The organism is Colwellia echini (assembly GCF_002843355.2).
Lineage (GTDB): Bacteria > Pseudomonadota > Gammaproteobacteria > Enterobacterales > Alteromonadaceae > Colwellia > Colwellia echini.
Genome location: NZ_PJAI02000023.1, coordinates 1 through 46,672 on the forward strand (window position 1 = coordinate 1; position 46,672 = coordinate 46,672).

The 46,672-nt window shown below is 35.1% G+C and carries 36 protein-coding genes, 4 tRNA genes and 1 pseudogene; 16 read left to right on the forward strand and 25 right to left on the reverse strand.

The window, feature by feature from the left end; translation table 11 throughout:
• Window positions 1–406 (reverse strand): annotated as a pseudogene (locus tag CWS31_RS15120) (30S ribosomal protein S6--L-glutamate ligase); the annotation flags it as partial.
• 173 nt (window positions 407–579) lie between these two features.
• On the opposite strand from CWS31_RS15120, the gene CWS31_RS15125 reads away from it, so the two are divergent.
• The gene (locus tag CWS31_RS15125; protein WP_101343045.1) at window positions 580–1,431 is read left to right on the forward strand and encodes a LysR family transcriptional regulator; all 852 of its coding nucleotides are present in this window, start codon (window positions 580–582) and stop codon (window positions 1,429–1,431) included.
• A gap of 170 nt (window positions 1,432–1,601) precedes the next feature.
• On the opposite strand, the gene CWS31_RS15130 is transcribed toward CWS31_RS15125, so the two are convergent.
• The 3 genes from CWS31_RS15130 to CWS31_RS15140 form a co-directional block, all read right to left on the reverse strand.
• Window positions 1,602–1,859 (reverse strand): hypothetical protein, encoded by a 258-nt coding sequence (locus CWS31_RS15130; RefSeq protein WP_101343046.1) that lies wholly within the window; start codon window positions 1,857–1,859, stop codon window positions 1,602–1,604.
• 28 nt (window positions 1,860–1,887) lie between these two features.
• Window positions 1,888–2,109, reverse strand: a complete 222-nt coding sequence (locus CWS31_RS15135) for a hypothetical protein (protein ID WP_101343047.1) — start codon at window positions 2,107–2,109, stop codon at window positions 1,888–1,890.
• Window positions 2,110–2,466: 357 nt separating this feature from the next.
• Window positions 2,467–3,462 (reverse strand): 2-hydroxyacid dehydrogenase, encoded by a 996-nt coding sequence (locus tag CWS31_RS15140; protein ID WP_101343048.1) that lies wholly within the window; start codon window positions 3,460–3,462, stop codon window positions 2,467–2,469.
• A 476-nt stretch (window positions 3,463–3,938) separates the two neighbouring features.
• Between CWS31_RS15140 and CWS31_RS15145 the strand changes: the two genes are divergently transcribed.
• From CWS31_RS15145 to CWS31_RS15155, 3 genes are all read left to right on the forward strand, one after another.
• A complete protein-coding gene (locus tag CWS31_RS15145) occupies window positions 3,939–4,160 on the forward strand; it encodes a hypothetical protein (protein ID WP_101343049.1) in 222 nt (73 codons plus the stop codon).
• 47 nt (window positions 4,161–4,207) lie between these two features.
• The gene (locus CWS31_RS15150) at window positions 4,208–4,459 is read left to right on the forward strand and encodes a hypothetical protein (protein ID WP_101343050.1); all 252 of its coding nucleotides are present in this window, start codon (window positions 4,208–4,210) and stop codon (window positions 4,457–4,459) included.
• A 323-nt stretch (window positions 4,460–4,782) separates the two neighbouring features.
• Window positions 4,783–8,052 (forward strand): response regulator, encoded by a 3,270-nt coding sequence (locus CWS31_RS15155; RefSeq protein ID WP_101343051.1) that lies wholly within the window; start codon window positions 4,783–4,785, stop codon window positions 8,050–8,052.
• Window positions 8,053–8,233: 181 nt separating this feature from the next.
• Here CWS31_RS15155 and CWS31_RS15160 read toward each other — a convergent pair whose 3' ends face one another.
• From CWS31_RS15160 to CWS31_RS15180, 5 genes are all read right to left on the reverse strand, one after another.
• Window positions 8,234–8,935, reverse strand: a complete 702-nt coding sequence (locus tag CWS31_RS15160; RefSeq protein ID WP_101343052.1) for a MaoC family dehydratase — start codon at window positions 8,933–8,935, stop codon at window positions 8,234–8,236.
• Between the two features lie 306 nt (window positions 8,936–9,241).
• The gene (gene rimO, locus CWS31_RS15165) at window positions 9,242–10,708 is read right to left on the reverse strand and encodes a 30S ribosomal protein S12 methylthiotransferase RimO (RefSeq protein ID WP_101343053.1); all 1,467 of its coding nucleotides are present in this window, start codon (window positions 10,706–10,708) and stop codon (window positions 9,242–9,244) included.
• A gap of 221 nt (window positions 10,709–10,929) precedes the next feature.
• The gene (locus CWS31_RS15170) at window positions 10,930–11,493 is read right to left on the reverse strand and encodes a CBU_0592 family membrane protein (RefSeq protein ID WP_101343054.1); all 564 of its coding nucleotides are present in this window, start codon (window positions 11,491–11,493) and stop codon (window positions 10,930–10,932) included.
• The gene (locus CWS31_RS15175) at window positions 11,493–12,506 is read right to left on the reverse strand and encodes a substrate-binding periplasmic protein (protein WP_101343055.1); all 1,014 of its coding nucleotides are present in this window, start codon (window positions 12,504–12,506) and stop codon (window positions 11,493–11,495) included. The genes CWS31_RS15170 and CWS31_RS15175 overlap by 1 nt, the downstream gene beginning before the upstream one ends.
• Before the next feature lie 2 nt (window positions 12,507–12,508).
• On the reverse strand, window positions 12,509–13,915 hold the full coding sequence (locus CWS31_RS15180) for a hypothetical protein (RefSeq protein WP_101343056.1): 1,407 nt from the start codon (window positions 13,913–13,915) through the stop codon (window positions 12,509–12,511).
• A gap of 320 nt (window positions 13,916–14,235) precedes the next feature.
• Between CWS31_RS15180 and CWS31_RS15185 the strand changes: the two genes are divergently transcribed.
• Window positions 14,236–14,817 carry an META domain-containing protein gene (locus tag CWS31_RS15185; RefSeq protein ID WP_170252903.1) on the forward strand — a complete coding sequence of 194 codons (582 nt, stop codon included), beginning with the start codon at window positions 14,236–14,238 and terminating at the stop codon, window positions 14,815–14,817.
• A 95-nt stretch (window positions 14,818–14,912) separates the two neighbouring features.
• Here the strand turns inward: CWS31_RS15185 and CWS31_RS15190 are convergent, their stop codons facing one another.
• Entirely contained in the window at window positions 14,913–16,529 is a 1,617-nt protein-coding gene (locus CWS31_RS15190; RefSeq protein WP_101343058.1) for a cation:proton antiporter domain-containing protein, read from the reverse strand.
• Between the two features lie 806 nt (window positions 16,530–17,335).
• Here CWS31_RS15190 and CWS31_RS15195 point away from each other — a divergent pair.
• Window positions 17,336–20,434, forward strand: a complete 3,099-nt coding sequence (locus CWS31_RS15195) for a TonB-dependent receptor (protein ID WP_101343060.1) — start codon at window positions 17,336–17,338, stop codon at window positions 20,432–20,434.
• Between the two features lie 817 nt (window positions 20,435–21,251).
• On the opposite strand, the gene CWS31_RS15200 is transcribed toward CWS31_RS15195, so the two are convergent.
• The 3 genes from CWS31_RS15200 to CWS31_RS15210 all read right to left on the reverse strand — a co-directional run bounded on the left by CWS31_RS15200 (window position 21,252) and on the right by CWS31_RS15210 (window position 26,275).
• Entirely contained in the window at window positions 21,252–22,205 is a 954-nt protein-coding gene (locus CWS31_RS15200; protein ID WP_101343061.1) for a polysaccharide lyase family 7 protein, read from the reverse strand.
• 274 nt (window positions 22,206–22,479) lie between these two features.
• On the reverse strand, window positions 22,480–23,805 hold the full coding sequence (locus tag CWS31_RS15205; protein ID WP_101343062.1) for a hypothetical protein: 1,326 nt from the start codon (window positions 23,803–23,805) through the stop codon (window positions 22,480–22,482).
• Window positions 23,806–24,298: 493 nt separating this feature from the next.
• Window positions 24,299–26,275: a choice-of-anchor I family protein gene (locus tag CWS31_RS15210; RefSeq protein WP_101343063.1), complete on the reverse strand. Its 1,977-nt coding sequence runs from the start codon at window positions 26,273–26,275 to the stop codon at window positions 24,299–24,301.
• A gap of 328 nt (window positions 26,276–26,603) precedes the next feature.
• On the opposite strand from CWS31_RS15210, the gene CWS31_RS15215 reads away from it, so the two are divergent.
• The 4 genes from CWS31_RS15215 (at window position 26,604) to CWS31_RS15230 (ending at window position 29,938) form a co-directional block, all read left to right on the forward strand.
• Window positions 26,604–28,157 (forward strand): ATP-binding protein, encoded by a 1,554-nt coding sequence (locus CWS31_RS15215; protein WP_101343064.1) that lies wholly within the window; start codon window positions 26,604–26,606, stop codon window positions 28,155–28,157.
• Window positions 28,158–28,165: 8 nt separating this feature from the next.
• Complete coding sequence (locus CWS31_RS15220) at window positions 28,166–28,867, forward strand: response regulator (RefSeq protein WP_101343065.1); 702 nt, start codon at window positions 28,166–28,168, stop codon at window positions 28,865–28,867.
• Between the two features lie 292 nt (window positions 28,868–29,159).
• Window positions 29,160–29,465, forward strand: coding sequence for an EF-hand domain-containing protein (locus CWS31_RS15225; protein ID WP_101343066.1), 306 nt, complete (start codon window positions 29,160–29,162; stop codon window positions 29,463–29,465).
• A gap of 2 nt (window positions 29,466–29,467) precedes the next feature.
• The gene (locus CWS31_RS15230; RefSeq protein ID WP_101343067.1) at window positions 29,468–29,938 is read left to right on the forward strand and encodes a hypothetical protein; all 471 of its coding nucleotides are present in this window, start codon (window positions 29,468–29,470) and stop codon (window positions 29,936–29,938) included.
• A 410-nt stretch (window positions 29,939–30,348) separates the two neighbouring features.
• On the opposite strand, the gene CWS31_RS15235 is transcribed toward CWS31_RS15230, so the two are convergent.
• Window positions 30,349–31,239: a LysR family transcriptional regulator gene (locus tag CWS31_RS15235; RefSeq protein ID WP_211355845.1), complete on the reverse strand. Its 891-nt coding sequence runs from the start codon at window positions 31,237–31,239 to the stop codon at window positions 30,349–30,351.
• Between the two features lie 177 nt (window positions 31,240–31,416).
• Here CWS31_RS15235 and CWS31_RS15240 point away from each other — a divergent pair, with 177 nt between their 5' ends.
• From CWS31_RS15240 to CWS31_RS15255, 4 genes are all read left to right on the forward strand, one after another.
• Window positions 31,417–31,626 (forward strand): hypothetical protein, encoded by a 210-nt coding sequence (locus CWS31_RS15240; RefSeq protein WP_101343068.1) that lies wholly within the window; start codon window positions 31,417–31,419, stop codon window positions 31,624–31,626.
• Window positions 31,627–31,692: 66 nt separating this feature from the next.
• Complete coding sequence (locus CWS31_RS15245) at window positions 31,693–32,643, forward strand: HPP family protein (RefSeq protein ID WP_101343069.1); 951 nt, start codon at window positions 31,693–31,695, stop codon at window positions 32,641–32,643.
• Between the two features lie 330 nt (window positions 32,644–32,973).
• Window positions 32,974–34,452, forward strand: coding sequence for a RimK family protein (locus tag CWS31_RS15250; protein ID WP_101343070.1), 1,479 nt, complete (start codon window positions 32,974–32,976; stop codon window positions 34,450–34,452).
• Between the two features lie 2 nt (window positions 34,453–34,454).
• Window positions 34,455–35,657 (forward strand): GNAT family N-acetyltransferase/peptidase C39 family protein, encoded by a 1,203-nt coding sequence (locus CWS31_RS15255; protein ID WP_101343071.1) that lies wholly within the window; start codon window positions 34,455–34,457, stop codon window positions 35,655–35,657.
• 223 nt (window positions 35,658–35,880) lie between these two features.
• On the opposite strand, the gene CWS31_RS15260 is transcribed toward CWS31_RS15255, so the two are convergent.
• Window positions 35,881–38,070: an OsmC domain/YcaO domain-containing protein gene (locus tag CWS31_RS15260; protein ID WP_101343072.1), complete on the reverse strand. Its 2,190-nt coding sequence runs from the start codon at window positions 38,068–38,070 to the stop codon at window positions 35,881–35,883.
• 277 nt (window positions 38,071–38,347) lie between these two features.
• Window positions 38,348–38,869, reverse strand: a complete 522-nt coding sequence (locus tag CWS31_RS15265; RefSeq protein ID WP_101343073.1) for a Spy/CpxP family protein refolding chaperone — start codon at window positions 38,867–38,869, stop codon at window positions 38,348–38,350.
• Between the two features lie 339 nt (window positions 38,870–39,208).
• Here CWS31_RS15265 and CWS31_RS15270 point away from each other — a divergent pair, with 339 nt between their 5' ends.
• Both CWS31_RS15270 and CWS31_RS15275 read left to right on the forward strand, forming a co-directional pair.
• Window positions 39,209–39,967, forward strand: coding sequence for a response regulator transcription factor (locus tag CWS31_RS15270; RefSeq protein WP_101343074.1), 759 nt, complete (start codon window positions 39,209–39,211; stop codon window positions 39,965–39,967).
• A 5-nt stretch (window positions 39,968–39,972) separates the two neighbouring features.
• Entirely contained in the window at window positions 39,973–41,412 is a 1,440-nt protein-coding gene (locus CWS31_RS15275) for an ATP-binding protein (protein ID WP_101343075.1), read from the forward strand.
• Between the two features lie 182 nt (window positions 41,413–41,594).
• On the opposite strand, the gene CWS31_RS15280 is transcribed toward CWS31_RS15275, so the two are convergent.
• The 9 genes from CWS31_RS15280 to CWS31_RS15320 form a co-directional block, all read right to left on the reverse strand.
• Complete coding sequence (locus CWS31_RS15280) at window positions 41,595–41,870, reverse strand: helix-turn-helix domain-containing protein (protein ID WP_101343076.1); 276 nt, start codon at window positions 41,868–41,870, stop codon at window positions 41,595–41,597.
• Window positions 41,867–42,037 carry a type II toxin-antitoxin system RelE/ParE family toxin gene (locus CWS31_RS18005; protein ID WP_211355846.1) on the reverse strand — a complete coding sequence of 57 codons (171 nt, stop codon included), beginning with the start codon at window positions 42,035–42,037 and terminating at the stop codon, window positions 41,867–41,869. The genes CWS31_RS15280 and CWS31_RS18005 overlap by 4 nt, the downstream gene beginning before the upstream one ends.
• 362 nt (window positions 42,038–42,399) lie before the next feature.
• On the reverse strand, window positions 42,400–42,870 hold the full coding sequence (locus tag CWS31_RS15290; RefSeq protein ID WP_101343077.1) for a hypothetical protein: 471 nt from the start codon (window positions 42,868–42,870) through the stop codon (window positions 42,400–42,402).
• A 113-nt stretch (window positions 42,871–42,983) separates the two neighbouring features.
• Entirely contained in the window at window positions 42,984–43,865 is an 882-nt protein-coding gene (locus CWS31_RS15295; protein WP_101343078.1) for an AbiJ-NTD4 domain-containing protein, read from the reverse strand.
• A gap of 466 nt (window positions 43,866–44,331) precedes the next feature.
• Window positions 44,332–44,421, reverse strand: a tRNA-Ser gene (locus CWS31_RS15300).
• Window positions 44,422–44,599: 178 nt separating this feature from the next.
• Window positions 44,600–45,637, reverse strand: a complete 1,038-nt coding sequence (gene nadA / locus CWS31_RS15305; protein ID WP_101343079.1) for a quinolinate synthase NadA — start codon at window positions 45,635–45,637, stop codon at window positions 44,600–44,602.
• A gap of 727 nt (window positions 45,638–46,364) precedes the next feature.
• Window positions 46,365–46,440: transfer RNA gene (locus CWS31_RS15310), tRNA-Lys, on the reverse strand.
• A gap of 43 nt (window positions 46,441–46,483) precedes the next feature.
• A tRNA-Lys gene (locus CWS31_RS15315) sits at window positions 46,484–46,559 on the reverse strand.
• A 37-nt stretch (window positions 46,560–46,596) separates the two neighbouring features.
• A tRNA-Lys gene (locus tag CWS31_RS15320) sits at window positions 46,597–46,672 on the reverse strand.

The window sequence follows — 46,672 nt, forward strand, 5'->3', positions numbered from 1 at the left end:
CGCCGCCCACGTTTTTAATTAAATCTTTAATGTTATCAGGTCGGCTAGCAAAGCCAGTTCTAGGTAAACCAACGCCCTTACGCGACAACAATTGCAATGAGCGTAATTTGTCGCGTGAACGACTTATGGCCACTGATTCATTAATATTAAACGTACCCATCATTTCAAACTGTCTTGCTACTGCCGTTCCGTAAAAAGTTACTGATGCTCCAATACGCGGAATAATAGCATCGTATTTAGGCAACTCTCTACCATGATAACGCACCGATGAATGAGTACTGGTAATATCCATATAACAATGCAGCGTATCAATAATGTCAACTTCATGGCCCATAGCTTCGCCAGCTTCTTTTAAACGACGAGTTGAGTAAAGCTTTTTGTTTCTAGATAAAATTGCAATTTTCATAATAAGTTCTTTTTATTTAATTTTTAATGTATTTCTCAACACTTTAATGAATTTATTAGCATAAAAAGCGATGAAATAAGTGAAAGGCAGTGTATAGTTTGCCGGGTAACAAATAAAACGCTATATTTTGATGGGTTTAATCAAAATAATCGATTAAGGTATAAGAAACTCTAATGAAGATAGAGCTATTAAAAACATTCCTTGAAGTAAGCCGAACATTGCACTTTAGAATTGCTGCTGAGAATTTATTTATCACTCAATCAGCGGTCAGTGCTCGCATTAAATTATTAGAAGATGATTTAGGTGTGATGCTATTTGATCGAAGTCAAAAGCATTTAAAATTAACACCAGAAGGTAATAGATTAATAAAGCACGCTAATGAATTATTATTTATGTGGCAAAAAACCAAGCAAGATGTGGGTATTGCTGACACCGAAATGCGCCAATTGGTTGTCGGTTCAATCATGTCAATTTGGGATATTGTCTTACAAGACTGGTTAAAAAAAATTCATCGTAATCTTGACGATGTCAGTTTACTTACCAATAACTATTCACAATTAGAATTACGAAAAAGTTTACTTAGTCGAGTAATCGATATCGCATTTTTATTTGAACCACCGTATGTAGAAGACCTGATTACTGAAAAAGTCGCGACTGTGCCCTTACACTTGGTATCAACAAACCCAGAAGATAATAATCCAAACTTTACCTTATATAATCATATTATGGTGGATTATGGTGAAGCGGTGAATACTCGACATTTACGAGAATTTCAATTTTCACCTACCCCTAAACACCATATGAGCCAACCTCGTATTGCCCTTAATTTTTTATTAGATGCAGGAGGAAGTGCTTATTTACCAAGGCAGATGACGTTTGAGTTTATTGAAAGTAACAGGTTACATCTAATTGAAAATGCACCTGTCTATTCAAGAGATATTTTTGCAGCTTATTTAGCTAAAAGCCAAAAAGTAGAGTTGATTAAGCAAGCTATACTCTTATTCCCCCATATGCACATAAAATAAAGCCAGTGACTTTATAATAAAATCACTGGCTTTATTTTACGCTACTTATAATCGCTTATACTAAAAACAATTATAATATAGGGAAAATAACTATTTACTTACCTAGTTATTTTCTTAGTTATCTACCTGAAATATTAGTTAGCTATCTAAAATAGTTACAGAGCAAACTATTACATTTCTTCTTTAGGTAACGAACTAATTAACTGGTAATACCCTTCTTCAAGTTCTGTATTAATGCATGAAAGTAAGTATTTATTCATGTCTTTCGCTTCAATTTCATCATCAGCTGCATAATCAGTACATGATTGTAATAAGCTCAATACATAATCACTAGGCGCTTCCATTAAAGCATCTTCAACAACTTCTTCGGCGTATACGTTTGCAGAAGTAAGTGTTAATACAGCTAATGCTAACATTAAATTTTTCATAGTTATTTTCTCTTAAACAATAAGTTATTTACATATCCCAATGGTCACTAAATGAATTTAGTTGCCTATCAAGTGATTTTTGTTCGTTTATTAAATCCAGTTTTTGCCTAGTAAAATATTTTTGTTTCGACTGTAGTCTAGCTGCTTTTTTATTAGCTGACTCAGAAGACGTTTCAATATCAACCATTACTGCTGGATTAAAATTACTATCAATATCTATATTCGTATCTTCATATGTATCAGTATCCATTGCCTTACCTTACTAAAAATCGAAATAGCTCGCGGCTAGATAATGAACCTAAAGTCGCAGATAGAAAAGTGAAAAAAATTTATCTTGTCGATTAATTAATTTTATCTACACCTCACTGCTATTAAACTTATTTTTAGCCTGAATGTTTAAAAATCCTCTAACATTGCAATAATACCAACCACTGCAATAATACCAACCACAATGTATTACGTTAATAAACAATATTTTTAAAGCTGGAATAATATTATCTGAAATCCTCAAACTAATAGTAATTGCTTGTTATAAGGGAGTAAACACTCATATTTGCAAGGTTGAATAGCTGTACAATAGTTACCGATAACTTAATTACCAACAACTTTATGATAAAGGGATCAAACAAGCCTTCTCTAAATCACCAGACTCTAATGCGGTAAGATTATTTAAAGTCACTTTTGAGATTGAATCCAACGCTTCACGGGTGAAAAAGGCTTGATGACCTGTGATCACAACATTAGAGAAAGTAAGTAATCGCGCAAACACATCATCTTGAAGCACAGTGTTTGAAAAATCCTCAAAAAACAAGTCAGTTTCTTCTTCATAAACATCTAAACCAAGGTAACCTACTTGCCCGCTTTTCAAGCCTTTAATAACCGCAATAGTATCAACTAAACCACCTCGGCTGGTGTTAATTATCATTACGCCTTTTTTCATCTTACCGATAGAAGTATCGTTAATCAGGTGATGAGTATCTGCATTTAATGGGCAATGTAAAGAAATCACATCAGATTGCGTATACAACTCATTTAAGGTTTTATACTCAACGCCAAGCGCTTTAACTTTATCATTTGGGTGCACATCATGAGCAATAACATGACAACCAAACCCTTGCATGATTTTTATTAAACAAATACCAATTTTTCCGGTACCAATAACACCAATGGTTTTACCGTGCATGTCAAAACCAAGTAGGCCATCAAGCAGATAATAATTATCGCGAACACGCGAAAAAGCACGGTGAATGTTTCGATTCAAGTCCATAATCAAAGCTACTGCATGTTCGGCTACTGCATAAGGTGAATATTCAGGTACTCGTACAACCTTTATTTGCTGTTTTTCACACGCATCTAAGTCAACATTATTGTAGCCCGCACAGCGTAGCACGATATATTTAATACCTACACTAGCTAATATTTCAATACAATCTGAGGTAAGTTGATCATTAACAAAGCAGCAAACCGCGTCATGTTCGCTAGCCAATAACGCGGTAAGTTTAGTTAAGTGCGGCGTTAAATAACTAAACTCATGTTTACCATTATTAAACTTTTCTAAATGCTCTTTGTCGTATGCCTTACAACTAAATACTGCAACTTTCATAGTAACTATTTCCTTGATGGTTTTTATAGCGCTAAAGTAACATAAAATATTTACAAATAGATTCAAGCTAAAGCTAAATTATCATGCTCATTTAATATAAACAGTTTTATTTATATAAAGTATGTTGCTCTTTCGAGTTACTTTTACAGCAACTGTTTGGCATTTAGACAAGACAGAGCATGTGACTTGTAACTGGCTACACGAACATATGAAAACGCAGTATAAATTTCAAACAAGTGCTGCCTTTAAGTTCATTTAATAAATTTTAACCCTGAAAGATCAACAGACCCTAGATACATTATTTAAATTTACAACAAAAATTTTACATTAAATTATTATTGATAACCTGAATTAAAGATCTAAAAAGTTGATAAAAAACATTAATTGTAAACATAAAAATTTTTCGCTTTTAAATTTTCATCGATGGGAACATTATTTACCGAAAATACAACGATGACTTTAGTAGAAGGTAATGAATGAACGTTGATGAATCTGACAGCTTAACGATTGATGATGATGATTTTGAAGACGATGCTGATATTGCTGCTTTTGAAAAAGCAGAGGAGTCTAGCAGTAAAAAAGTAATGAGAAAATTAGCAAAACGCAGATGTCTCATTCGGGAAAAATTATATGCGTTGAATGAAAAAATATACCTTGATAGGCAACTTAATACCTTAAGTGACTATTGGGATTTGTAACTTTATTCTTCGTAACATCACTTAACTTTAATCAAATGGACACAACAATGAAAAAAATAATTTTATCTTTAGCTCTTTTAGCATTAACTGCAAACTTTGCGAATGCAGAAGAAGATAATTCAGAGCTTCAAGACGCGCCTGTAGACACGGTAATGGAATTTTTAAGTTACTGTACTGAAAATGCAGCTGAAGATAGTGTGGTTGAAGTAGAAATGAATAAATACTTATTAGTTTGTATCAACGAAGAATTAACCGACAGTTACTTCAACACTATTAGCGTTGTCCCTACTCAAGAATAATAACCTAAGCCAATAATATGCCCTGACTTCACGCCTCTGCATATTATTGGCTAACCATCAAAGTAAAATATTTACTCAAATACTTTAGTTCGAGTTCTAGTGCTAGTTCTACTTATTCAAGTCTAAACCTTATTTGTCGTTCAAGACGAGAAACCTCTCTAATAACGGGTAATTGCCAGCTTTAATAGCGCAGTTAGCTAATACTAAAATTAACACTAATTTTCAAAAGTACAAAAACACCTTAACTTCAAAAGTACCTTAGAATAATAGGTACATTTGCACTATACTGATAAATAATAATAAATTAAGCTGCGGTACTAAATTTGCTTTTCTTCAAAAACTTATCAACTTCTAAACCTTACATGACTTTTTTAGCCTTAATTGCAATTGTTAGCGCGATTGGTTTAATAGAATACATGATTATGGGTATTCTCCCTTGGTTTGAAACGTTGTTTCCTCATATCAACCGCGCTATTTTAGTTTCAGTATTATTAAGTATTTCAATATCCCCTGTTATTTATTTTATATTTGTAAATAAGCTCGCCAAGAACAACGAGAATAAATCAAATATTCGCACTAAATTGTTAGTCTCTGCGGGATTACCACTTATTATCAGTATTTCTTTAATGTTAAGCATAGTTAACGATAAACAGCAGCAAATTATAGAACTTGAATTAGCACAGAAAATTATTAAATTTGACATATTATTAAGCGACTTCGTTAATGCATATAACGAAGAATTAGTACTGAGTACTAATTTTACCATTAACCCTGCGACAGTAGAGCGTGTGAACTTAGTCGAAAAACGTAAAACTCTAGACAAAATTATTGAAGACTTACTACAAACCCTTAATAGCCACAATATTGATGTAGGTAGGTTTGATCAGAATTATTTAGCCAAATTTAACCACAAACTTAAAGATGTAAGACTTCAAGTAGATACACATGCAATCAAACTACCTTACTTAATTGATTATTTTGTTGAGGTAAATAATGAAATTATTAGACGTTTATATAACTTTTCTGAACAAATTCATAATAGCGAAATAGAAACAAAACATTCTAATTATTTAACTTTATTAAAAATAAACGCGTTAAATAACATTAACCATTTAATCTTAAATGCAACGGTTTCTTTTGAAGATATAACCGGTTATAAAGTTGATATCAGAGATTTTAAGAAACAAGTAAGAAACCAAAATAACCAAGAAAAAATTTATTGGAATATCTTTAAATCAACACTTGCTGAGGAAGATAAAGCTGAAGTATTAGAACTGTTAAATGACGAAGTTATCAGGAAAGTAGCGGAAAGACAAACCGCATTAGTAGAACAAGAAACTGAATTACTTGTGGCTAAATTAGGTGTTTACATTGGTTATAACGGTTTAATACATCAATTTAAAAATGCCGTATTACGAGATGATAACCAATATCAAGTTAAGTTTTTAACCTTGTACGGCGAAGTAAACCAGGTTATTTCACGTTTATCAGATCTTAATCAATATAATGATCAAGCGATTTTACACCTTGATGCGTTTCACACTGTAATTCAAGAGTATAAAGATAAATTATTACAAATTAATCCATTGAGAGAATCAGGTAAATTAGCTTCGCAGATAGATGAACTTGTTGCTATTGATGATACCAAAGCAAATGAAGCATTGAAGTATTTAAATAGTAACCTTTGGGAATATGACCCTCAATATATGCTTGAGTTAATCAAACAAAAATCACACATCATTTATGCTATTGAAAAACTATTAAGTGATAAAACACAAGCAGTTTTAACTAATGTATTAACCAATAAAAAACAAGAAACGTATTTAACCGCTGTAATTGCATTAATATTAAGTTTATTTGTAATCACCTTATTAATTGTGACTAGCCGAAATATTTCGATCTCCTATCAAGAACGTATTATTGCACTAAAAAAAGCTGAAGAAGCGGCACAAATGAAGTCTGAATTTTTAGCAAACATGAGTCATGAAATTAGAACCCCCATGAATGGTGTATTAGGCATGTTAGGTTTACTCAAAGATAGCGAGTTGAACAAAGAGCAAGCACACAGAGTAAGCGTTGCGAATTCTAGTGCTAATTCATTATTAACTTTAATCAATGATATTCTTGATTTTTCAAAGGTAGAAGCCGGAAAGTTAGAGTTAGAATATATTGATTTTAATTTACGCGACTTATTAGGAGATTTTACTGAATCTATCGCACTTTCAGCACAAGATAAAAACATTGAAATCATTATTGATTCAACTAAAGTGAAACAATCTTTAATTAAATCTGATCCTGGTCGCATTCGTCAAATATTAACCAATATTTTAAGTAATGCCATTAAATTTACTGATGAAGGTGAAATACTTATTCAAGCAAGCCTTGAACCTTCAACTAAAGAAAAGCACTTTATATTTAACTGTAAAATTCAAGATACTGGTATCGGTATTCCCGCAGATAAAATCCCATTATTATTTGGCGCGTTTAGCCAAGTAGATGCATCAACCACCAGAAAGTACGGCGGCACTGGTTTAGGATTAAGCATTACTAAAAAATTATGTAATCTACTCAATGGTGATATAACCGTTACCAGTGAGCTAGGTAAAGGTAGTTGTTTTGAAATAACGCTTTTAGTGGAGAAAAGTGAATCATCAACCATAGTTGTGCCTGCAATGGATAGTTCAAAACTAAATATTTTAATTGTTGATGATAACCAAACGAATAGAGAAGTTTTACGCGGACAATTAGAGTGCTGGGGGATCACAGTAACTGAAGCACAAAGTGGTGAAGAAGCCTTAACACTTTGTAACGAACACTTTTCATCTTCAAACTCCCCCAGATTTGATATTGCTTTATTAGATATGCAAATGCCTGAAATGACAGGGGAAACTTTAGCCAAAAAAATTAGAGAAAATAGCAACTACAACACAATGAAGTTAGTTATGATGACTTCAATGGCTGAACGCGGTGACGCTAAACATTTTGCCGACATAGGTTTTAGTGCTTACTTCTCGAAACCAACAACCACTGTAGATTTATTTAATGCCTTAGCTGTTATTACCGAAAATGGCGAAGCCCTTAAACAAGCTTCCCCCTTGATAACTAAACATTTTACTACATCACTAAGATCTGACAATCCAGCGACTCAAAAAAACCTTAATAAAGCTGACACTAAACCTAGCATGTTATACGACTGGCCTGATAAAACTCGTGTATTACTTGTTGAGGATAATAGAGTGAATCAAATGGTGGCGCAGAGTGTTTTAAAAAATATGGGATTAACTTCCGATATTGCTGCAGACGGTATCGAAGCAATCAATAGTTTAAAAGATGCTATAGCCATAAAACCTTATACTGTTGTAATTATGGACTGTCAAATGCCTGAAATGGATGGTTATGAAGCAACTAAAAGAATTCGTTCTGGCGAAGCTGGTGTAGAAAACACCTCTATTCCAATTATTGCTATGACTGCAAATGCAATGCAAGGCGACAAAGAAAAATGTCTTAAAGCTGGCATGAATGACTATTTATCGAAACCTATCGAGCCCGTTAGCGTATTAGCCAAACTGACACAATGGTTAAATACAGAGTAACCACTTGAATAAATTGCTCAGTTGCCAGCAAAATTAATCATCTAGAGATAATGAGTAGCAATCTAGAAAGAAGTAATCTAAAAAGAAGTAAATAGTAAAAAAGAGGGGGTAGATTAGATCCTGTAAGAATATCAAAATCTAGCCCCTCTTTTTTAACTTAATGATGACTAACGCCATTAAATTAAAAATATAAACGTAATACGGTTTCAGCAACACACGCTAAACGTTTACTCCCCTCAACTTCAATACTTACTTCGTTAACAAGTTCAATACTACGTTTCATCGGCACTAAATTAACTAATTTTATACTTGCTCGGACACGTGTTCCTGCTTTTACAGGATAAGGAAAGCGTACTTGGTTTAAACCGAAGTTAATTACCATTTTGGCTTCTGGATAAGGGTTACTATCCAAATTAACCGAATTAGTGAGTTTGGGTATTAAAGATAAGGTTAGAAATCCATGAGCAATTGTCGACTTAAAAGGAGATTCTTTCGCCGCACGTATAGGATCTGTATGTATCCATTGTCTGTCACCGGTTACTTCTGCAAATTGATCAATACAATCTTGCTCTACCGAGTGCCATTCTCCAACAAAGGTTACGGTATCCATTTTCTCAAGCAGATTTGCATAAGTTTTCGCCGCTTCAGGTACTTGTATTAACAACTCTTCGCTTTTATTCTCTTCAGCTTTACTTTCTTCCGCATCAAAAGGATTAAATTGAGAAAACCATGGATTGTTTAGCGTATTTCTAAATGGCATGGTTATTTTATTGCTGATTAAATCTGATAAGTTTTTAAATTTAGGCTCTAATTTAGCAATGAACTGATCATTTTGATTTTGTAAATTTTTCTTTTTTTCTCTAATAAACGCTATAACTTTCATTTAGAAGCCTTATCAAACTTTTGATATGTAACTTGAATACTAGATAAGCAATATTTCACAATAAAGTTATGTAAAATAGTTTCATACTTTTATAAAACTTATTATCCAGAATTCAGGTTATATGATTTCTGTGAACACTTGTAATGTACACTATCTTATTTGAAAATATAAGCTTAGCAATAATAATCAATTATGATATTGGTAAAGTTAATGGCAAGTTTTAGCACCAAATAAGTGTATATTCCACATTATCTTTAGTTACAGTATTGCCAAGTCACACAATAAATTATTGATATGTAAGACCCGTTAGTCTTCTACGCGAACGCCCCAAACATCATGTTCGTCGGCATGAATAATTTGTACCCAAATTTGATCGCCAGGCTTGGCATCAAAATCATCCGATAAATACACTTTACCATCAACTTCTGGCGCGTCCATGTATGAGCGGCCAACAATGCCAAGGTCATTAATTTCATCAACTAAAATCAAATACTCTTGGCCAATGCGAGCTTGTAATTTGTCAGCGCTAATTCTGGCTTGAACTTCCATAAAACGCTGTAAGCGTTCTTCCATTACTTCTTCTGAAACATGATCAGGAAGTACATTTGCAGTAGCGCCTTCAACAGGTGAGTACTTAAAACAACCTACACGATCTAATTGCGCTTCTTCTAAAAAGTCTAACAACTCTTCAAATTCTTCTTCAGTTTCACCAGGGAAACCAACAATAAAGGTTGAACGGATCACTAACTCTGGGCAAATTTCTCGCCACTTGGCAATGCGCTCTAATACTCGGTCTGAGCTACCAGGGCGTTTCATCAATTTTAAAATACGTTTGTTGGCATGCTGAAATGGAATATCTAAATACGGTAGAATTTTACCTTCTGCCATTAATGGAATAATTTTATCCACATGTGGGTAAGGATATACATAATGTAAGCGTATCCAAACGCCCTGCTTTGCTAATTCTTCACACAATTGTTGCATGTGAGTTTTAACTGGCATCCCTTCCCAAAAATCTGTTTTATGTTTAACATCAACACCGTATGCAGAAGTATCTTGTGAAATAACCAATAATTCTTTCACGCCAGCTTTTACTAAACGTTGTGCTTCACCGAGTACATCACCAACAGGACGAGAGTCTAAATCGCCACGCATTGACGGAATAATACAGAATGTACAACGATGGTTACAGCCTTCTGATATTTTCAAATAGGCGTAATGTTTAGGTGTTAACTTAACACCTTGTGGCGGCACTAAATCAATAAATGGATTATGAACAGGCTTAGGTACGTGTTTATGTACTTGCGTTAATACTTCATCATAAGCATGAGGACCAGTAACACCAAGCACATTAGGGTGAAGTTCAACAATTTCATCTTTCTTAACGCCTAAACAACCAGTAACTAACACTTTGCCGTTAGCAGCAAGCGCTTCACCAATAGTATCAAGTGACTCTTGCACTGCTGAATCAATAAAACCACAGGTGTTAACAATCACAAGCTCTGCATCATCATAGCTATTGGTAACATCGTAACCTTCAGTGCGAAGTTGAGTAAGAATACGCTCTGAATCGACTAAGTTTTTAGGACAGCCAAGACTTACGAAGCCCACCTTTGCAGCGCGGTTTGCTTCTGGTTTTGCATTAGCTGAGCTAACAGCTGCTTGGTGTTGCTCTTCAATCATTTTAGACGGAATGTCTAACGTGGTTGTTTGGCTTTCGTTTGAATTAGCACTTTTTTTAGGTGCTTGCGGGTCGAATGTTTCTACGGTCATAATGCTCTCAACTTACTCAATATTTTTTACTAGCGCTTTAATTAATAATTTAATTAATAAAGAGTAGCGTCATAAATGGTGGTTTAACTGCCTTTATTACAAACTCAGGACTTTCTTAAAAGAGCAATAAGGCAGTTGTTTAATGCGTGGGATTATACAGTAATGTTGTGGGAGGATGAATAATTGTTTTATTACAGCTCCATTTGATTTTGAAAAAATTATTAATCAATTAAATGTACTTCGTCCATTCTCGTATAAGCACCATAAGCTGATATTAAAGCCCAAGAAACTTCTAACGTAAACACCGGCCAGTTTTGTTGGCTCCACAAAATAGGCAACAAAGCACTCGCAGCATAAAAGTTCAATAATAAGTAATTTATATGCTTTAATTTTTTACTACAAAAAAGTAAGTAAGATAAACAAAACACATAACTTGATGACCAACCCAAACAAGTATAAAAAGCATATGAGTAAAAACCTTGTTCAAAACCTATATAAGCAGACCAAATAAGTATCAGGATAAAGCCTAGATAGAAAATTCTTTTCGACAAAGGTACTTTTGCTACATCAAACTTTATGAGTAATAAAATAGAAATAAGCGCCCAAAAACCGTTAATAACCACCGCTTGATATGAAACGATAATTAACGAGCTAACCACTAAAGCCAATGCGGCAATTAGATTACCGGCATAGTAAATATTTGGTCGCCAATTTTTTACCACCGAAATATAACCATGATTAAGCAGATACAACACTGATCCAAACCAACCTAAAAGTACAACCATTATTGGATCTCTAAATGCATATTTTTTATATAAAGCTCTTTACCGACGTGCGGGCCGTTTAAAACCACAACATGGCTTAAATCAATCATGCTCTTATAAAGGCGATCTGTAGTTGAAGGTAGTAATATTTTATCACTCCAATTCAATATTAATACGCGGGTGCCTTGGGGTAATGTGTAGTAGTCGGTAATTTCTGCAAGTGAGCTTTGCCCTACAATAGCCGGATATCCTTCAGCAGTAATAAGCCTAGCAATATCTTTTGGCTTAAAGCGCTCTAAAGGTTGTAATTCTAAGCTTTTAATACCTTTAACTTGAGCTAGTAAATCATTAATTTCAATGATTAATGCTTTTCCATCTAACGTATCAGGCGCAATAACATGTAAGGTGTCATGCCCTTCTATCTTATCAATTTGCTTAATTAACAATGCTTGGTCGAGATATTCTTTATTGAGCAAACTGTTCATTACGCTCTGGGTCATGGGTAGAAAATCAATGTCATTGCGAAATAAGCTTTCTAACGCTTCTTTTTCACTGGCATAAATTATCGCATCCGTTAAGTAAGCATCAATAGTTTCACCATAGCTATAACCTGAAACTCGACCAAATTTATATTGCTTAAGTTGGGTTAAATCCAGTTTGCTCTCTCGCTGCCTATTGTAATAAATATGACTAGTCACACTAAAAACAGGCTCAGAAAACAGTACGCGTGTTTCTCGCTCAGTAGTTTTAAAATACGGAAATGCCGCTTGTTGTTTACCTTTTGTAACTAGCTCAAAAGCTAAATCATAGTTTTGATACCGCCAATCAATCGTTAATTGATTTTGACTCAATACTTGTTTAAGTATATTAGCCGCAGTACCTAATGGTTGGTTTTCATCATTAATATAAGGTGCCCATTGACTTGTTGCAACTGAAACAGGTTTTGCCCAACACAATTGCGTAGTTAAGCCAAGTAATAGCCCAAGTGTTAAAGCTCGGATAAAAAGCAATGAGGTAGTCGTTATATTTTTCATTATTAATTTCGTTTTATGTAGCGGTATACAATGATGAGTAACAAGGTTAAGCCAAAACCAAAAGAGAACATAATATCGGCATCAACTTCAGCTATAAGTCCTAAGAAAAACGAACTTTTATTATCGTTATAATCAAGCGCTGGCCTGCTCATCATTTCACGACTAAATTCAGTAAGGTAAAGAGATAATTCAAATACGGCGAAAAAGCTCAAGGTGACAAGTAGAAAATCCGTCATTATGGTACTGCGTTCGCGTTTTTTATTATCTACCTCAAGTAGACGAGCATTACAAACTTCGATCATTCTCTCTGAGTTTTCAACCAATTGGTTAAACTTCCAGTATTCTAGAATTTCTTCTAGTAGTGCTCTATTGGGTCTATTTAAAAACTTAATATTTTCAAAATAGGCAATTTGATTCAATCGACATGCTGTACGCGTAGTAGCGAGTGTTTTATCAATTTTTTGTTTTTTATCTTGTGCGTAAGCCATTTCAATAGCACTTCGCAAATCACTATTACAATGCTCTTGCGATATATAATAATACTGAGATAGCACCATCATTTGTATATAAGGATCTTCACCGATAGGTTGAGCATGTTTAACAGCGTAATTGAGCCAAGTCATAGAGTAATCTTTTTTTCCACTAATAATATCAGCCGCATCTTCAGGTCTACTCGTTTTCTGTAACCACAAGGTTAAAATGCGTTGAATATTAACTTGCGCTAACTGTTCATCACTAACCAGCATAGTACGTGCAACCCAAGTACCAGCTTTAGGAGGGATTTTTTCTGCCAATATAAAATCATCAGACAATTGCAATTTAAGCTGTTTTAAATCGTGATAAAAATCTTCGAAACAATGTTCAACTTGTTGTTCAGCTAAACATTGTACTTTCGATTCAAGAGACTTAACTAACTCATCTGTTACTTTATCCATCGCTGAAATATCAACAACTAACTCAATTTCTGCAATGGCGATATGGTTAGTAAAAACATGAAACATTACCTTACTGTCATTTGTACCTAACTCACTTGGGCTCCAACATAACAATCGAACTTCTTTTGAGTTTTGCTCTGTCGATTGATATTGCCTTGCTTCATCTTGCTGACCTACCACATTAACTAATTTACCTCGCCATTTTAATGGTGTTCGGCTTTGATCCATATTTGTTAGTACGTCTAACTTTATCGTTTTAAGTGCCGCCGTAAATGATGATGAAAACTGATCAACACCAAGATGTAAACTTAACGGCGAATAAATAGGCGCAATAGCACGAAAACGTAGTTTAGTATTTTCCGCTGAAGAATTAACAGCATTAATACTTGAGCAGCTAAAATTAACATTTTGGGTTGTTGGCGTTGCTGTAGGTGTTACTTTAGGTATTACAGGAGGTTTTGTTGCATTACTCATACTTAAAATACTTCTAAATTACTTTTAACGTATGATATTCAGGTTATCAGTTCGTTTGATAAACATCTATAAATTAAACTTGTAATCTTAGTTATACATCTGATTTTTAACAAATAATTAACTAACTAATCAACTAATTAATAAGTCTGTTATTAAACATAGATTATAAGCTCGATAACAAATGAATACTTGTAATTGGTAAGAGAAACTTCAACAATTTGGGTTTGAAAACTTTACCAGTTAAGCTCTACAAATTATCTTCACTAACAGATTTTTATGAATTAGCACTAAAAGCCTAATTAAAACAAATGGGTATAATAATGAAAAATATAAATAGAATGATGGTTAAAGCTACAATAAAAAACCTTAACTTTACTTTATTGCCAAGTTTAATAGTGGCAACCTCTTTACTTACGAGCTGTAGTAACCAAGTAAATGAGACGCCAAAAAATGATGCGACAATCATTAACTCGAAAATAATTAAAAGTGAAAGCTATCCACAAAAAACCTCGACTAAAAGTACAACAACTCAGCCATATTATTTACAAAACCATCGTTGGCAATGGCAAGGCAGTTGGTATAACAATGACACAAAAATAATTCCAACTAAGCCTAGCCTTTATCAACTATCATTTTCAGAAAATGGGCAACTCAATATTACTGCTGACTGTAATAGCGCGAATACCACATATTCGACCAATGGAATAAATATCAATATCAATAAAAACTACCCTATCACTCAAGCTTTCTGTGGTGAGGCAAGTTTAGACAACAAATATTTGCAAGATTTAATGCGCGTTAATTCCTGGTTGGAGCATCAAGGTGCATTAATTTTAGAGTTAGAGGGCCACACAGGGCATATGAAGTTTATCCCGCTTATCAGTAGCGAAGTAGATAAATAGTGAAATGGAATGAGTAACTAGTCTAGCGATTTAACATTAATTTCACATTAAAAAGGAGTGTTACTCAAATGGGTAACACTCCTTTTTTATGGCTATTATTCTTTAAATGAGCCTAACGACATACTCTGCTTCACTAACAAGGCCGCTGTTTCTTGTTCTGCGTGTACAAAAGATTTAATGGCTATCTCAGATAGCGTAATCTTTTCTTCAATACTATTTACCTTAACAACTAAATTTGCATTAGGGTAATATTCAAGTACCGACTCACAAATTATTTGTTTGTTTTTCAAACTGTTCACAGTGATGATAATACTGCTGGTTTGATCAACTTTTAATGATTCTAATACAGGTAGCTTATCTAAATGACCAAAGTACGCATTAAAACCGCGCTTTCTTGCTAACAATACATGCTGTAAGTTATCTGAAATAATTAAAAACGTAACGCCGCGATCTGCAAGCTCTTTTGCTACAATGCGCCCTAATGTTGTATAGCCACAAACAATAGTATGATTAGTGGCACTAACAGAATCAATTTTATCTGACTCAAAAAATTCAACAACAAAAATAGATGCAATCTTATAAATGTTATTCACCATAAATGGCGTAATGATCATAGACAACACAGTAATCAATATAAGAAAACTACCTAACTCTTCCGTGATTATATTTTGGTTCAGTGCTAAGGCAAATATAGCAAAAGAAAACTCTCCAACTTGACACAATGCTATAGCCGACTTTATTGAATCACTTTTATTGGCTTGCTTAATCATTAACACATAAATAACCAAGGCTTTAACTAACATTACCGCGACCAATAAGCCTAATACCCAATGTAAATTCATCATAAAGTAACTAAAATCTATTTTAGTTCCGATAGAGAAGAAAAAAGCCCCTAACAGTAAATCTTTATAAGAAGCGATATCTGACTCAACTTTTATATGAAATTTAGTTTCCGCAATGATCATTCCTGCGATAAAAGCTCCCAAAGAATACGTAAAGCCTACCTCGTGCGCAATTAATGAAGCGCCTAATACAATAGTAAATACTGAGCTTAAAAATAGCTCTTCCATACGAGCATTGCTTGAGAAATGTAATAACCAGGTAATAAGCTTTTTACCTAGCGTAAACATAAAAATAATAATACCGGTAGCATAAAGTAATGTATTTAATAACACGTCGGTAACAGACAATTCGTTATTTGATAAAAAGCTTAATAATAATAAAATGGGGATAACCGCTAAATCTTGAAAGACTAATATCGCCACAGACTTTTCACCATAAGGTGTCACAATATCTTTAGATTTTTTTAAATAAGGTAAAACAATAGCGGTTGAAGATAAGCTGAACGATAGCGCAACAATAATAGATGCAGTAGCACCTAAACTAAAAATATAGAATGCTGCCACATAAATAATAATAGAGCTAAAAGCAACTTGAATGAAACCATTCACAAATATTAGCTTTTTCAGCTTGTCCAACTTAGCAAATGACATTTCTAAACCAATAGTAAACATCAAAAAGACAATGCCAAACTCCCCTATAAGATCTAACGAATGAAGATTTTCACTGCCATTAAAGTCAAATATGTTACTGACGATAGTGCCCGTAATAATATAACCAATAATATGTGAAATCGAAAACTTGGTTAAAAATATATTGATGACACTAGCTATTGCCAACGACAACGCAATAATGACAAGGATTGAATCCATGGTATTTCCTTTGATAATAAAGATGAAATTAAAGAACGTAATAAAAATGGGTTAAATGAAATGGTAAAGATTACTCTCTGCACTTACATAAAGACTATTAGCCTGAAAACTTAGCAATTAATGCTTACTTAAGGTTATATGCATTTTATAGACCAGCCAATATGAAATATACCTTTAAGTTCACTTTACATGAATATAGTTAAATCATCACGTTAGATAAGCTGTCACTCTCTCCAAAACAACGCACAAATAAGGTGCATGACTGCATCATAACCATGCTAAATATTGCTTAATTTCAATAATTAGCACATATAAATTAGTTTTCTGTACTTAGTCGAACAATAAACACTCAAAACAAGTACAAAAAACATCACGCAATAACGCTAATAATTAAATCAGTAAAAATAATTAAAAAAATAATGAACTTTTTATAACTACCTATAATTACGGCGGCAAACCATTTTTCACATACTCCATGATACTTTAAAAACATCATAAACAACTGAAATATAACAAAATAAAAACAAATACGAATTAAAAAACAAAAACAGGTATTACCAATAAGCAAGTAAAACCCCGTAAAAAAAACAAAAATCATCATTACCAATTGCATTTTAAAGCAATAAATTGGTTGTAATAGATCTTTAAATACCCTATAAATGACATCGGTCTACAAGGAAATCACCTCTGTACACCCAATAAAACAAATAACAATGTTGCTATTACCAATAATCCTAATTTGGTAATAACAGAAAAACGCATACTAAAATAATAAAACATATCACTATACGTGAAGGGGAAAAACGATGAGACTTAACAAAATAAGTTCAGTGCTTAACTTTAATAAGTTTGCAAAAGCTAACGTAGCTATTTTTGGCGCTACATTAGCGTCTGTTCTAGCAATGCCAGCTTACGCTGCAGAATTACAAACTGAGCTAGAAGCCGATGCTTTAGCTAATTCAGAAACTAACATAGAAGTTATTGAAGTAACGGGTATGCTTGGTAGTATGAAAGCGGGTGCATTACTTAAGCGTACTGATACACGAATTGTAGACGCGATTGTTGCTGAAGATATTGGTAAATTACCAGATAACAACATTGCAGAAGCATTACAACGTATTCCAGGTATATCAATCAGCTCAGATTTTGGTGTTGGTGAGTCAGTAACAATCCGTGGTATCTCAGATAACCGTGTTGAACTAAATGGTCGTTCTACTTCAGGTACTGGTCGTGGCGGTATTAGCTTAGACGATTACCCTTCAAGTTTCTTAAAAACTGTTGAAGTTATCAAGTCACCAAATGCAGACATGATTGAAGGTGCCTTAGGTGGTACAGTTAACATGAAAACTGTTCGTCCATTAGAATTAGATGAAGCGTTAGTTGCAGCATCAATCGATGCTGAATACGCAAATAAAACAGAAAACGTTGCACCTAAATTCACATTATCTGCTGGCGATAACTGGGATATGGGTAGTGCTGGTACTTTCGGTGCTTCATTTGTTTTCTCTTACCAAGACCGTGAAATTCGTCAAGATGAATTCCAAACTAAAATGAACTCTTTAGCACCTGTTGACGGTGTTTACGAAGGTGACGGTGCTAGTATTACCGGACTTCCTGATGGTTTTGTTGGTAACGGTCCTCGTGAATCGATTACTACTAGAACTGAAAACACCATGCGCGTTAAAACTGAAACACGTGAGCGCACAGCATTTGGTACTACACTACAGTGGGCTCCAGAATCAGGTTCAGGTAACATCTACTTAGACCTAAGCGGTTCTAAACTTGAAGGTGGTCAACAAGCTTATGATAATCTTGATGTAATCTCAAATGCTGCTTGGACTAATGATTCTTTCCAAAGTGATTCGGGTCAATTAATGACTTATGACCTAAATGGTATTTTTGTTATTCCAAAAACAGAAAGTGACTTTGCTAAAAACAACAGCTATTCACATGCTTTAGGTGCTGAATGGGACATCACAGATAAATTAGCTATATCTGGTGAAGTTTCTATCACTGGCTCTAAAGAAGATGGAGTTGAATCACAGCTTAACTTACGTCCTGTTGATTTTGACGCTTATGAAGCTGCTGTTGAAGCAAATGGAACGGCTGATCCTGGTGGATTTATGAATAGCTTCGATGCTGTTGGTAACTACAAATCAGGTACTCTTCCAGGTTTAGATTCAGTACAGGAAGGTTTATACGCTAATGCATTAGTAGACCCTAGAATGCTAGCTATTCGTGAAATGTTTTATGACACAAACGCTACTGATAACGACGAAACAGCAGCTCGTTTTGATATAGAATACTTTGAGCCTGGCGGCGTAAGCTGGATTTCATCTGTTAAAGCTGGTGTTCGTGTAACAAGCTCAGAATACAGCTACCAAACTGCTACTCTTTTAAATAAAGAATATGGTTCTACTTTCGGCGATGCTTATAAAAAAGCTAAAGATGCAGACGGTAATATCATTCCACCAACATCTGTTGCAGATTTCAACGGAACTGCACTTATTAGTCATGATAACTTGTTCGATCAAGCGGGCTCTAATGGCTTTAATGCTTTAAATGGTCCTCTTTACGCATTAGATGCTGGTGTATTAGAAAACAACCCAGAAAGTGTTTGGTTAGAATTCCAATCAATGATGAACAAAAGTGTTAATTACAACACTACAGGTACTTTACTAGACAACACTTACGATCAAGCTTCAGAATGGAAAAACATTAAAGAAGACACTAGCGCTGTATACTTACAGTTTGCTTTAGACTTCGATACTGTTACCGCTGTTGTTGGTGGTCGTTATGTTACTACTGACTTAACATCTTCAATTAAAAACATCGCTGATGATGCGTGGGATGGCACATACACTGATGGTAAGAATTCATACAATGATTTCCTACCTAGTTTAAACGTTACTTGGAGTGTTCAAGATGATACTCTCGTACGTTTTGCAGCAGCTAAAGTAATGCGTCGTGCTGGTTATGATCAATTAAGCCCTGCATTTGATCTTGATACAACGTTAATTGCTGGCTCAAAAGGTTCTTATGAACTAGCTCCTAAACGCGTAACTCAATATGACTTATCTGCGGAGCATTACTTTGGTGAAGGTGGTTTAGTTTCTGCTGCTATATTCTACAAAGACGTAAACTCATTCACAGTAGATACTAACTACTGTCAAGCGGATCCAAATACAATAGCTAACCAAGCTGTTGGTGAAGAATATCCGAATATTTGTGGTTTAACTGCCGTAGGTGTTGATAACCCTGTGATTCAATCTGCAGGCGGAAGTCAAGCGGCTGTAGAAGCGGCAAGAGATGCAGGCCTTACAGGTGTAAACATTTCTACTTCTACTAACGGTGGTAGTGGTGATGTTTCAGGTCTTGAACTTGCTTATCAACAACAGTTTAGTACATTACCTGGTGCTTGGTCTGGTTTAGGTATGCAAACTAACTACACATACGCAACAAGTAGCCAACCGAATGGTTTACCATTAGAAAACATCTCTGAAAACACAGTTAACTTCCAACTGTACTGGGAAAATGATGACTTCCAAACTCGTTTAGCTTACAACTGGCGTTCAGAGTACATGGATGACGAAGTAATCGGTAAGCGTTTGATTCAAGGTGGTGAAAGAGGTTTCGGAACAGACGTAAGTCGTACTGACCCTGATTCAATAAGTGAGAAAACTGGTGTTAGTAACTACGACCCTACATCAGAAAACAGCTACCGTGAAGCTCGTGGTCAATTAGACTTCTCTGCAAGCTATGACATCAACGAAATATTAACTGTTACATTTAACGCTGTTAACTTACTTGGTGAGCATATTGTATATACTTCTGCTCAAGATCAAGATTGGAGAATTACAGAAGCTGATGTACGTTACAACTTAGGTCTTAGCGCTAAATGGTAAGAACTAAAAATAGCTAAATTACCTAGCAAGATTTATTAAACTAGGTGCTATTTTTAAAATAAGTTAAATTAAAAACCCCAATACATAATAATGTATTGGGGTTTTTTATTACCTGTAAATGCTCAACTTATAGCAGTTAAAATATTAAATCACCTTCAAAATTTGTAAATAATACTAGCTTCATTAATTAGCCGTTCTACTTTATACATCAGGAAAAATACTCAAATCAAAAGCATTTATTCTTATACTCTTCGTTCTAATTATTAATAACTAACGATCTAATTGGCTATTTTAACCAGTATAAGTAATCACATAATTAATCGGATTAGATAAATATAAGCGTTAAAGCAAAAGAGTGAAACCGTCCCTAGAGCAGATATATACGATAGTTATGCTAGTGTAAAGTGAGCGTCGATAACTAGACTTGATCCTGTAAGCCCCAATAACAATACCTTTATAACCTACCCTATCCTTTTAAAGTTAATGTTTTGAATTAATGCTTATATTTACCACATAAAAAAGGCTCGTTTATTTTATCCAATAGATAAAAAAAACGAGCCTCTGACTATTAATGCCTTTAAATATTTTCGACTTAACTAACCTGAACTCAGGATAAGTAAATTGCTATAACAGCCTTATTTATTCGTACTTTCTTATAATTAGTGTGTTAAAAATGAGCCCAATAAACCGTTATTGGGCTCGCTTTTTCGTTTTGAAGGACAATCATTAAAACTATTATAGGTTTGTTACTCAATTATTAATATAACTAACTAACCTAACTAAGGTTCAATACCCCAAATTCAGATTAATGAATAAGTTAATGACTGTTTTCTAATTGATAAAACGTCGCTTGCACGTAATCGTTTGCGTCACCTGTTTTGTTTTGATTATATACACCCGCTTTAAAGTACATGTATTGATCACTACCATCATAACCACTTTCACTCATATCAACTTCTTGCACCACATTTGGCTTACCGTCACGGATAATTGTTAAGGTTAATAAATTGCCCTTTGCTTCAATGCGGTAACTAAATATTTCGCCCAAGGCAACGCCATCTGGGTTATCTTCAGCTTTATCGCTACGAGATCCAATTAAGTCATACCATTGTTCATCACCATGACCTTTTACAGGCTCATGAGCCATATAAATAGAGCCGTTAGTGTTACCGGGGAGCTTACGATAATAAACACGAATAGGTTCGTCTTTGGTGGCATGTATTTGACCTATCACAACCCTTCCTAGTTGTTTTTCATTACCGGTAGTGGTCACATGATTAACGGCTAATGTTGCTTCTAAAACACCGTCTACTGCGCCTGCTTTCTTGCGGTTTTTTCTTTTAGCCGTGCTAAATACCCAGTTATTCTCAGTAATACCAGTAACCTTTACTCTCATATCACCAGCGCGAAGCATTTCACGTAACTCACTACGCGTATAAGTGGTGTTTTTCGAGGTTTTAGGACCTTCAACCAGTGCAGTAAAAACCATACCGCCATCTTCAGCAGTATAGAATAAAGGTTTAACCTCTAAGCCTTTGGCTAAATAACTTTCAGGAACATTATCAGCAATACCATCTTCATTAGTATCAACGGGTAAACTGATACTCCAATCAGTTAAATCAAAATTTTCTGATGGTTTGACCGTTGGATCTAAGGTGATAACTTCACCGCGAGTATTTTTAATTTCTTTTGCCTGTAAGTGGCCTTGACCTGTAATAACTAGTGCTAAGGCGACACTTAACGTGACAATATTTTTTAAGGGGAATATCATTATTTTTACCTTTTTAGTTTTTTCTTTAGCTACTATTGATGATATTTTAACTCATAGCTTGCCAAAGAATATAATAGATTTCTTATACTAGTTCCATTAATCAACAGCACTATAAATTCATAAACAATTACAGCGCTAGTTAGTACTGAGCTAGTTACCACTGAGCTAATTAGTACTAAATAATAGACAAAAAAATAGCGCTACAAGAGCGCTATTTAATAACTTTAAATATGATTATTTAGACTGATACTTTAGTTTTGTTCAGTTTATTAAACTATTCAGCAGTTGGTCGTATTGCTACGATTTCATCAACAACTGCTTCAATACCTGTATAACCACCATTTTCAGCAGTAAGTTCACTCTCATCTGCATAGCTTTCAAAGTCATCTTCTAAAACGATTACGTCAGCAGCATATACTTTTAAGTCATCAATTCTTAAAGCTGAGCGTCCCATAACAGAGCCAGAATCACCTACTTTAAAGTTAATCGTTTGAACGCCGCTAGCCAGTACTGATGGAGTACTACCCAAAGAATCAAAATCAGCAACTTCTACGCCATTAATAGTAACAGTTACTTTCGGTGTAACTGAATCGCTTGCAGCCGTTGCATCCCAAGTAATCTCTACATCTACCCACTCTTCAGCAGTATATGGTGCTATCTCACCTAAAGCATCGTTATAACCACTAGTACCTGCGGCGTCACGTACTTTCATGGCCGTATTGCCAATTCTGATATCAACAAGTGCATCATTATTTGTTGTATTTGTACCGAACAACGTAAGGTAAGCTTCTTTACCTGTCTCACCACTAAATAAGTCATCTTTAGAGAATGATAAAGTCATTTTACCTTTTGAAATGATATCTTCTTCAGAAAACTTATATCTTAATTGGCCATTACCCGATGTACTATTATCGGTAATAGACGCTACTTTAGTTTTTTCAGTACCTGCCGGCTCTGGCTCAACGGCTTCTGTTGGAGCAGATGTGTGAGGGCCTTCTGGTAATAAAAGCGCATCAGTGTAGGTAGTAGACACTGTAATTGTTTTACCTAACTCATTTTCAGTTACTGTATATATGTCACTATCAGCAGCATCAGTAATTGGCTGATCATTTGCAAACCATTCATAACTTGCATCATCAGAAACACCATTAGGATCATCTATTACTGCCGTTAATTCATAACCTACCCAAGCATAGCCTTCTATCGCTACAGTTCCTGCTACGTGAGCAGGCTCTGCTTCAATTACTTCAGTCGGGGCAGAAATTGATAACTCTGCATCACCATCATTATCAGTGTAGCTAGCCTTTACTGAAATTGAGTTCTCTAAATCAGTATCTAGTAATTCATATGTTTTTGATGTGGCGTCAGGAATATCTGTTTGAGTGCCATTAGCATTTGTACTAATCCAAGTATATACAACACCTTCTTCAGAGAAACCGTCGCTGTCAGTAACGTTTGCCGTTAGTGTGCGACCTGAATATGGGAGACCTGAAATATCAACTGAACCTGGTGAATGTCCATCACCTTCTTGTTTAAAGTCTTCGCCACATGAACTTAATGCTAAGATACTTGATATAGCTAGTGCTAATTTAGTTTTCATTTTTTATTCCTCACGAAATTTATAATAGTTTTAATGTTTTTTAATAATTTGGCTTAAAAATATACTTAACAACGCTCCCCTAAATTTAAGTATATTCAACCTGCAAAATAAATGCGGTAACTAATAGTCACAGTAACTTACCAATCTGTCAACCAATTTAAAGGTAAAGTTACAAAAGAACAACAATTGGTAACATAGGAAGACATTGTAACCACAAAGAGTTACATCGATATTTATAACCTGTTTTTTTTTCTGATTGCGTCAATAAATTGAACAAAAAATAAGAGGGTATTTACGGATAGTTTAATAATCTATTAGGAGAAAAAGTGTTTATATATTAAAAACATCAGCTTGAGGCCATAATATTTCAATATAAAACCAAGGTTAACCAATAAAAAAGCTGACATTACCAAACAAACAATAATGGTAAAGCCAGCTATAGTTGGTTGTCGTTTATTTATTCAGCTAAACGACATGAAAATCTGATAGTTTGCTATTTTTCAGTTACTTGGTAAACCGTTACAGTACCAGAAACCTCATTACCAATAATTAACAATGGGTTCGCTGTTGGGCTGTTTTCAGCAGAAATAAACTTAATACTTTCAGGTCCTAAGTCTCCAGCCATATTAACATCAGTACAGTCCATACCTTCTGCTGGATCACATGGTTCAGTTAAGCCATCGTCTAACTCAAAATCAACCGTAAAGTCGCGGTTGTTATAGTGTGCAACAAATGCGGTATTAAATGGATTAGTAATGTCATAAACGAATAAATCACCTGCACGCTCTTGTGCAATAAAAGCGTAAGTTCTATCGCCTATTTCACCAACTTCAATCGCTTCTGGCTCACCACCTTTATCGTCAGAGCGGTTATCGCCTTTGTTTTCAGTGTGCGCTGCATTGAAATTATTGCCTAAAATAGCAGATGAAATTTTGCCAAAATCGTCGCCAGAGTCAAATACTAGATTAGCGTTTTGATCCCAAATAGAAAAAGAGCGAGCACCGTATGTGAATAACTTTTCAAATTCACCATCATCGTCTGCATCACCTAAAGCTGCAGTGACTTTTAAACGACCTAAGTAGTCTTTACCACCTGTCTCGTCATACTGCATTTGTAATTCGGTTGATAATGTTTTGCCTAAATCATCTTCAAGATCTTTAATGCGGTATTCTTCAGTATAAGCGTCGTAATCTCTAGAGTCACCTTCATTGGCTGAGATAATAAAAGTTGAACCATTCCAAGTGTATGAAGCGAGCGTATCAGGTTGATATAAGCCGTAAAGTCCTTGCACACTTTTAAAACTAGGTACTTCATCTGTATTACTGAAATCTAGTTGGTATTTACCCCAGTCTTTATAACCTAATGCTTTTACTTCGATAGTTAAATCGTCAAGGTTGATAATACCAATAGCATTGTTTTCTTGCAGTGAAACGTAAGCCATTTTACTGTCTGCAGAAACCGTTATATATTCAGGTTCTAAATCTTTAGCAGCTGTATTGCCAGCAGGACCTGCAAACTTAACACCTGATTTTGCTAATAACTCCATGCGTTTTTCGTCGGTATCGTAATCATCTGAATCAAGATTATCATCACTAAACACCATATCAGTGGTCATATTTATGGTAGTTGCAACATCTGCTGGCATAGCATCAGTCACAGCAATAACCGTAATAGAGCCTTCAGGATCATTACTATAATCCGTATTTGGCTCACCTTCATTAGCCACTAATACTTTTAAACCATCTTGTGTAAAAGTTACCATATCTGGTAATGCGCCGGCTTCAACCGCTTTAATAAAGGTGCCTTCACCTAATGCGCTTAAACTATAAAATAAAATTGCGCCGTTTTCTTGCTTAACTGAACCTTCAACAGCAAGGGCTAATAAATCATCTTTAATAGCAATAGAGTTAACCGCACCTAGTTGCATAGTTTTATCAACGCCAGCACCATCTTTAACGGTAACTGAAGAGGGAAAAGTAAAGGCGCTTGATGAAAGGCTTTCATCACTAACAGGGCTTCCTACTTGTGTGGTAGGTAAGTTAGTTAAGTTAATTACTTCAATTTTATTATCAGCTGCATTTACAGAAAAAGCTGAGTTAGATGTTTTGTGAAATTGAACAATTTCTGCGGCGCTTTTACCGTAAATTCCAGTCGCAAAACGACCAACAACTTCTATACTTAATGCAGTAGGAATACTTTTACCGTCAACACCATTTAAACCATCTACGCCGTTGGTGCCATCAACACCATTAACACCGTCAGTACCTGCAGAGCCATTTACACCGTCGGTACCATTAGTGCCATCTACGCCGTTATCACCAGCTTCACCAACTAGTCCTTGCGAGCCTTCTATGCCAGCTAAACCATCAACGCCATCGTCTGAGTCTCCACAACCGGTTAATGCTAGAGATAGTGCCAGAGAGAGTAATCCTACTTTAAAGCCTTGACCTGAAAATTTACTTGTTAACATGTGTATACCTTTATTTTATGTGTAGTTTTTATGTTATTTTTAGGGTGTTTATTAATGGCAATAATGTAGATAAGTTTTATGGCAGAATAATGACTAAAAAATTAAAGAAAAATGACAGAGGTTCAAATAAAGGCTTTAACTTTATTTTTTATGCGCTAGTTTTAAGAACTAGGTATGAGGTTCTAGATATTAATATTGAGATCTAGCTGCTAGATTTAAACAAGGTTAACAACTCAAACGTTGAACTAATTTATTTCATCCATAATTTTTGCACATTGTTTTGTTATGCTACATTAGCGCCTACATTTCCCAAGGGTTATACGTTTCCATGAAAATTCAAAATAAACTGTTCCTGTTTCTATTTAGCTTTAGCTTAGTCTTAGTGACTGTTTTAGTATTGCTAATGCAATGGAGTATTGGTAAAGGCATGGTTGAGTACGTTGTTTCTAAAGAAGTTGAAACCCTGAAGCCCGTTATTTCAACATTATCTGAAACATATCAAGTTGATAATAACTGGCAATCGATGACAAATAATCATCACAAGTTCCGTCAATTGATCACGACACAACTCGACGGAAGTGACTTTCAAGAGTCACTACGAAAAGGTCCACCAGAAAAAAATAGACCAACAAGAAATAAAAACCTGAATGTTGAAGATTTACCGCCACATTTAAAAGATAAAAGACCACCACCTCATGCAAGAGGCGACAAAAGTAGAGCTGATTTTTTTGATGAACGAAGTAAAAGACCGCTTCCCCCATCAGAAAGCCAAGCTCATTACGCTCTGCTTGATGATAACCAACAACTTATTGTTGGCAGTTACCGTCCAAAATTAGACTATGTAAAAAGCCCCATTACCGCAGACGGTGTTATTGTTGGTTATTTGGCTATTTCTAAGCGCAGCTTAATTACCCAAGGTTATGAACTGGCTTTTATTGAGCAACAACAATATTATTTATGGCTTATTGCACTTTTTGTTATGGTGTTAGTTGCATTAGTAACCTTGCCACTAGCCAGACATATAGTAGAGCCAATTAAGCAAATTACCCACGGCATGCATAAATTAACACAAGGTGATTACCAACAAAAAATCAACCTTAAACGTCGTGATGAATTATATGAACTAAGTCGAGATTACAATGAATTAGCTTTAACCTTGAGTCAAAATGAAACAGCAAGAAAGCGTTGGCTAGCCGATATTTCTCATGAGCTACGCACACCGGTAGCAATTTTACGAGGTGAATTAGAAGCGATGCTAGATAAAGTAAGACCATTAACCCCAGAAAACATTTCCTCTGCTAATGATGAAGTAAAACATTTACAACGCTTAATTGACGATTTAAATTTACTTACCAGCACCGAAGTTGGCGGTATGCGTTATCGTAAACAACACGAAGATTTAATTGATTTATTACAATACGAAACTAAAAAATATACCACTTATTTAGCTGATGCAGGCATATCATTAGCTCTGAAGTTACAAACGCAATCTGCTATTATTTATGCGGATAAAGACAGATTAGTTCAACTATTTGAAAACATTATGAATAACTGCATTAAATACGCAAATGCAACTGAGCTTGCTGTCACGGTAACACTTGATAATGCAAGTACCCCAACAATAGCTGCAAATAATGTCATTATAACATTTGCCGATAATGGCGTTGGCGTTGAAAACATTCATTTAGCGCATTTATTTGATCATCTATACCGAGTAGAAGATTCAAGAAACCGAAAAACCGGTGGTTCAGGGCTAGGGTTAACTATATGTCGTCATATTGTTTTAGCACACCAAGGCGAAATTATTGCGCAAAAATCAACATCAGACGGTTTAGCTATTATAGTTAAGTTACCATTAATAGATAACACTCAAGCAGCATAGAGAATCATATGTCGAATACAATTTTAATCGTAGAAGATGAAGTAAAGTTAGCGACCATTTTAGCTGACTACTTTAGTCTAACTGAATATAACGCACACTTGATTCACCATGGCGATGATGTGCTACCTTGGGTTAAAGCCAATCAACCTGCCGCTATTTTACTCGACATCATGTTACCTGGTAAAAATGGTATCGATTTATGCAAAGAGATCAGACAGTTTTCAAGTGTTCCTATTTTAATGGTTACTGCCAAGGTAGAAGAAATAGACCGTTTACTTGGCTTAGAATTAGGTGCGGATGATTATATTTGTAAACCTTTTAGCCCTCGCGAAGTTGTTGCAAGAGTTAAAGCGGTACTTAGGCGTACCACAGGGAAAATAGAGAGTAATACTAACAACAGCGCAACATCTGCTGTGATGCAAGAAAATATGCTTAATCTTGACCAACATCGTCTTATCGTCAGCTTCCAACAAAACGAAGTTTCTCTCACCTCGGTTGAATTTCAATTGTTAAAACAATTAGCTGATAAACCTGAGCGTATATTCACCCGTGAGCAGTTAATGAATAATATGTATTCCGATCATCGTATTGTTAACAACCGCACTATTGACAGCCATATTAAAAAGTTACGTAAAAAACTTAGTGATATTAGTGAAGGTAAAGATTGGATCCAGTCGGTGTATGGTACGGGATATCGTTTAGTATTATAGTTAACGGTTACCTCAATTATTCTTCACCCTGCCCGTTAACTTACTTTTTAACTTAACGGCAAATTTTTTAAGCTCTGTAAAAAAATCATATATCCCCAAGATGCTTAAAAGCTTTAACTTACCTGAGCTCAGGTTACCTACTCAATCACTTCGTAACTTCCTTTTTATTTGCACATTTTTTGCATTTTCTGTTGTTATTGTTATTTAGAAATTAAAACCAGAGGTTAGTTAACTAGCTTAATTAACTCTCTGGTTTTAATACAACTTAAGTAAATCGCAATAGGAATGTTTTATGAACCATTATACCAAACTAGTTTTAGCCATCACTTTAACCATATCTGCAACTAGTATCGTTCACGCCGATAATTCAGAGCGCAGCAAAAATGGTCCGCCGCAAAGACCTACTTTTGAATCGATAGATATTAACGAAGATGGAGAAATAGATTTTGACGAATTCTCTTCACATGAAGTTCCACACGGCGATTATGAAACAGTTTTTAATATGATTGATATTGATGGCGATGGCATTATCACTGTTGAAGAATTTGAAAGCCATAAGCCACCTAAACCAAAAAAGCGCGGCGAAAAGGAGCAGTAAATATGATTAATGCAACCAATTCAAGTATGCCAATGCCACCTAGATCGGGTTCAAGTGCACAGCAGGTCTTAACAACCGACCAACAAACATTAATTTCAGAAACTTTGTCAGAATTTGATGTTGATAATCTTTCTGAAGCCGACGCCTTAAGTATTGTCGAAACATTTTCACAAGCGGGCATTCAGCCAAGTGCTGCCTTTGAAAAAGCAATGGCTGATTCAGGTTTTGATGCCAAAACTATTGGTGAAATGGCTAACGTTTCGGAAAAAGGTAATAGACCACCACCACCGCCAAAACAAAGCACTGAAGAAATAACATCAATGGTTGAATATTTAACAGAGCTTATGGAAGAAAAGTTAGCAGACAGCAATGGCAGCACCTTAAGCGATGAAGACAAACAATCTATTTTAGATCAAATGTTTGAAAAATATGACCTTGAAGAAGGTGAATCTATCATTAATACCACGGCTTAACTATTGGCAGATTAACTTCTATTACTGTTAATAAACACATTATAACAACGACTCCCTTAGCGCTACCTTTACTTTAAACACGAATACTATATTCACGAGGGTAGCGCTTTTTTTTAAACTTAACTTGGGTCTGTTGATCTTTCAGGGTTAAAATTTATTCAATTTAAAACGGATTTAATCGTGGCGCGAGCTTTGAATCATAGTCATTCTATTTAAAAAGCGAGCAACGAAGCGTAAATTAGTTTTAAATGAACCTAAAGGCAGCACTTGTTTGAAATTTATACTGCGTTTTCGCCTGTTCTTGTAGCCAGCTACACGTCACATGCTCTGTCTTGTCTAAATGCCAAACAACTTGCTGTAAAGTAATATCGAAAGATCAACAGGCTCTATAGCATCATCATTTACTCAAGCTAAACTTGCCACTGTTGATTAAGCGCTAAACTATCTTTTAAACTGGTTAGTGCTTTATCAAGGGCACTTGATTCTTTATTTGCGTGGTAAACAATATAAATAGGACAAGAGAACTCAGGTGAGCCTTTTACTATTTCAAGTTCACCTGATTTAAGATACTTGTCAACCACCCGTGTTCTAAAGTACCCATTACCACCATTTTTTAACATAAACTTTAACGCCAATGGGCCAAAGTTAAAGCTTAATGCTGCTTGCCTTTTTTGCGGTAATGCCGCATCAAAATTACGTTTAAATTGCTCGCCCCAGTCAATGAATAAATCTGGCGAATATTTCTCAGGCACACAAACATGTACTAATTTTTCTTCAACTACTTGTTCAACCGAAAACCCTGAAAAATAACTTGGTTGATGTACTAAAATAATATCTAACGAATTTCTTTCCAGCAAATCAATCAAGCGTACTGTACTGTCTACCTCACTATGAATATGCAGCTCTGGTACTGATACTGTAATAGCCGAAATCCAATCCACCATCAGCGGATTCCACAGACTATTTTCAACTCCCACTCTGATAGTGTCGCTCTGCCCTTGCGGTAAAGACAAGTGCAATTCAGCTTGCTCTAAGGTTTGAACTAAGGTTAATGCATAGCTTGCAAAAACCTCACCTTCACGGGTTAACTTAGCGCCAGCTCTATTACGAATAAACAACGTACAGTTAAGATGACTTTCTAAAGCCTTAACTCTCGCTGTTATCGTGGTTTGGGTAACATTGAGTCTATTAGATGCTTCAATAAAAGTTCCTGAGTTCATAATAGCTAAAAAGGTTTTCGCTAATTCAATATCCATAATCACATCCGCTTTAATTACTAAGCCGTTGCTAACAACTGGCATTACTAAGTTACTTTTTTAAGTAAATTTCAAGTACATATTTAAGTGCACTAATAATGAACTTAAACATCATTAATATTCATTATACACAATTTAAAAGGAAAGCTATCCTATGCACCTAAATGGTTAGTGGTGAGCACTAAAATTGTGCACTACAATTGTATTTTAAAGGTGGTTATTTTGAATTTATATAAACTTGGATTGTTCGGCATGTTCTTTTCATTAGTGTTATGTTTAACAGCTGTTTACTTTGTATTTATCAACGACTCCCCTATTGCTTTCCCATGGTTAATGTTTTGGCATTTCACTCTTTTGATCACGGGCTTATCATTTAAATTATGTTATGTGATGATTTTAGCTTCTTCACAACATAAAGCCGACCCAGCTTAATGTGCCACGATAGCTATTTAAAATAGAGCCTCATTAAATATCAATGTATTAAAGTATCTAAAAAATATGACTCATAAATTACATACTAAAATAAAAACACAACTACAACATCTTGTGTCTGAAGCCCAAAAATATCTCGGTATTGAAGAAAACAGTACATCTAACACTGAAAAAATAATTTCAGGTATCGGTGCAATGATTTCAATTTATCTTTGTCAATTAATAATAAGTCCGACACTTAATCACCCTCAATCACTGCTTATTCTTGCCTCTATGGGAGCAAGCGCAACCTTAGTATATGCGCTACCTCATGGTGCATTATCACAGCCATGGCATGTTTTAATGGGGCATTTAACTTCTGGCCTGATTGGTATTTATTGTTACCAACATATTTCAGATCCTGTGATCTCTGGTGCCGTTGCTGTTGGACTTGCGGTATTAGTAATGTACTTTTTACGCTGTTTACATCCTCCAGGTGGTGCTACTGCTTTATTTTGCACTCAAGGTGGAGAGCAAGTATATAACTTAGGCTATAGCTTTTTATGGCAACCGTTATTACCCAGTGTATTAACCATTGTTGTGGTTGGTATAATATTTAATAGCTTATTTTCATGGCGTCGTTACCCTGCGCATTTACATTTTAAACCAGCTAATAACCATCAATCGGTCAATTACTTAAGCCATGAAGATGTAAGTGCGGCTTTATTACAACTCGATTCATACGTCGACATAACAACAGAAGAATTAGCTGTTATATTCGATCGTGCTTTAGCGCACGCAGTAGAGAAAAAGCCTGAAAACAAGCAACAACTGAAGTCCCAGCATTTCTACAGTAATGGTTCATTAGGAGATAACTGGACCATTAAACAAATCACCAGTATAGAAAATGCCAAAATTCACTTTGAAATTATAGCGGGTAAAGGAAAAGGGATTATGGAAGTAATGAAACTTAAAAACTTTCAACAATGGGCAAAGTTTGAAGTCGAATTTTCACAAGGAAGTTGGATAAAAAAATAATCGCTTTACCTAAGTTAGGTTTGTAAAACTTGTTGTAAAAAAATCAATAATTTGATTACAACAAGTTTTGTTTATACTTCTGCTAATACCCAATCCAAACACCACTTTAAAAACAACCATAACTAATTGATTTAAAACACATAAAAATAGATTCTGTTATTTTGATTTTAATTGTATTCACGCCGATAAAAAGGTGATAAATTCAGCAAAATACGAACACCCAAGTGACTATCAATAACGACTTAATTCACGTTAATAATCACTATAACCTGCCCTATTTGGCAACGTATCATAATAAACAATCTGGTTTTATTTTAAGGAATACCAAACGTGTACAAAACACTCATTGTAGTAGATGGTGAACATGTTGATCTTGGTGAAGGTCGCTCTGATGTTATTAGTTTTGAAAAATATTTACGTGAATACCCTAAATTAAATGAGCCTAAAACGCGCATTATTAATTTATGTGACACTGAGCAATATTTAAGTAAAGGGTATTATTGTTCGTTGCTTGCAGAAGCACGCGACCACAGTGTGTTACCTAGCGTAAAAACCATTAATGGCCTACGGAATATGGCACATGACAGTGATAATTTCGCAGTATTAACAAACTTAGTTCATGGTTTAGGTAATAGCTTAAGTAATAGCTCAACTAATAATTTAGAAACGATTAACAAGCTAGTATTCTTTGGTAAAACTGACGACAGTGCGTTAGATAAATTAACCGCTAAAATATTTGCTTTATATCCTGCACCGTTACTTAACTTAACGGTAAAATTAGTTGACGATAAACCAACCATAACTATTACTCATATTTCTTTTTCTGATCTTAACGAACAGCAAAAGCAGTTTTGTTTAACTCAGTTAGATGACTTTAAGCAAACTGTATGGCGTATTAACAAAAATCGCAAAAATTATCGTTGGGACATGGCGATCTTAGTTGATCATAACGACAAAGTTCCGCCAAGTAACAAAGAAGCTATTTCACGCTTTGTTAAAGCAGCAGCTAAATACGGTATTAATGCTGAGGTGGTAAGTATTGAGCAAATTAAAAACATTGCTCACTATGACGCTTTATTCATTCGTGAAACAACCGCAATTGACCACCACACTTATCGTTTAGCACGTAAAGCTGAAGATTTAGGTTTGGTGGTAATGGACGATTCGGCTTCTATTTTACGTTGTTGTAATAAAGTTTATTTGCATGACGCTTTCAACTACAAAAAAGTGCGCAGTTTAAAAACTGAAGTGGTTAATGATCTAGGTACTGAAACTATTACGTTTTTAGAGCAAAACTTTGACTACCCTATGATATTAAAACTGCCTGAAGGTTCGTTTTCTAATGGTGTTTTTAAAGCAAAAACTCGCGAAGAATTAATTGCTAAGTTAGACGAATTACTCAAAGTAAGTGCATTAGTTTTAGTACAAGAATATATGTTTACTGATTTTGATTGGCGTATTGGTGTGTTAAATGGCAGAGCTATTTATGCCTGTAAATACTACATGGCACGCGGCCACTGGCAAATTTACAACCATAGCTCTAATCGTTTTTTCTCAGGAAGTTTTGAAACATTACCTACCTTTGAAGTACCAAAGTATGTGCTTGATTCTGCCTTAAAAGCAGTAAGTGTGGTGGGTAATGGTTTATATGGTGTTGATGTAAAAGACATTGATAACAAAGCCTATGTGCTTGAAGTAAATGACAACCCAAGTATTGATTATAAAGTTGAAGACGCGTATTTAAAAGACGAGCTGTACATGCAAATTATGGCAGAGTTTCATCGTCGTTTAGAAGATCGCGGTCGTTAATAATGGTAAATATTGCGTCTAAAACTAACGTTTCGCCAAAAGAAAAGTTGAATCATGTAGCTGTTACTCTAGGTGATTTTCAATATCGTATTGCGACAGAGCAAGACTTACCTTCGCTAGTCGCTTTGGAAAACGCTTGCTTTGAGCTAGATAAATTAAGTAAACGTAGCCTACGACATTGGATCAGAGCGCCGCATGGTATTTTAATTGTAGCGGAGCAAGTGCAAGCTAATCGTCAAGCCGATATACAACTTATGGGTTACGGTTTGGTTTGGTGTCATAAAGGTACGCATTTAGCACGTTTATATTCACTTGCGGTTAGTCCATTGTTTCGCGGGCAAAATATTGCAAGCGCTATATTAGCGACATTAGAGGCTGAAACACTGGCACGTCATCATTACTTTTTACGCTTAGAGGTGGCACAAAATAATGGCAATGCAATTAAATTATACGAACGTTTAGATTATCGTATATTTGGTGAATACAGCGATTACTACGAAGATCACAGTGATGCTTATCGCATGCAAAAGCAATTATTGCGTAAAACCCCCTCTGATTTTAAAAGAGCTACTCAGTGGTACCCACAATCTACCGAGTTTACTTGCGGTCCTGCGGCGTTAATGATGGCAATGCATAGTCTAAATAACAGCTTATCAATGGAGCCAAATTTAGAGCTAGATTTATGGCGAGAAGCAACCACTATTTTTATGACTTCTGGTCATGGTGGTTGTCATCCTATAGGCTTAGCTAATGCAGCAAAAAAACGCGGATTTGATGCTAAAGTTTTTATTAATCAGCAGTTAAATAAAAAAACACCGTTATTTATAGATGGTGTACGCTCTGCGCATAAAAAACAAATTATGCAACGTGTCCATCAACAGTTTATAGACCAAGCAAGTATTTTGGCGGTGAATATTGAATACAGTGAGGTTAAACAACAGCAATTAATTGCATTATTAAATGAAGGTTACGCTGTTATTTTGTTAATTAGTACGTATCGATTAGATGGTAAAAAGGCACCGCATTGGGTAACAGTAACAGGGTTTGATGAACTGTGTTTTTACGTAAACGATCCTTTCGTAGACGACAACTACCAATTACCGATTGATTGCCAATACTTGCCTATATCACGTAATGATTTTGACAAAATGTCGATGTTTGGATCAGAGAAGTTACGCACCGCTGTTGCCATAAAGATGCAATAGAAATGTACTAATAAATAAAGGTTAATGACTAAAAAAGTGATAATATTGAATAAACATTATCACTTTTTTATTATCTACAAGACTAATTATTAACTGTTATCCCCGTGCTTTTTTTATCGGCTATTCGACTTTTAAAGCAATGTATTTAGTTTTAAAACAATGTACTCTGTTTGTTAAACAACGAAATTAAGTAACTGGGTTAACTTATTACTTAATTGCTTAACTACTGGTTATTTGCCGCTAAAGCACGCGCTGCATGTAATTTTTTATAGCTTTCAATTAAACGTAGATGCTTGTCTAGCCCTTCAAGGTTAATACTTGTTGGTGTTAAACCGTAAAATTTAACCTCACTAAATACCGAGCCAACCACTTGTTTCATGTTTTCTTCCCCAAACATGCGATTAAAACTATGCATATAATCTTCAAGCTCTAAATTTTCATCTAAAGTTACTTCAAGTACCGCATGAACCGCTTGATAGAATAAACCACGCTCAACCGTATTGTCATTATATTGTAAAAATTCACCGACTAACTCAAGCGCTTCTTCTAAACCACCAAGTGCTAGATAAATAAGAATTTTAAGCTCAAGAATAGTTAATTGTCCCCAAACGGTATTTTCATCAAACTCAATACCAATTAAGGTTTTAATATCAATGTAATTATCTTGCTGGCTTTCTTCTAAACGCTCAACTAAGGCTTCTAATTGCTCATCAGTTAAACTATGTAGATTTAAAATATCTTCGCGGTAATCAAGTGATTTATTAGTGTTATCCCATATTAAATCTTCAACAGGGTAAACTTCTGAATAATCTGGTACTAACATTCGACAAGCCGTTGCACCTAACTGATTAAACTCAGCAATATAAACCTCTTTGCCTAAGTCTTTTAAAATGCCCATTAAGCTTTCATTTTCTTCTTCGTTGGTGCCTGAAAAATCCCACTCAACAAATTCATAATCATACTTAGCACTAAAGAAACGCCATGAAACAACACCCGTTGAATCAATAAAATGATCAACAAAGTTTTCAGGTTCAGTAACCGCCATAGTATTAAAAGTTGGTTTTGGTACATCGTTTAAACCTTCAAAGCTTCTGCCTTGTAATAATTCAGTTAAACTGCGCTCTAACGCTACTTCAAAACTTGGATGCGCGCCAAATGAAGCAAACACCCCGCCTGTTCTTGGGTTCATCAAAGTCACACACATAACAGGAAATTGACCACCTAACGATGCGTCTTTTACCACAACTGGAAAGCCCTGTGCTTCTAAACCTTCAATGCCCGCTAAAATACCTGGGTATTTAGCAATCACTTCTTTAGGTACATCTGGCAATACAATTTCTTCAGCAATAATTTGCTTTTTAACTGCACGTTCAAAAATTTCAGACAAACACTGCACTTTCGCTTCGGCTAAATTGTTACCGGCGCTCATACCATTACTTAAAAATAAATTCTCAATTAAGTTACTTGGAAAATAAACCGTTTCGCCGTCAGAATTACGAACATAAGGAATTGCACAAATACCACGTTCGCTCATACCTGAGTTAGTATCAATCAGGTTTGAGCCTTGTAATTCATTGTCAGGATTATAAATATCTAAACAATAATCATCTAAAATGCCGCTTGGTAATTCATCATTTTCGCCCGGCTTAAACCACTTTTCATTCGGGTAATGCACAAAATCACTGTTGGCGATTTCAGGACCAAAAAACTGATCGTTATAAAAGAAATTACAATTAAGGCGTTCAATAAACTCACCTAGTGCTGAGCAAAGCGCGCTTTCTTTGGTTGAGCCTTTACCATTGGTAAAACACATTGGCGAGGCAGCATCACGAATATGCAGTGACCATACGTTAGGTACAATATTGCGCCATGACGATATTTCTATTTTCATGCCTAAATCAGCTAATAACGCAGTCATGTTGGCAATAGTTTTTTCAAGGGGTAAATCTTTACCTAAAATATAAGTACTAGCGCCATCAGCAGGTTGCGCCATTAACATGGCTTGTGCATCTTCTTCTAAGTTATCAACGGTTTCAACATTAAAAGTAGGCCCAGTTTGAATAACCTTTTTAACAGTACAGCGATCGATTGAACGTAAAATTCCTTGTTTATCTTTCTCAGAAATACTTTCTGGTAATTCAACCTGAATTTGAAACACTTGATTGTATCTGTCTTCTGGATCAACAATATTATTTTGTGATAAACGAATATTATCAGTAGAAATATCACGAGCGTTACAATAAACCTTAACAAAATAGGCTGCGCACAGTGCAGAAGAAGCAAGAAAATAATCAAAAGGACCTGGCGCTGAGCCATCACCTTTATAGCGAATAGGTTGATCAGCGATGACACTAAAGTCGTCAAACTTGGCTTCAAGTCTAAGATTGTCTAAAAAGTTAACTTTGATTTCCATTGTGTATTCCCGTTGTCATTCTCATGTAATTTCAATCAATAACTATGTTGATTAGCGCAACTGACTTAACTAAAAATCATCACTAATTAACATAATTATTTTAATGGCGCTAATTATCGGGGTTTTTACGGCAATAGTCTTGGAAAAGTTAAATAAATTAGTTAAAAACGTTATTTAGTTCACTGCAAACGTGTTCCAATATTTAAAATAAAAAAAAGTCCGACAAATTTGTCGGACTTTATTTTTAACTAAAAGCTTAATGGTTGGGATAATTAGCTTAGTTACTTTCGCTTTCTTGTGCTTCATTTTTCATTTTATGTGATCTTTTCTTGTCCATTTTTCTGTGCATTTTCTTTTGCATTTTTTTAAATTTCTTTAGCTGCTCAGGTGTTAAAATAGTTTTCATCGCAAATTTATTTTTTGCTTTAATTAATGCCATTGCTGCGAAAATATCTTGATTACTCGCTTGTAGCTGAATAAATGCTTGCTCATCAAAAACCTCAGCCGACATTAACGTTTTCACTTGCTCTTTATAAGCTTTAAATGCTGGTTTAAGCGCTTCTTTCTCTGCTTTCGACTCAGTTTGTAATGCTTTAATTTCAGCTTGTTGAGTTTCAGTTAGATCTAATTTCTTAACCATTTTGGCAAATCGTTTTTCACTTTTTTGCTGATGCTTTTCTACTTGGCTACTATCAGCGCTAATATTTGAAATATCTGAATCCGCATAACTTAACGGTGATAAAACCAATGCTGAACAAAGTGAAGTCGCTATTGCTAATTTTTTGAATGTAATTTTCATGGTGATATTCCTTTTATAATAATATAAATAATTAAAACTAATAATTAAACTAATGATTAAAACAGTTACTATTATGAACGGTTAAGTGAAAGTATTAGCTCAATTGCTTGATTGCAGTTAGTTAAGTACCATCATTTAAGTTCAGTTGCTTAAGTCATTTACTTCAGTGCTGTTAGTAAGTTCATTTACTTAAGTTAGGATTTATTATATCCATATTTTTGCAAAGCAGTGCAAACGTAGTGTAAAGCTATGTAAAGTTATTTTCGGCGCCGTTTATATCACGTAAACTAGTTACATTGCCTAACAGCTTAATCTCCTATTTATTAAAGAAGTATTCACATGACTTTACCTAATACCTTATCTAATACAGTATCTAACGCATCGACTGAGCAAGTTAAACATATTTTATTAATAGATGATGATGCCGAGCTTGCCGAGCTGTTATCAGAGTATCTTGAAAGTGAAAATTTTATAGTTACCTCATGTTTAGATGGTGCTAGCGGATTAGCAAAAGCATCAGACGACTCTTTTGATTTAATTTTATTAGATGTAATGATGCCTATATTAAATGGTTTTGAAGTATTAAAAGCATTAGGCGGTAATCATAAAACTCCTATTTTAATGTTAACGGCTAAGGGCGACGATAATGATCGCATATTAGGTTTAGAATTAGGTGCTGATGATTACTTGGCTAAACCTTTCAAACACCGTGAATTATTAGCGCGTATCAAAGCGATATTAAGACGTATTTCCATTGTTAAAAACCAAAGCCCAACAGAAACACAAATTCCGTCAGAACAACTTAACATTAACCAAGTGAAAATTAACAAAGCAACTCGTGAAGCTTTTTGTCAGGGACAACTACTTGAACTCACTGGCACTGAATATTTAGTGTTAGTTTACATGATTGAACAACATGGAAAGATAGTAAGTAAAGCAGATATATCAGAGCAAGTTCTTCAACGTAAATTAAGCCCTTATGACAGAACTGTTGATGTGCATGTAGGTAATGTTCGTCGCAAATTACTTGCCATAGACCCTATTGATAAAATGAAAACAGTACGCGGTGCTGGCTACGTATTTTTACAAGGGGAATAAGGATAATGAATACCAAAAACTCTAGCTCTGCGACTAATACAAATACTAGCTTTAACAAAGACCGTCCAAAACGGTTTTTCATCGGTATTAGTTTAAAGTTGTTTTTTGCTTTTTGGTTGGCCATCCTAACCTCTGCATTGATCAGCTATATTGTTATTCAAACCTTTAGACACAGCCCTATTCAAGAAGAAGCGAATCCACAACAATTAGAAATACTCAATAATTTAGCAAGAAAAATAGAAGGTAAACACACGGTTAAGTTCCAACAATTGCAAAAAAGATTTCACAAACAGCACAACCAAGATTTACTGATTAAAAAAATTGGTACGGCAAAACTCTATTCACCAAGAGATCATGGTTGGTCAAATGTTAGAGGCTATTTAAAAAAACACTCGTTAGAGAATCCTGTAACTATTGATTTTGGCTTTACTAAAGTAACGTCTTCACCACCCTTTTTTGTCAATAATTCAAAATACCAATTGTTCTCTGCCGAGAAATTACCACGTAAAAGTATTGTCAGTTTACTTGTACAGTTACCCATGGCTATTCGTATATTAATGTTACTACTGATCAGCTTTTTATTATGTTGGTTATTAGCTAAAAGCTTTACCAGTCCATTAATTGCTATACAAAAAGCCAGTAAAGACATAGGTGAAGGAAAACTCACCACACGGATTACAAAGTTTGATCAACGTGCTGACGAATTTGGTGCTCTAGCGCACAGTTTTAACCAAATGGCTGAGCAGTTAGAGAATAATATCTCCTCGCATCAACGGTTATTAGGTGATGTATCCCATGAGTTAAGATCGCCACTTACAAGGTTACAACTCGCTGTAGCTCTAGCTGAAAAAAATATTGGCAATACTGCTGAGCAGCAAAAGCATTTAAGCCGTTGTGAAATGGAAGTTGAGCGATTAGATGAAATGATTGCCGACGTACTTACATTGTCACGCCTAGAACATAGTCAAAAAGCGTTTGCCTGTGACGATACAAACCTGAATCATTTAGTTAGCCAAGTTGTAACCGATTGCCAGTACTTTGCAAGCAGTAAAGATGTTTCAATAGAATTCAAAGAAAGTGGCAAGTATACACTGTTAGCAGACGACAAATTACTCGCCAGCGCCATCAGTAATGTATTAAATAATGCCGTTAAATACTCAGCAAATAATCAAGTTGTTACCGTTGAATTAACGCAACAACACGAACAGATAATGCTGAGTGTATTTGATAATGGGCCCGGTGTACCAGATGAGATGTTAGACAAACTATTTAAGCCCTTCTTCCGCGTTGCTGATGCAAGAGACAGAAGTAGCGGCGGAACAGGCTTAGGATTAGCAATAGCTCAACAAGCGATATTAATGCATCACGGTGAAATAATTGCGGAGAATATTAAGCCAAGTGGTTTGAAAATAACGATTGTTTTGCCGATGGCGAAGATGGGTTAAGTTAAGTTCTTGTGGGTAGCTATTAAGTTAATATTACTTAATAGCTTAGGAAAAGGAGAATGTAAGACATAAAAACTCTTACAATATAAATAATCTTTTATTAATATGGCTAAAACAAGTGCGACGGCAAAGTCAACTGTTACGTATAACCTCACCCATTTGAACGTATTGTTAACAGTACTTTACACTAAATGTATTTCAAGTTTTTTACCCAAAGCAGAAGCAAAACGCTCTAATGTTGATAATTTAACATCTTCCGAGTGATTTTCTATTCTCGATATAGCACTCTTTTGAGTATGTAATTTTGATGCAAGATCTAATTGAGTTAACCCTGCATTTTTACGAGCTTCTTTTAAAAGAACACCAAACTTAAAAGATTGATAGCCTTCATCGTAGTTATCAGCAAAATCTGTGTCTACTTCTTTGCGTTTCGCTAAGTATTTTTGTAAATCACTCATGATATTTTCCTCAACAAATAGTCTTTACGACGTTTTTCTGCAACTTTAATTTCTTTGGCTGGTGTTTTTTGAGTTTTCTTTTGAAACCCATGATTTAAAACAACAAGGTTATCTCCGTCGAAGAACCTTAAGAGCCTAAAGATATTACCACTAACTAGAATTCTCACTTACCAAATACCATCTGTATTTGTTAACTTTTTCAAATAAGTAGTTGGAATTACATGTAGCTCTTCAATTAGCTGAAGAACCCATGCCACTTTTTGTACTTGTTTTCCTGAAAGTGAATCAAGGAACTCAGTTACGGGGCATTTACAGGTCTGATGATGGTGTAGAAATTAATTCTTTTCATATCGAAAGGTTAACACACAAGTGAACTTTTGAAAAGTATTCAAACATGATGGTACTGCTAACGAGGCTGTAGAATTTCTCTATTTTTGAGGAAATACTACAGCGATTAACGAAGACACTGACTCTTTATTAATAAGTTAAAAATTTTGAGTGAGTGTCAGCTTTAATTCCCGTGGTGAATTTAACCTTTAGCTTCTTTACAAGCTTTAGATAATGCAGCCGCTAACAAAGCAATCATATTTATAAATTGTTGTCTAGCTTCTAATTTTTTATGACTTTTAACTTTAAGTCCTAACTCTTTATGAACCGCTAAAGTACTTTCTTGTAACATTTGTTTTTCATTGCTATCAAGTGTTTCGTAAAAATTTGTAACGTCACACCTACTTAACTCATCTCTCAACTCGTGAGCAAATTTATTTCTTAACTTACCTAATGCATTTAAGCTACTTTCAAACCTCGGCTGAAGCCCGAAAGCTAGTGCCATTTGTACAACTTGAAAGTATTCTAATTTAGTTGCTTCAAAATATTTTTCATCAACCAAGAAATTTTTTATTAAATCTCGAAGGTAATTCTCAATGACAATATGTGTCCTGATTACCACACCTAAATCATCTTCACTTTCAAATGAGCTAAACAAAGATTCCAAATTCATGGTATTCACCTCCCCTCGCTTAAGCGGACTAAAATAGTGAGTTAAAATGTGTAACGAAGAAGGAAACCTAACCCACTGTTTTAGTTCCGCTTTAAAACGCTGTTAGCAGTCAGTTACTGCTTCCTAGCAATTATAGTTCTGATAAAAGCTGCTGACATATGTAACGCTAATTCAGCATCCATTTCATCAACACCTGACATTTTATCACTACCATGTCTTACTGCTGGTTCTGCATTCGTATAAGCATAAAATTTCTCAAAAACAGTGATTAGCATAGGAGAAATAAGCTTTTCTTTTTTCATCGCTTTTAATGAATCACCTAATGTTGCGCAGTTAGGGTAAATAGCTTTACAAACACTTTCAACAGCACTGACAGATTCCTTAATTGAGTTTTCAGGATCTTTACTTGGGCTCAAAATGAAAGAACGAGCTTTAGAGTAATGTACTCGTGCAGGTTCAAACTTGTCCTGTAAAGCCGAATCTATAGCTGAAACTCTAGTTTCAAGATCTTTAGGAAGTGATGTTTCTAACTTACCTGCTTCATTTAATTTCCATTGTATTTTATGTTGTGAGAACAACTCATTTACTTTTTGTCTATATGATGGAAATAAAAATGATTTAAAGCATGAGCTATCGAAAGCAGTGTTATAATCGATTTCTTTTTCTTTAACTTTTATAGCTACAATTTCCACAAAATCATAGAATTGATACCACTCTAACCCTGTAATTCTACACTTTAGTGAATCCCAACAAGTCCATGAATCATAATCTTCAGAATCAGTTTCTTGTCCGTTCTCAGCGCACAACCTTTCAATTAAGTCTTTTATTCCAACAGGTTTTGATTCAGTATTTTTCTGACGACTATCATCATCAATATATAAAAGTGGTTCTAGGACGTTTAGGAAGAATAGGTTTTTTAACCACTTTGGGGCATCGTTACTGATAGGTTCATTTTTATATTCGGGGTCGAATCCAAACCTATGGGAAAACTTCATACCTATCCTTGACTGCTAACGAGCTTGTAGGATAACTCGTTTTTATATTATTTATTAATAAAAATACTCTAACTGGATTATTTTCTTTTAACAATCTAAAATTTTTACGTTTTTGGTGATTTAATTTTTTACATCGTTAATGCATTGAAATGGCTGATTAGCGCCTAATAATTCAGCGTTTTAGTGGGTTTATTTGGTGTGGTGTTGGGCTTTTAACCCTTAATGCAGGTTGTTTCTTAAATTTTCAATATTATGAACAAGGCAATACAGTTGCCATTGGGTAATTAATCATGACACTCTCTTATAATTTATAAATACAAACCTCTTGCTTATGGTTGTATAACAAATATAACCCCGATGAAATTAAAATTATTGCAAGCTCTATGTGAAGATAACTATTGCTAATATTCATCAAAATTTAGACAAAAAAAAGCCCTTGCATAGCAAGAGCTTTTTTCAATAAATATGGCGGTGAGCGAGAGATTCGAACTCTCGAAAGGGATAAACCTTTACACGCTTTCCAGGCGTGCGCCTTCAGCCACTCGGCCAGCTCACCAGATTTTTCATGATACTTTTAGGTGTCATCTTCACCAAAGCTTTAGGCTTCACACTTTTAACGGCGCTATGGTAGGAAAAAAGCTGTTGTAGTGCAAGCTATTCCTAACATATTCAATTAAAAGCGTATTATTCGCTTAAAGTTCAAACAAATAATACCGGTATATTAGCAAGTAGTGTTATTTGTTACTTTGGTTGAAGGTTAACATGCGATCTAACGACTTCAACGCGCCGTCACGCAGTGACATGTCAACAAACACTTCTTTACCTGCAGGATCTAATAAAGCTTCTTCAATTGCTTTTAAGCCATTCATAGCCATCCACGGACAATGAGCACAACTTTTACAAGTTGCGCCTTCACCAGCCGTTGGTGCTGCATAGAATTCTTTGTCTGGGCAAAGCTGTTGCATTTTGTAAAAAATGCCGCGGTCTGTTGCAACAATAAATGTTTTGTTTGGTAGTTCTTGTGCTGCTTTAATTAATTGGCTAGTTGAGCCAACCGCGTCAGCAAGTTCAATGATTTCGCTTGGCGATTCAGGGTGCACTAACACAGCAGCTTCTGGCTGTAGGGCTTTCATGTCTTTTAATGCTTTAGTTTTAAACTCGTCGTGAACGATACAAGCGCCCTGCCACATGATCATATCTGCGCCAGTATTTTTTTGAATGTAGTTACCTAAGTGACGATCTGGTCCCCAGATAATTTTTTCACCAAGTGAGTCAAGGTGTTCAACAATCTCTAGGGCACAAGAAGAGGTTACAATCCAATCGGCACGTGCTTTAACTGCAGTAGAGGTGTTTGCGTATACAACAACAGTTCTGTCAGGATGTTGATCACAAAACGCTGAAAATTCGTCAATAGGACAACCTAAATCTAGTGAACAGGTCGCTTCCAGGCTTGGCATTACTACTGTTTTTTCTGGGGTTAATACTTTTGCGGTTTCGCCCATGAATTTTACGCCAGCAACAATAAGTGTTGTTGCTTCGTGGGTATTACCAAAGCGAGCCATTTCTAACGAGTCAGAAACACAACCGCCTGTTTCTTCAGCAAGCGCTTGAATAACAGGGTCGGTGTAATAGTGAGCAATCAATACTGCATTTTTTTCAATGAGTAATTTTTTGATGCGATCTTTATAGGCTAGCTGCTCGTCATTAGTTAACGGTGCAGGTTTAGCTGGAAATTGAAAATCAAATTCTACGGCTGTATTCGCTTGTATCATGAGTGCTCTCTATCTAATAGGCATGCTTTAAAACGCGTGAATTATAATGCAAACACAGTTAAAAGTGTAGTACTACCAATACGTATAGGATTTAAATAGATTTTAGAGATTAGGTTTTGAGTAAATTTAGAGAAAATATATCGACCAATAAGTGGTCGGCCGTAAAGGATTTGAATCTTCGAACTAACTTTGGCTGGTTAAAAGCTGAGACTTTTATATTTTAATTATACTTAGATGGTTTAACTATTCAGATGATTTAACTATGGGATGCTTTAAGTAAGGAGTGGTCGGCCGTGAAGGATTTGAATCTTCGAACTAACTTTGGCTAGTTAAAAGCTGAGACTTTTATATTTTAATTATACTTAGATGATTTAACTATGGGATGCTTTAAGTAAGGAGTGGTCGGCCGTGAAGGATTTGAATCTTCGAACTAACTTTGGCTAGTTAAAAGCTGAGACTTTTATATTTTAATTATACTTAGATGATTTAACTATGGGATGCTTTAAGTAAGGAGTGGTCGGCCGTGAAGGATTTGAATCTTCGAACTAACTTTGGCTAGTTAAAAGCTGAGACTTTTATATTTTAATTATACTTAGATGATTTAACTATGGGATGCTTTAAGTAAGGAGTGGTCGGCCGTGAAGGATTTGAACCTTCCGTCTAACTTTAGTTGTTAAAAGCTGAGGCTTGATAAATAATGTTAGAGTTTTTTCGATTAAAGTAGGAGTGGTCGGCCGTGAAGGATTTGAACCTTCGACAAATTGGTTAAAAGCCAACTGCTCTACCAACTGAGCTAACGGCCGTTCCTGTACTTTAATTTTTTGCTTTTACTTTTTACTTTAGGAGTGGTCGGCCGTGAAGGATTTGAACCTTCGACAAATTGGTTAAAAGCCAACTGCTCTACCAACTGAGCTAACGGCCGTTCCTAAAATGTGAGTAAATGAATAATAATCTTGAATTGGTCGGCCGTGAAGGATTTGAACCTTCGACAAATTGGTTAAAAGCCAACTGCTCTACCAACTGAGCTAACGGCCG

Excerpts from the sequence above, each read along its gene's own strand:
- CWS31_RS15180 (WP_101343056.1), bottom strand. The coding sequence starts at position 13,915 with ATGAGTAATGCAACAAAACCTCCTGTAATACCTAAAGTAACACCTACA.
- CWS31_RS15275 (WP_101343075.1), top strand. The coding sequence starts at position 39,973 with ATGAATACCAAAAACTCTAGCTCTGCGACTAATACAAATACTAGCTTT.
- CWS31_RS15270 (WP_101343074.1), top strand. The coding sequence starts at position 39,209 with ATGACTTTACCTAATACCTTATCTAATACAGTATCTAACGCATCGACT.
- CWS31_RS15130 (WP_101343046.1), bottom strand. The coding sequence starts at position 1,859 with ATGAAAAATTTAATGTTAGCATTAGCTGTATTAACACTTACTTCTGCA.
- CWS31_RS15220 (WP_101343065.1), top strand. The coding sequence starts at position 28,166 with ATGTCGAATACAATTTTAATCGTAGAAGATGAAGTAAAGTTAGCGACC.
- CWS31_RS15125 (WP_101343045.1), top strand. The coding sequence starts at position 580 with ATGAAGATAGAGCTATTAAAAACATTCCTTGAAGTAAGCCGAACATTG.
- CWS31_RS15235 (WP_211355845.1), bottom strand. The coding sequence starts at position 31,239 with ATGCCAGTTGTTAGCAACGGCTTAGTAATTAAAGCGGATGTGATTATG.
- nadA (WP_101343079.1), bottom strand. The coding sequence starts at position 45,637 with ATGATACAAGCGAATACAGCCGTAGAATTTGATTTTCAATTTCCAGCT.
- CWS31_RS15170 (WP_101343054.1), bottom strand. The coding sequence starts at position 11,493 with ATGGTTGTACTTTTAGGTTGGTTTGGATCAGTGTTGTATCTGCTTAAT.
- CWS31_RS15260 (WP_101343072.1), bottom strand. The coding sequence starts at position 38,070 with ATGGAAATCAAAGTTAACTTTTTAGACAATCTTAGACTTGAAGCCAAG.
- CWS31_RS15290 (WP_101343077.1), bottom strand. The coding sequence starts at position 42,870 with ATGAATTTGGAATCTTTGTTTAGCTCATTTGAAAGTGAAGATGATTTA.
- CWS31_RS15205 (WP_101343062.1), bottom strand. The coding sequence starts at position 23,805 with ATGAAAACTAAATTAGCACTAGCTATATCAAGTATCTTAGCATTAAGT.
- CWS31_RS15245 (WP_101343069.1), top strand. The coding sequence starts at position 31,693 with ATGACTCATAAATTACATACTAAAATAAAAACACAACTACAACATCTT.
- CWS31_RS15135 (WP_101343047.1), bottom strand. The coding sequence starts at position 2,109 with ATGGATACTGATACATATGAAGATACGAATATAGATATTGATAGTAAT.
- CWS31_RS15215 (WP_101343064.1), top strand. The coding sequence starts at position 26,604 with ATGAAAATTCAAAATAAACTGTTCCTGTTTCTATTTAGCTTTAGCTTA.
- CWS31_RS15195 (WP_101343060.1), top strand. The coding sequence starts at position 17,336 with ATGAGACTTAACAAAATAAGTTCAGTGCTTAACTTTAATAAGTTTGCA.
- CWS31_RS15255 (WP_101343071.1), top strand. The coding sequence starts at position 34,455 with ATGGTAAATATTGCGTCTAAAACTAACGTTTCGCCAAAAGAAAAGTTG.
- CWS31_RS15145 (WP_101343049.1), top strand. The coding sequence starts at position 3,939 with ATGAACGTTGATGAATCTGACAGCTTAACGATTGATGATGATGATTTT.
- CWS31_RS15210 (WP_101343063.1), bottom strand. The coding sequence starts at position 26,275 with ATGTTAACAAGTAAATTTTCAGGTCAAGGCTTTAAAGTAGGATTACTC.
- CWS31_RS15225 (WP_101343066.1), top strand. The coding sequence starts at position 29,160 with ATGAACCATTATACCAAACTAGTTTTAGCCATCACTTTAACCATATCT.
- CWS31_RS15280 (WP_101343076.1), bottom strand. The coding sequence starts at position 41,870 with ATGAGTGATTTACAAAAATACTTAGCGAAACGCAAAGAAGTAGACACA.
- CWS31_RS15175 (WP_101343055.1), bottom strand. The coding sequence starts at position 12,506 with ATGAAAAATATAACGACTACCTCATTGCTTTTTATCCGAGCTTTAACA.
- CWS31_RS15190 (WP_101343058.1), bottom strand. The coding sequence starts at position 16,529 with ATGGATTCAATCCTTGTCATTATTGCGTTGTCGTTGGCAATAGCTAGT.
- rimO (WP_101343053.1), bottom strand. The coding sequence starts at position 10,708 with ATGACCGTAGAAACATTCGACCCGCAAGCACCTAAAAAAAGTGCTAAT.
- CWS31_RS15140 (WP_101343048.1), bottom strand. The coding sequence starts at position 3,462 with ATGAAAGTTGCAGTATTTAGTTGTAAGGCATACGACAAAGAGCATTTA.
- CWS31_RS15200 (WP_101343061.1), bottom strand. The coding sequence starts at position 22,205 with ATGATATTCCCCTTAAAAAATATTGTCACGTTAAGTGTCGCCTTAGCA.
- CWS31_RS15160 (WP_101343052.1), bottom strand. The coding sequence starts at position 8,935 with ATGAAAGTTATAGCGTTTATTAGAGAAAAAAAGAAAAATTTACAAAAT.
- CWS31_RS15230 (WP_101343067.1), top strand. The coding sequence starts at position 29,468 with ATGATTAATGCAACCAATTCAAGTATGCCAATGCCACCTAGATCGGGT.
- CWS31_RS15265 (WP_101343073.1), bottom strand. The coding sequence starts at position 38,869 with ATGAAAATTACATTCAAAAAATTAGCAATAGCGACTTCACTTTGTTCA.
- CWS31_RS15185 (WP_170252903.1), top strand. The coding sequence starts at position 14,236 with ATGAAAAATATAAATAGAATGATGGTTAAAGCTACAATAAAAAACCTT.
- CWS31_RS15295 (WP_101343078.1), bottom strand. The coding sequence starts at position 43,865 with ATGAAGTTTTCCCATAGGTTTGGATTCGACCCCGAATATAAAAATGAA.
- CWS31_RS15150 (WP_101343050.1), top strand. The coding sequence starts at position 4,208 with ATGAAAAAAATAATTTTATCTTTAGCTCTTTTAGCATTAACTGCAAAC.